The following is a 57,671-nucleotide window of genomic DNA, read 5'->3' on the forward strand; positions in this document are numbered from 1 at the left end:
GCTGGACCCGACCGCACAGGTCGCGCAGAGCGGCGACCGCCGCCGCGCGCCAGGACGTGTCCGTCGCCGCCGCCCACAGTACCTCCCCGGCTCGGGTGGTCCCGCGGGCCAGCAGGGTCGGCGCGGGCCCGTCGCCGAGCTCGAGCAGCTCGACCCGGGCACCGAGGCTGTCGGCCGTGCGGGCGAGGAAGACCAGGATCGGGTCGGTGTCATCCAACGGCGTACGGACCCGCCGCACCGGCACCGTGCCGTGCATGGCCGCACGGAGCGCCTCGAATCCGAGGGCGGACACGAGTGCAGCGCCGCGAGCCTGGTCGGGGGTTGCGTCGATGCCGAGCCCCCCGCCACCGGCGATGAATGTCCGCGCGTGGTTGAGGCGGGAGCGCGGAGCCATCGCCGCCGCGGGCACCCGCAACGTCGCGCCGGTGATCAACGAGGTCACCGGCACCCAGGCCTCGACCTCGCCCACCAGACCGGTCGCGGTGGCCAGCGTCTCGACACCGGCCCGCGGTACGTCGGCGGCGTCGTCCGCGAATGCGGAGGCTGCCGACACCGCACCTTCGACGACGTGTTCGGCGTACACCGCGGCGGCCGCGGTGAGCGCCGCGAGCCTGGCGCCTGCGACGTTGTGGAGGTCGAAGGCGGCGATCCGGCGGCGTCGCCCCGGTCCCAGGCCCACCTCGACGGTGCTGACTCGGAGCGGGGTCTGGGTGAGCAGGTCGTCGTCGAACCTGGTGAAGACGCCGACGTGCGGGCTGACCAATGCCGTACGCCGGGTCAGGGCGGCCAGCGCCGCTTCAGACTCGGGGCTGCCCGGTTCCGGCAGCGGCCGGCCCGGCACGACGCTGGTCGAGGGTTGGGCGAGGTCGACGCCGGCGACCGCCGGGGCGGCAGGGCCGCACACCGGGCACGCCGGGTGGGCTCGAAGTGGCTCGACGGCGACATCGAGGGAGTCGGTGTCTTGGACGATGACCCTGTCGATGGTCTCGGCCGGCAGGGCGCCGGTGGCGATCCGGAAGATCTCGTAGCTGAGCAGGTTCCCCACCATCGCGGCGATCGGCCCGCGCGGCCACGGGGCGGACCCCGACGCCTGGCCCGCGGCCCGCGTCCACAGATCGGCGGCTGCGCCGGCATCGCCGTTCGCCCCCAGCCGGAGCGCGGCGCACACCCAGCAGCCGGTGCTGCCCGTTCCCATCAGAGGGCCGACGGCGACCTGCCCCCCGGCCTGCCACACCGGCAGCAAGCGGCGCTCCCGGGGAACGCCCGCCTCGACCAGTGCGAGCAGATCACGCAGCCCTCGGCCGCCCCGGGTCACCACGACGAGGTCGAACTCCGCCAGGTCCGACCACGACGGGCGTTCGGCGAATGCCGGCCTCGGGACCACGTCGACCGGGCAACCCGACTCACGCAGACCCGCCACCTCGGCGGTCAGCTCGGCGGTCAGCTCAGCGGTCGGGCAGCCGGTGCCGTCGATGACGGACGGCGCCACCCCGACGGCCGCCACGCCGTTGCGAAGCAGGCTGAGGACCGCCCATCGGGCGATCTCGTCGTCTCCCACCACCGCGACGCGGGTGTTCCGCCAGCGTGCGAACCGTTCCTCGGCGTCATCGACGTGATGGTCGACGTACGCGATCTGGGCCTCGAACCGACGACGCACCGGGTCCTCGAGCACCGCCTCGCGTGACGGGTCAGGGGCGGGCACAGCGCGAGCGAACCCCCGCTGGTAGAGAGTGCGTACGAGGTTCTCGACCATGGCGCGCTGGGTGTCGCCGAGCCGGGTACACAGTTCGCCGACGGTCACGCTGCCGTCGAGGTGCGGCACCACCAAGGTGGCGAATCGGTACGCGCTGCGACCATGGAGCCGGAACCCGGTCTTCGCGTCGTGGAACAGCACGCCCTCGGGCACCCGGCTGTAGAGCACATCGCGGCGCACCCGGGGTCGGGTGGTGAGCAGCTCGATGCTCTCGGCGCTCGACTCGGCGCTCGTCTCGGCGCTCGACTCGGCGCTCGACTCGGCGCTCGACTCGGCGCTCGCGTCGGCGGTCCTCGACTCGGTGGTCAGGCTCATCAGCGTTCTCCGGTGTGGTTCGAGGCCTTCGCGAAGAGTCGCAACAGGCCGTGGATATGGAAGTGGCCGGGCCGGTCCTCCTCGAGGAACCCGGCGTCGGCGAGACGGTGGAGTGCGGCCGAGGGTCCACCCGGCGCGCCGCTGAGCACGCCGGCGGCGTCGGCGCCCGAGAAGCCTCCGGCCGTGACCGGGTCGGCACCGAGCCGGAGGAACGCCTCGGCCAGGGCGGGCTCGAGCCGGTGCAGGGCGGCCCCGAGCACACCGGTGATCGCCAGCCGGTTCTCGTGTCCCACCGAGAGCCGCTGGACGGGATCCTCCTCGAGCCAGGCGACGAAGTCGGCGACCGAGAGCAGCGGCCTGGTCAGTAGCCGGGTGGCGGCGATGCGCAGCGCCAGCGGGAAGTGGTCGCACAGCTCGGCCAGACGGGCGGCGGCATCAGCCTCGCGAGCGACCCGGTCCACGCCGAGGACGTCGCGGATGAAGGCGGCCGACTCTGCCGGCGTGAACCGGTCCGGTCGGCGTACCCGGGCGCCGTGGGTGGCGACCAGACCCGCGAGGCTGAGCCGGCTGGTCACCAGCGTCGTGTCGGCCGGCCCGGCGAGTTCGCGGGCGATGTCCGCGTCGACGACGTCGTCGAGGATGAGCAGGCGAGGGGCATCGGGCTCGTCCGGCGCGGCCTCGGCCTGCAGGTCGCTCATCGGCCGCGGGGTGCCGTCGGGGTGGGTGGTTCGGATCGCCAGGCAACCGCCGGCGAAGCGATCGCGGAGTTCGCCGGCGAGGTGCAACGCGAGCGCGGTCTTGCCGATGCCGGGTGGCCCGGACAGGACCACGGTGACGCCCTGGGTCTCGGTCAGCAGTGCGCTCAGATCGGCGACCAGGTCGGCCCGGCCGACGAACGACGGGGCCGACCGCGGAGCGGGCAGCGCACGCCGCGGGCTCGGCGTGGTCACAGCCACGTCGGCCACGGGGGTGCCGAGTTCGGAGCCGCGGAGGATCGCGAGCTCCAGCCGCCGGAGGGCGGGGCCGGGGTCGATGCCGAGCTGGTCGCGCAGATGACCCTTGATCCCGCGGTACTCCGCAAGGGCCTCGGCCTGTCGTCCGGTGCGGTACAGCGCCTCGATCAGCTGCTCCCAGAACCGCTCCCGGTCGGGGTGGGAGCGGGTCAGGTCCCACAGTTCGGCCATCACCTCGCGGCAGCGACCGAGCGTGAGGTCGATGTCGATCGCCCGTTCGTGCGCGGCGAGACGCTCTTCGACCAGACGCGGCACCTCATCACGGTGCAGGAGATCGGAGTCGACGTTGCCCAGCAGCGGACCTCGCCACTCGTGCAGCGCCTCACGCAACATGCCGAGTTCGGTGGGCAGGTCGCCCTCCACGCGGGCGGCAGCGACCAGGCCCCGGAACCGCAGCAGATCACAGGTCCTGGCATCGGCGTCGATCCGGTATCCCCCGGCCTCTGCCCTGACCGTGTCGTACGGCAGGCCCTCCTCGGCCAACGCCCGGCGCAGTCGTCGTACGCACGTGTGCAGGGCGGCGTTCGCGGCCAGGTGCGGCTCGTGGTTCCACACCGCGGCCTTGAGCCGTCCGGTGGAGACGACGGTGTTCGGCCGCAGCAACAGCGCCGCCAGGAGCGTCGTCGGCTTCCCGGCCGGCAACAGGCGCGTGTCTTCGCCGCGACCCAGCGCGACTGGTCCGAGCACCCGGAAGACCTGCGCCGGACCCGAGGGCTCAGCCAGCAGGGTGGACCGAAGACTGCTGCTGAGCTGTTCCATTCCGCACTCCGGTGTCCTGTCGCCGACGCCGCCGACCAGAGCCCGGTCAACGCCACAAGGCGAAACAATGACGAGAAGGAGCGAGCAATCGACATCGGTGATACATCGCGCCGACCAGGGCCGCCGCGCCGGTCGACAGGGTTTCGCTTGCGATTGCCGGGTCGGACGGGGCCGAGGTATCACCCCGCGCCATCCCGTTCTCCTCACTGACACACCCGGCTGCCCGCGTTCCTTGATCAGATCCCGATGTCCGCGATGCGCACGACTCGCGTCCTCCTGATCGCGACCGCGGAAGCAGGCGTCTCAGGAGCGAAAGGAAGTCGACATGGGTCTTGAGGTGAGCGGAGTTCCGGAGACGATGCTGTGGACTCTTCACAACCGGGCGAGCGAGGCGCTGCGCGACGACGGGGTCATCCGGGATCCCGAATGCCTTCGCGTCTACCGCGGCATCGAGTATGACTACGAGGCGCGCTTTGGCAACGCGAGCCCATCACACGGCGTTCGCTCGCGCGTCGTCGATGCCGAGATCCGGCGGTTCGCAGCCACCCACCCACGCCCGACGATCGTCAACCTCGGCGAAGGGCTGGAGACGCAGCGTTACCGCTTGGCCGACCTGGAGGTGCGGTGGATGAGTGTCGATGTGGCCGAAGCGCTCGCGGTTCGGGAGCGCCTCATCCCCCCGGACGACACTCACGTTCACCTCGCCGCGTCCGCTCTCGATGCTGCCTGGGCGGATGCAGTGCCAGAGGGGCCGGTCCACGTCACCGCTCAGGGACTGCTGATGTACTTCGAGGAGCAGGAGGTCGATGGGCTGATCCGGATGCTTGCGGCGCGATTCCCAGGAGCATGGCTCTCGTTCGACACCATCCCCGAATGGTTGTCCCGACGATCGATGCACGGGTGGAAGCTGACGCCGTCGTACACGGTGCCTCGGATGCCCTTCGGCATCAGCCGCCGCGAGCTGCCCGCGAAGATGGCGCGTCTCGTGCCCGGCTCGGTGACGCGCGAGATCCCCTACTCGTTCCCGCGCGGCGCGGGTCGCTGGTTGGCCCCCCTCCTCTCGGCGACGCCCGTCCTGGGCTCGCATACTCCCTCGATCTGGACCGTCGAGCTCCCGACAAGGCCTTGAGTCCGCCTCTCATCCAGCGCGGAGGCACGGTGAGGCTCTCTCGCCGGTGGACGACGCGGACCAAGCTGGGTGGACCGAAAGTGTGACGAGCCAAGTCGACTCGAGACATGGAAAGAGCCCGCCCGACCTGTTCGCACAGATCGGACGGGCTCTCGTTGCTCCCCCGGTTGGACTCGAACCAACAACCCTCCGGTTAACAGCCGAATGCTCTGCCAGTTGAGCTACAGGGGATCGCTGGCAAGCGGGTGAAACCTTAGCAAGATCAGCGCGGCTGTCGAAATCCGGGGGTGGCTCGGCGCGGGCGCAGCGACTCAGACGGGACCGGCGAGACGGTCGAGCAGGGTGCGCCGGTGCTGCTCCAGGCCGGCGAGTTCGGCGAACATGGCGCGGTAGCCGTCCAGGTCGGAGGGGTCGGCCCGCTGGAGGCGGGACTTCACCTCGGCGATCCGGCGCTGGGCAGTGAGTTCCCGCAGCCGGAGGACGTGTTGGGTGACGTAGGAGGCGTCCATCTCCTTCGTGGTGCGCAGGGGCTCGACAGCCAACTCGCTCACCACCGCGGCGAGCTGGGGCGAACCGGCTGCGTCGCGCAGCCGCGCCGCCCAGCTGGGGTCACCGGCACCGGCGGCAGGACCGCCGGCCGCGGCGACCAGCTCCCAGGTGAGGCGGTACGCCGGGTGGGTGAAGTCCTCGGCACTGATCTCACCGGTCGTCCGGCCCACGACCATCGGGTGTTGCACGATGATCTTGAGGGTCTCGCGCTCGATCGCGAACTTCGGTTCCCGCAGGCTCGGGGCCGGTCGCACGGCCGGTGCGGGCGGCGGCGTCTCGTCTGTGCGCACGGTCTCCCGCTGGCCGCGGGTCGAGCGCTCGGGGCCGCGGCGTACCGCCCGCTGCACCTCGCGTCGGGCCTCCTCGACGTCCACCCCGACCATCCCGGCCAGCTCGCGAGCGAAGGCGTCGACCTTGGACCGGTCGCGCACACTGCTCACCAGCTTGGCCCCGGCCCGGAGTGCGTCGACCCGTCCGTCGGCGCGGTCGAGATCGAAGCGGCCGACCTCGTTGGTCAGCACGAACCTGTACAGCGGCACGCGGGAGGCGACCAGGTCGCGCACCGCCTCGTCGCCCTTCTTCAGGCGCAGGTCGCACGGGTCCAGGCCGTCCGGCTCGACCGCGACGTAGGTCTGGGAGACGAAGTTCTGGTCGCCGCCGAAGGCCTTGATGGCGGCCTTCTGCCCGGCCTCGTCGCCGTCGAAGGTGTAGATCACCTCGCCACGGAACTCCTGGTGGTCGGCCATCAGCCGACGCAGCACCTTGGCGTGGTCGTCGCCGAAGGCGGTGCCGCAGGTGGCCACCGCGGTGGTGATGCCGGCCAGGTGGCAGGCCATCACATCGGTGTATCCCTCCACGATCACCGCCCGGTTGGACCGCGCGATCTCCCGGCGGGCCAGATCGAGACCGTAGAGCACGTGGCTCTTCTTGTAGACGGGGGTCTCGGAGGTGTTGAGGTACTTCGCCTCGATCCGGTCGTCGTCGAAGAGCCGCCGAGCACCGAACCCGATCGTGTCGCCGCTGGTATCGCGGATGGGCCACATCAGCCGCCCCCGGAACCGGTCGTACGCCGAGCGCCCGACCGAGACCAGCCCGGCGGCGACCAGGTCGTCCTGGGCGAACCCACGGCCGCGCAGGTGCCGGAAGAGATCCTCCCCGCCGCGCGGGGAGAACCCGATCCCGAAGTGCTCGGCCACCGCCTGGTCGAACCCGCGCTCGTCGAGGAACTGCCGGGCCACCACCGCATCCGGGGCACGGAGCTGGTCGGCGTAGAACTCCTGGGCCACCCGGTGGGCCTCCACCAGGGTGCCGCGGGAGGGGCCGCGCCGCTCCCGCGGGGCATCCCCCTCCTCGTCCCGCTGGAGCTGGACGCCGCACTTGTCGGCCAGCCGCTCCACGGTCTCGGCGAAGGACAGTCCGTCGAGCTTCATCACGAAGTCGATGACGTCGCCGCCCTCCCCGCAGCCGAAGCAGTGGTAGAACCCCCGATTGGGGGTGACGTGGAAGGAGGGCGACTTCTCGTCGTGGAAGGGGCACAGTCCCTTGAGCGATCCGGTGCCGGCGCGGGTCAGCGTGACGTACTGGGAGACGATCTCCTCGATGCGCGCCTTCTCGCGCACCTCCGCGATGCTCGTCTCCTTGATCCGTCCGGCCACAGCGCGATCCTACGGCCCTCGCCCCATCCGATCCCGTCCGCTCCACAGCCGACGGCCACCTCAACGGCCGTCGATCACCACCCGGTCCACCCCAGCGCTGGGACGACGGTCGGCCCACATCCGCTGCACCGTCCGGATCTCCTCCACCAGCCAGGGGTCGAGGTCGGCCACCACGAGTCCCTCGACGGCCTCATCCAGACCAGCGAGGAGACGACCCTCGGGGTCGTAGACCGCCGAACCGCCGATGAAGTCGCTCGGCGCCCCGACCAACCCGGCGAAGACCACGTAGACACCGTTGTCGAGGGCACGTGCCCGGTGATGCAGGTCGCGGCGGTGCTCACCGCCCGGGAACCAGGCGCCGCTGTTGAGGTAGACCTGCGCACCGGCTGCGGCTGCCTCGGCGGCGTGCTCGGGGAAGCTGGCGTCGTAGCAGATGGAGATCCCGACCCGGACGCCCTCGACCTCGAGCACCAGCGCGCGCTCCCCGGCAGTGAACCGGGCCCGTTCGGTGGCGTCGAGGTGCTGCTTGTCGTACGCCGCCACCGGGAGCCGTCCGGGCGCCAGTACGAGACTGCTCAGGGTGGCCCGATCACCACGTTCGAGCGGGCTGGGGAGCACCACGACCAGGTGGTGCTCACCGACCGCCCGCTGGACCTCGTCCAGCCAGTCCAGCTGCTCCGCGGGCGGTAGCGGCCCGGCGAGCACCTCGAGGTCGTAGCCGGTCACGAACGCCTCGGGGAAGGCCAGCAGGCCTACGCCCCGCTCCCCCGCCGCGCCCACCCATCGAGCCGCCGCGGTGAGGTTGGCCGAGAGATCCCCCGGGACGGCCACGGCCTGGACCGCGCCGACCCGCAACGGCATCAGTAGGAGCCGGACATCACGTTGGCGAGGGGCTCGCCGGCGGCGTACCGCTGCAACTGCTCGCGGATCAGCCTGCGCATCCGTGGCTGGAAGGCGGAGGAGGCGCCGCCGACGTGCGGGGTGATCAGCAGGTTCGGGGTGTCCCACAGGCGATGGTCGGCGGGGAGCGGCTCCACCTCGGCGACATCGATGGCGGCAGTGATCCGCTTCGCCGTACAGGCCTCGATCAGCGCGTCATGGTCGACGAGGGCACCGCGCGCGACGTTGACCAACAGTGCGCGATCCTTCATCCGGCCGAGGAAGTCGGCGTCGACCAGGCCACGGGTCTCCTCGGTGAGCGGCGCGATCAGGATCACGACGTCGACGGTGGGGAGGAGGTCGGGCAGCTCGGTGAAGGCGTGCACGCCCTCCCGCGCCGTCCGCGCGACCCGGACGATCTCGGTCTCGAAGGGCAGCAGTCGGGCCTCGATGGCCTTGCCGATCGAGCCGTAGCCGAGGATCATCACCCGCCGGTCGGCCAGTGCCGGCCGGTAGCCCTGATGCCACCTGTGCTCGTCCTGGAAGCGCACGTAGCCCGGGATCCCGCGCAGGCTGGCCAGGGTCAGGGTGACCGCCAGCTCCGCCGTCGAGGCGTCGTGGATGCCGCGTCCGTTGCACAGCGTCACGCCGTCCGCCACCTTGCCCCGGTAGACGTCGACGCCCGCGGTCTGGAGCTGGATGACCTCGAGGCTCGACATCTGTGGCAGCACGTCGACACCGGCGGATCCGATCATGTACGGCGGGATGTAGAAGCGCACCTCGCCGACCGAGTCCGGCACGTGCTTGGTCGGGTCGACCACTTCGTAGCGCAAACCTTCGGGGGGCTCCCCCAGCTCGGCGGGGTCGAACGGGATCCAGACCAGGGGCTGCTCAGCGCTCACCCAGGCACCCTAACGAGTCCCTCGGATGCTCCTGACCCTGGTCGGCAGGCGAGACATCGGAAGGAGTTTCGCCGACCGACGCGGATCACGCGTCGCTGCCGCCCACCAGGCGCTGGTGCCAGGCCACCGCGGCCACATCGGTCAGGGAGGCGACCTGGTCGATCACCACGCGCAGCCTGGCGGCGTCGTCGCGGGCCTCGTGCCAGTCGGCGACGAACACCCGGTCGAGCTCGGCCGGCCCCCGCGCGAGGAGCACGTCGACGAGGTCGGCGAGCAACTCCCGCTGACGTGCCATCAGGCTCAGTCGGTCATCGCTCTGCATGACGTAATGGGCGGCGAGACCCTTGAGCACGGCGATCTCCAGGGCGGTCGACCGGGGGACCACCAGGTCGCCGGCGTACCGCACCAGCGGCCTCGCATCGGGAAGGTACGACGCGCTCTGGACCGCCCCGCAGAACCGGCCGATCAGGTCGCTGGTGAGGTTCTTCAGCGCTGCCTGCCCCCGGCGGGAACCGTCGTAGGGGTGCTGTGGCCAGCTGCCCACGGCGGCGAGGTCGGCCAGCACCGAGCGCACCAGGGCCTCGTCGGCCCCCGGGAGGTACCAGTCACGGACGGTCTCGGCCACCGCCCCCGGATCGAGCCGGGTCAGGTCGATCTTGCCGGCCACGACGCCGTCCTCGACGTCGTGCACCGAGTAGGCGACGTCGTCGGCGAGATCCATGATCTGGGCCTCGACACAGCGACGCTGCCCGGTCTCGGGGCTGCGCATCCAGTCGAACACCGGCAAGTCGTCGTCGTAGACGCCGAACTTCGGCCCGGCGACCGCACCGCGTCGCCAGGGGTACTTGGTGCAGGCGTCGAGGGTCGCCCGGGTGAGGTTGAGCCCCACCGAGCGTCCTTCGGCATCCACACTCTTGGCCTCGAGCCGGGTGAGCAGGCGCAGGGTCTGCGCGTTGCCCTCGAATCCGCCGCAGCTCTCGCTCAGCTCGGCGAGCGCCCGCTCGCCGTTGTGCCCGAACGGCGGGTGCCCGAGGTCATGGGCCAGTGCCGCGGTCTCGGCGATGTCGGGCTGGCTGCGGGCGCTCCACTCCCCCGGGCCGGCGGCGGTGAGGGCCCGGGAGATGTCGCGCGCGACCTGGGCGACCTCGAGACTGTGGGTGAGCCGGTTGCGTACGAAGTCATCCGATTGCGGTCCGACGACCTGGGTCTTGGCCGCGAGCCGTCGCGAGGAGGCAGCGTGCACCACCCGGGCCCGGTCGCGCTCGAACGGCGTCCGGGTCGGAGCATCCACCCGCTTGGGCGGCTCCGGCACCCGGCGCGCCCGGTCGGCCTCGTCGTACCACTCGTCCATCGGTGCTCACCCTAGAGCGCGGCGGCACCCCCGCGCGGTCGCATACCCGATCGGGAGCCAGAAGGCCCGGGTCGAGCCGGTCGTCGAGCGCCGACAACGCCGCCAGGCGCGCGTCCGGGATACCGAGCCTCGTCCGGCGCGGGTCTGGCCAGGCGGAGGCACGAAGGCGACCTCCCCGGGCGAAGCCGGTCGTCGAGCGCCGACAACGCCGCCAGGCGCGCGTCCGGGCGGCGCTCAGTAGACGGTGACGTGGACGTGGTCGTAATGATTCGCGGTGGTGGAGCCGCGGTCGGACATGCCGCGCCAGCCCTCGCCGGAGCGTTCGACCGACCAGATCTGCTGGGAGTAGATGAGGTACTCGATGCCGAGGTCGGCGTAGTTGGCCCGCAGGAACTCGGCGATGTCCCAGCCGGTCTGCCCGCTGATCATGATGTCGACCGCGCGGCCCTCACCGTGCTCGCCGTCGCTGCGGAAGGTGCCGTAGGTGCTGACCTCGGGCCAGTTGGCGCACACCGCCTGGTGGACCAGTTCGATGCTGGGGTCGACACCGGCCGGTACGGAGGTGCCGTTGGTGCACTCGCCGCCCAGCGCGGTCGGTTCCTCGTCGTCGAAGTAGCCGGAGGTCACCCAGCGGGAGGCGCCGTCCACGACGATCTCCTCCCGGCCACCGAACTCGCGGCCGGTGACGGTGACCTGGTCACCCTCCTCGAGGAGGCCGACGTTGGTCGCGTCCTCGCCCGGGAGATCCCAGAGGTTGAGTTCCTCGGTGGCCCATAGTCGGGTGTCCGCGCCCGCTATCGCCGTGCGTACGGCGGCGGGGGCCATCAACAGGTCGGCGGGGTCGCGCTCGACCTCGGTGCCGTCGACCACCTTCGCCCGGGCGAGCCGGGAGAAGGATCGGGACAGCGCGGGCTCGCGTTCCTCGGTCTGTTCCTGGAGAGCTCGGTCGACGTGCTCGAGCAACTGCGACCGGTCGGCGGTGGCGCTGGTCCGGCCGGTCGAGGCGGGGTCTGCGCTCAGCACTCCCGTCCCGACCACGACGCCGGTGGCGAGGAGGGCGAGGGGGGCGGCGATGAAGCCTGCTCGGGGGGTACGGCGGGCATTGGTGTCCCGCTTGTGGCTGTTGGCCACAGCGCTGATCCTTTGCGTTGCTGACGGGGGCGGTGCGGCCGGTCGCCCCCCGCGGCCGGGTCGCACGCTGCCCGACCCTGCCACAGGTGAGGAGCCTCGATCGGGTTCTGCACCGACCATTTCACGGACTGGTCACCCGGCGATCCCGCCCTCTCGGGTCCAGGAACGGCCGCCGGACCCCGGGTACGGAGCCCGGGGCACGGTGTCCTCAGTTGACCGAGACGTGCACGTGGTCGTAGTGGTTGGCCGTGGTCGAACCGCGGTCCTCCATGTAGCGCCAACCCTCCGAGGAGCGGACGGGGGTCCAGATCTGCTGGCGCCAGATGACGTCGTAGAGGTCGAACTCGGCAGCGTGGGCCTTGAGGAACTCGGCGATCTGGGTGCCGAGGGTCTCGTCGCTGGTCATGATGTCGATGGCCTTGCCGGAGGCGTGCTCGCCGTGCGCGTCGTAGCCGCCGTAGGAGGTGATCTCCGGGAAGGCGTTGCAGACCGCGCGGTAGACGGTGACCGCCCCGCTGGTCAGACCGCTCTCCACCGACGTGTCGGCGCAGGGCGCGGAGGAGACCTCGGCATCGGGACCGGTCTCGACCGGCTTCTCGTCGTCGAAGTAGCCGGTGGTCACCCACCGCGACCGGCCGTCGACGACGATCTCCTCGCGGCCTTCGAGCTTGCGGCCGGTGACGGTGACCTTGTCCCCCTCCTCGACGAGGCCGATGTTCTTGCCCTCGTCGGCGGGAAGCGTCCACAGGTTGAGGTCGGTGGTCGCCCAGAGCTTCGTATCGGCTCCGGCGACGGCCTTCTTCACGGCTGCGGGGGCCATCATCACATCGACCGGGTCTCGCTCGACCTCCGGTGCCTTGACCACCTTGGCCTCGGCGAGGCGGGAGAAGGATCGCGACAGCGCCGGCTCCCGCTCCTGCTCGGTCGGCTCCTCGGCGGCCTGGTCGGTCGCTTCGAGAGGCTGCGCGGGTCCGGCGCCGGCGGTGGTGTCCGCGGCGGGCTCGGGGTCCGCGCTCAGCACTCCCGCGCCGACGGCGATGCCGGTGACGACGAGGGCGAGCGGTGCCGCGAGAAAAACGGCTCGGGGGGTACGGCGGGCATTGGTGTCCCGCTTGTGGCTAATGGCCACAGCGCTGATCCTTTGCGTAGCTGACAGGTCATGTGCCGCCGTCCTTGTCCCCACAATCGGGTGGCACGGGGCCCGACCCTGGCACAGCGATGTCGACCCGATCGAATCCTGACCCGGTGGATCGCCGTGGCGCTCACCACACCCGAGGCGGCCCGGCCGGTACTCCTGCGGCCCCTGTGAAGCGTGAGTCGGCTCGTCGAGGTGCCCGGCTGCGCCGCCCCGGCGACGAGCCGCGAGACCCGCTGCGGCTAGCCGCCGGAGGTCTCGCCGACCTCTTCGGTGAGCCCGCAACCGCTGCCGTCGGTGTCGTCGAGCCAGCCCTCGGGGAGCGCGATCCGGCTGCGCGGCGAGCCCTGCCGACCGCGCGGCGTACCGAGCTCGCGGACCGGGAACGGCTCGTCCGGGTCGAGTTCGGCGATGAGGGTGTCCAGGTCCGCCAGCGTCGAGACCAGGCCGAGGTCGCGGCGCATCGCGCCGCCGGCGCCGAACCCCTTGAGGTACCACGAGACGTGCTTGCGGAACTCCTTGAGGCCGCGCTCCTCGCCCATGTGCTGCGCGAGCAGTTCGGCGTGCCGGCGCATCATCGCGCCGACCTCGCCGAGCGTCGGCAGGGTGGCGACCTGCTCACCGCGGAAGGCGGCGGCGAGGTCGCGGAACAGCCAGGGCCGGCCCAGGCAGCCGCGACCGACCACGACGCCGGCCGCACCGGTCTGCTCCACCATCCGCAACGCGTCCGAGGCCTCCCAGATGTCGCCGTTGCCGAGCACCGGGATGTCGACGGCCTCGACCAGCCGGGCGATGGCGTCCCAGTCGGCCTCGCCCGAGTAGGCCTGGGCGACGGTGCGCCCGTGCAGGGCGATCGCGGCGCACCCGGTCTCCTGGGCGATCCGCCCGGCGTCCAGGTAGGTCAGGTGGTCCTCGTCGATGCCCTTGCGGGTCTTCATCGTCACGGGTACGCCGTACGGCGACGCCGCGGCGACCGCCCGCTCGAGGATCTCGGCGAGCAGGCCGCGCTTCCAGGGCAGCGCGCCACCGCCGCCCTTCCGGGTGACCTTGGGGACCGGGCAGCCGAAGTTGAGGTCGATGTGCGCGACGCCGTACTCGGCGCACAGGATCTCGGCGGCCTTACCGACGTACACCGGGTCGGTGCCGTAGAGCTGCACCGACCGCACGGTCTCGAGGTCGTCGAAGACCAGCATGTCCTTGGTGTGCTGGTCGCCCTCGACCAGGCCCCGGCTGGTGATCATCTCGCAGACGTAGAGGCCGGCGCCCTGCTCGGCGCACAGCCGGCGGTAGGCCGCATTGGTCACGCCCGCCATCGGCGCCAGCACCACCGGCACCGGCACCTCGAGGGAGCCGAGGGTCAGCGGACGGGCTTGGACGGCGAGCGCGGACATACCTCACATTGTCGGTGACGAGGCCGCCGGGTCGCGAATCCGGCGGCGGGCTACGGCGTGGCCGAGGCCGAGGGGACCGGAGTGGGGCTCGGGCTCTGGCGCGCGCCGGCCTTGCCCGGCTGGGCGATCTGACCGCTCCAGGTGATCGGTAGGAACTCCTCGGTCGGCCGGAACGTGACCGCGGTGAGCCTGGTCTTCTCGGGCAGCAGGTAGACCAGGCAGACGTCGACGGTCGCCTTCGGCGCGAACGGGTCGGGCAGGGTGCCGGGCCGGCAGGGACGGAACTCGTGGGAGAAGGTGCTCGACTCGATCAGGGTGTTCGCGTCGGTGGCGGCGTAGAGCGGAACCGGACGCCCGCCCAGGTCGGTGTCGCCGGTATTGGTGACCGTCGCCCGCACGAAGTAGGGCGTCTTGGAGCCGGCGGCGTCATCGATCTCCCACCCCTCGAAGGAGGCGGCGAAGGTGGTGCGCTCGATGCCGGTGACGGTGATGTCGAGGACGCCGACCTGCTTCTGCCGCGGCTGGTAGGCGACGGTCGCCTGATCCCCGAGGGCCAGCTGGGTGCCGGGCTCGGTCAGCTCGACCCCTTCGGGTACGTCGAGGTAGGGGCTACTCGAGGGCGAGGGGTCGGAGCTCGACGTACCGCTGTCCGCGGTGGGGTCGGAGGTGCCGGTGGCGCTGGATCCCGAGGTGTCGGAGCCGGCGCCCGAGTCGGGCTCCTCGGTCGAGCACGCCGTCAGGGCGGTGGCGAGCAGCAGGCTCGCCACGACCAGTCCTCCACCATGACGAAACGCCCGCAGCATGGCACCCATGGTGCCACCGCTGCGGGCGTTCCCCACGATCGTGGCCGCCCTCCCACGGAGCCGTGGGAGGCCGGTCAGCTGCCGAGCAGGCGCTCGGCGAAGTAGCCGCTGATGCCGGAGAGCGAGATCCGCTCCTGGCTCATCGTGTCGCGCTCGCGCACGGTGACGGCGTCGTCCTCGAGGGTGTCGAAGTCGACGGTCACGCAGTACGGCGTGCCGATCTCGTCCTGGCGGCGGTAGCGGCGGCCGATCGCGCCGGAGTCGTCGAAGTCGACGTTCCAGTGCTGGCGCAGCTCGGCGGCCAGCGCCTTGGCCTTCGGCGAGAGGTCGGCGTTGCGGGAGAGCGGGAGCACCGCGACCTTGACCGGGGCGAGCCGCTTGTCCAGCTTGAGCACGGTGCGCTTGTCGACCCCGCCCTTCGTGTTGGGCGCCTCGTCCTCGGTGTAGGCGTCGACCAGGAAGGTCATCAGGCTGCGCGAGAGGCCCGCTGCCGGCTCGATCACGTAGGGCGTGTAGCGCTCCCCGGCCGCCTGGTCGAAGTAGCTCAGGTCGGCACCGGAGTGCTTGGCGTGCGTGCCGAGGTCGAAGTCGGTGCGATTGGCGATGCCCTCCAACTCACCCCACTCCGAGCCGGCGAAGTTGAAGCGGTACTCGATGTCCACGGTGCGGGTGGAGTAGTGCGAGAGCTTCTCCGCCGGGTGCTCGAAGTGGCGCAGGTTGGCCGGGTCGATGCCGAGGTCGACGTACCACGCGGTGCGGGTGTCGATCCAGTACTGGTGCCAGTCGGCGTCCTCGCCCGGCTTGACAAAGAACTCCATCTCCATCTGCTCGAACTCGCGCGTGCGGAAGATGAAGTTGCCCGGCGTGATCTCGTTGCGGAACGACTTGCCGATCTGGGCGATGCCGAACGGGGGCTTCATCCGCTGGCTGGTCACCACGTTGGCGAAGTTGATGAAGATGCCCTGGGCGGTCTCCGGGCGCAGGTAGTGCAGCCCGCTCTCGTCCTCGATCACCCCGAGGTAGGTCTTGAGCAGGCCGGAGAACTGGCGCGGCGGGGTCCAGGCCTTGCGGGTGCCGCAGTTGGGGCACGGGACGGACTCGTTGAGGTCGACGCTGTCGGGGTCGATCTCCTCGCCCTTGGCGGCCCGCTTCTCGGCGTACTCCTCCTGGAGGTGGTCGGCCCGGAACCGCTTGTGGCACGACTGGCACTCGGTGAGCGGGTCGCTGAAGGTCTCCACGTGCCCGGAGGCCTCCCAGACCGGCCGGGGCAGGATGACGCTGGAGTCGAGACCGACCACGTCCTCGCGGCCGGTGACGGTGGCGCGCCACCACTGCCGCTTGATGTTCTCCTTCAGCTCGACACCCAGCGGCCCGTAGTCCCAGGCCGAGCGGGTGCCGCCGTAGATCTCACCGCACGGGTAGACGAAACCTCGCCGCTTGGCGAGGGAGACGACATGGTCGACGGTGGATGCGGGCGGCTTGGCCACGGGTGCTCTCTTTCGGAACCAACGAGGAAGACAGGGACGGCGGTACGACGCGCACCACCGGTGCTCAGCCTAACGACCGCGTGGCCGCGGGGATCGGTTCGGGCCGAACTCATCCCCAGTCTCCGCCGGATTGACAACGATTCTCAGATATCTGAGAATCGTTCTCATGAAGTTTCCCGTCCTCCCCGCCGTCGGGGCCTGCCTGCTGGCCAGCGCCCTCACCGGCTGCGCCGCCTTCTCCGACGACTCCGAACCGGCCGCCGACGGGAAGCTCACCGTCGTCACCGCGATGTATCCCCTGCAGTACCTCGCCGAGCGGGTCGCCGGCGAGGAGGCGGACGTCGTCTCGGTGGCCAACCCCGGGCAGGACCCACACGACCTGGAACTCACCCCGGTCCAGACCGCCACCGTCATGGACGCCGACCTGGTCCTCTACGAGGACGGCATGCAGGCCGCCCTCGACGCGGCCGTCGACCAGGCCGACGGTGTGCCCACCGTGGACGCGGCACAGTCGGCCGACCTGGTGCCCGTCGAGGACCACGAGTCCGACCTCGTGTCCGGTGACTCGGAGGAGGCCCACGAGCACGAGCACGAGGACGGCGAGGAGGACGGCGAGGAGCACGCCGACGAGCACGAGGGCCACGACCACGGCGACCTCGACCCGCACTTCTGGCACGACCCGCAGCGGATGGCCACGGTCGCCGAGGCGCTCGCGGACGAGCTCTCCGAGCTGGACCCCGACAACGCCGACGTCTACGCCGGCAACCTGGCCGACTTCCGCGCCGACCTGGATTCGGTGGACCAGGAGTTCACCCAGGGGCTCGCGCAGTGCCGGCGTGACGTCGACGTCGTCTCGCACGACGCCTTCGGCTACCTGACCAAGTACGGCCTGAAGTTCGCCCCCATCGCCGGCCTCTCCCCCGACGCCGAGCCGACTCCCGCCGATCTGGGCCGTCTGCACGAGCTGATCCAGGACGAGGGCCTGACCACGGTCTTCACCGAGCGGCTCGCCCCGCCGGAGCTCTCCGAGCAGCTCGCCAAGGACGAGGGCGTGGACACCGCGGTGCTGGATCCCATCGAGGCACTCACCGACGAGACCGCCGATGAGGACTACCTTTCCCTCATGCGCGAAAATCTGGACGCACTCCGCAAGGCCAACGGCTGCCGATGAGCCGCTCCGCCTCCGATCCGACCACGGGCGCCTCGACCGCCGCGCCGGTCCAGCTCCGTGACGGCAGCGTCACCATCGCCGGCCGCCCGGTGATCCGCCAGGCCTCACTCACCGTGGCGCCGGGCGAATTCGTGGCGCTGATGGGCGCCAACGGCTCCGGCAAGTCCACCCTGGTCCGGGCGCTGACCGGTCTGCGCCCGCTCGCCGGCGGCACCCTGGAGCTGTTCGGCACCCCGTTCGACTCCTTCCGCGACTGGCAGCGGGTCGGGTTCGTGCCGCAGCGGGCGGGGGCCGGCTCCGGCGTACCCGCCTCGGTGCAGGAGGTCGTCGCGTCCGGACGACTCACGCGACGCCGGCTGCTGCGCCCGCTCTCCCGCGCCGACAAGGCGGCCATCGCTCGGGCGATCGAGCTCGTCGGCCTCACCGATAAGGCGAAGGACGGCGTCTCGACCCTCAGCGGCGGTCAGCAGCAGCGCACCCTCATCGCCCGGGCCCTGGCCGGCGACCCGGAACTGTTCTTCCTCGACGAGCCCACCGCCGGCGTCGACCTGCCCAACCAGAAGGCTCTGGCCGACACCCTCGGACGACTCAAGGAGCGCGGCTCGACCGTGGTGCTGGTCGCCCACGAACTGGGCCCGATGGCGCCTCTCGTGGACCGCTCGGTGGTGATGCGTGACGGCAGGATCGCCTACGACGGCGCACCCCTCTCCGACAGCGCCGTCCACGATCCGCTCTTCGGTGACGTCCACACCCAGCACCATGTCCACCACGATGCCCCCGGGGCGCAGCAGCAGGATTTCGCACCCAAGGTGACTTCCCTCATCGAGCGGACGCAAGGAGATCAGGGATGACCGTCGCCGACCTGTTCGCGATGCCCTTCATGCAGCGCGCCCTCATCGCAGCGGTGGTCACCGGACTGGCCGCACCCGTGGTCGGCACCTATCTGGTGCAGCGCCGGATGGCCCTGATGGGCGACGGACTGGGCCACGTCGCCGTCACCGGGGTGGCGTTGGGTCTGCTGACCCACACCTCGCCCACCTGGACGGCGGTGATCGTGGCGATCGCCGGCGCCCTCCTGGTCGAGGTGATCCGCGAACGCGCCAACGCCGGCGGTGACGTCGCGCTCGCGCTGCTCTTCTACGGCGGTCTGGCCGGCGGCGTCTTCCTCACCGGGCTGGCCGGTGAGAGTGCGGCCAGCCTGCAGAGCTACCTGTTCGGCTCGATCACGACGATCGGGATCGCCGATGTCCTCGCCACCATCATCTTGGCCGTGGTCGTGCTGGTGGTCGGCCTCGGGCTGGCGCCGCAACTGTTCACCGTGGCGCAGGACCAGGAGTTCGCGGCCGTCGCCGGGCTGCGGGTCCGCTTCTACAACCTGCTCGTCGCCGTCCTCGCCGCCGTCACCGTGACGGTGGCGATGCGCACCGTCGGACTGCTGCTGGTGAGTGCGCTGATGGTCGTGCCGGTGGCCACCAGCCAACAGGTCACCAATTCCTTCCGTGCGACGTTGTACGGCGCTATGGGCCTCGGTCTGCTGGCCTCCGCGGGCGGGCTGGGCATCTCCGCGGTCGCCTCCTTCCGGGTCACGGTGGCCCCGGGTCCGACGATCGTGCTGGTCGCCCTGGCCTTCTTCCTCATCACCTGGCCGCTCGGTGCCTGGATGCGCCGCCGACGCCGCCTCCAGGAACCCTTCGCGGACCTGGCCGCCGCCGAGCACACCCGCGTGGACGAGCATGCCCACGAGCACGGCGAGGACTGCGGTCACCTGGCGGTCGAGCACGGCGACCACGTCGACTACGTGCACAACGGCCACCGGCACGCCGTCCACCGGGTCGAGGGGGGCCACCACTATGACGAGCACTGAGCCGGGCCACGCGCCGGCCGCGGTCCCGGCCCCGCCCCCTTCGGAGGCCCCGGCCGAGGTCCCCGATCCGGCCCGCGCCGGGATGCGACCGACCAAACAGCGCCGGGCGGTCGCCGTGGCTCTCGCCCGCGAGGACGCCTTCGCCTCCGCCCAGCAGATCCACGAGCGGCTCTCCCGCGAGGGCGAACAGGTGGGCCTGGCGACCGTCTACCGCACCTTGTCCGCCCTCGCCGACGCCGGCGAGGTCGACATGATGCGGACCGAGGGCGGCGAGGCGATCTACCGCAGCTGCTCCCCCACCCACCACCATCACCTGGTGTGCCGATCCTGCGGACGCACCGTCGAGGTCGAGGGCCCCGCCGTCGAACGCTGGACCACCGCCATCGCCGAACAACACGGATACGCCGAGGTCAGCCACACCCTGGAGATCTTCGGCACCTGCCCCGAGTGCCGCTGAGGCGGGGCGGACCGGCCGGCCGACCCCGCCAGCCGGCTCAGGTCTGGTTGGGGACGGCGCCGCCGTACCGGCGATCGCGTCGGGCATAGGTGTCGATCGCCTGCCAGAGGTGACGGCGGTCGACATCGGGCCAGAGCACGTCGGTGAAGACGAACTCGGAGTAGGCCGCCTGCCAGAGCATGAAGTTGGAGAGCCGCTGCTCACCGGAGGTGCGCCAGACCAGGTCGGCGTCGGGGAGTTCGGGGACGTAGAGGTAGCGGGCGAAGATCTTCTCGTCCACCTTGTCGGCCTTGAGCCGGCCCGCGGCGACGTCCTGGGCCAGCCGCCGGGTGGCGTCGGCGATCTCGGCCCGGCCGCCGTAGTTGACGCACATGGTGAGGGTGCAGACGTCGTTGTCCCGGGTGAGTTCCTCGGCGACCTGGAGCTCCTTGATCACCGACCTCCACAGCCGCGGCGCTCGTCCGGCCCAGCGCACCCGCACGCCGAGTTCATGCATCTCGTCGCGCCGGCGTCGGATCACGTCGCGGTTGAACCCCATCAGGAAGCGGACCTCCTCGGGGCTGCGCGCCCAGTTCTCGGTGGAGAAGGCGTAGGCGGAGATCGCCTTGACTCCGATCTCGATGGCGCCCTCCACCACGTCGAACAGGCTTGACTCGCCCTCCTCGTGACCCCGGGTGCGGGGCAGTCCGCGCTCCTTGGCCCAGCGGCCGTTGCCGTCCATGATGATCGCGACGTGCTCCGGCACCAGCTCGCGCGGCACCGGCGGCGGGGTCGCCCCGGAGGGGTGGGGGTTCGGCGTACGAACAGCGCGTTTCACGACCACCGACCCTATCGGGCGGGCCGGGCGTCGGCGCCGCTCGACCGGGCGACACCGGAGCGGCGGTCGTTCAGCGGACTTCGCCGACCGGTGCCTGGACGCGTGGGACGAAGACGGCGACCGCGCCGGAGAGCAGGGCCGTCGCCGCGGCGTACAGCCAGATCCGGTCGAACCCGGCGAGGCTGGATGAGAGCGAGGACTGATCGCCGAGCAGCACGACCATGATGGCCAGGCCGAGGGCGCCGCCGATCTGTCGCGCGGTCTGGTTGACCGCGCTGCCCACGGCGTACCGGGCCGGTGGCAGCCCCGCGACCGCGGCCGCGCTGAGGATCGGGAGGGTCAGACCGACGCCCAGACCCCCGATCACCGAGGCGGGCAGCCACACCCAGAAGTAGTCGGGGGTGAGATCCGCGCCGACGTAGTACCAGAGCATGCCGGTGGCGTAGACGAGCGCGCCCGCGATCAGCAGGGCGCGGAAGCCGATCCGCGCGGCGAGCTTGCCCGCGGGCCCGGAGACGAGCGCGACCATCACCGGACCGGGGGTCACCGCCAGGCCTGCCGCGAAGATCGACCAGCCCCAGACGCCGGTGAGGAACAAGATGTTGCCCAACTGCATCGCGAAGAAGCCGGTGCCGTAGATGAAGGTGGCGAGGTTGGCCAGCGCGAAGGTCCGGTCCTTGAACATGGCGAGGTCGACCACCGGCTCGGGGTGGCGCACCGAACGGCGCAGGAACCAGTACGCCGCCACGACGGCGGCCGCGAACGCGGCCAGCACCCTCGGGTCGTCCCAGCCCCACTCGGCTCCCTGGGCCACCGCCAGCACCAGGGCTCCCATCGCGAAGGTGACCAGCACCGCCCCGAGGTAGTCCGGCCGGGGTCGGAGCTCGGTGGGGACCGCCTCGACCAGCACCCGAGCGCCCAGGACGGCGACGACGAGTCCCACCGGGATGTTGATGAAGAACGCCCACGGCCAGCCGCCCAACTCGACGACCACCGCACCGATCGAGGGGCCGATCGCCACCGCGAGCGCACCGACCCCGCCCCACAGCGCCACCATGTGAGTACGCCGCTCCGGCGGGAAGGCGTCGATGAGGAGGGCCAGCGAGGACGGCATCAGGAAGGCGGCGCCGGCGCCCTGGACGACCCTCGCCGCGACGAGGACCGGCAGCGAGGGCGCCAGTCCGCACAGCAGCGCTCCCAGCAGGAAGATCCCGAGTCCGGCCATGAAGGTGCGCTTGCGTCCCCAGGTGTCCGCGGTGCGCCCACCGATGATCAGCAGCGCGCCGAACACGATGTTGTAGCTGGTGAGCACCCAGGACAGGTCGGCGGCGGAAGCCTGCGGGAAGGAGGCGGCGAGGTCGGGGAAGGCGACGTTGCCCAGGGAGAGGTTCAACGTGGCGGTGAACGCCCCGAGCGCGGTCACCAGGAAGATCAGCCCGGGGTGGGCAGGTCCGCGGCCCGTCGATGATGCCCGCAGCATGCGTCTCGGGCTCGTGCTCGTCATGCCTCCGACCCGTCGATCTTCTCCGCGGGTGCGCCAGCGCCTGCGACCACGAGCGCCCCCGGACCACGCTCCGCCGTGACCTCGCGGGCCTCGAGCCGCTCACCGCACTCGGAGCACACCGGAACGGCCTCGGTGAGGTGGCCGCACCCGCGGTGGCGCACGACCAACGGGGGGCCGTCGGTCGAAGCCCACCGGTCGCCCCACTGCCGCATCGCGGTCAGCACGTGCCACAGGTCCCGGCCCTTGTCGGTCAGGCGGTACTCGAAGCGCGGCGGCCGGTCCTGGTACTGCACCCGCACCAGGACACCGGCGTCGCTGAGGTGCCGCAGCCGTTGGGTGAGGATGTTGCGTGAGATGCCGAGCCGGTCCTGGAACACCTCGAAGCGCCGGATGCCGAGGAACGCGTCCCGGACGATCAGCATGCTCCACCAGTCGCCCACCACCTCGAGGCACTGGGCGACCGAGCAGTTCATCTCTTCGAAGCTGGTACGACGCATGTCCTGAACCTAGTCAGTTGCATCATAGAACGCAACGGTCATAGGGTCCCAGGACGAGCAGCCGGGGCCCCGGTTCGCCACCTTCCGCAGAGTTCGAGGAGACGAGATGGACTGGACCGCCGCGATGGAGCTGGAGGCGCTGGGGGAAGGACGGTTCCGCGGCCACGTCGACCAGGACTGGACCTCGCTCCAGGGCGTGCACGGGGGTGTGGTCGCTGCCCTCGCGGTCACCGCCGCCGAACGGGCCCACCGCGAGGCCGGGGTCGAGCCGGCCACCACCCTGCGGGCCGCGACCTTCGGCTACGTCAGCGGGAACGTGGAGGGCGACCTCGAGCTGCACGTCGAGGTCGTACGCCGCGGGCGGGCCCTCGTCACGACCCACGTGACGACGTCCCAGGACGGCCGGACCACCACGCTCGCGCGGCTCCACCACTCCACCCCGTGGGAGGGGATGGAGTTCAGCGACGCGCCGCCGCCGGTCCCGCGGCCCGAGGGCGCCGTACGCATCCGGCGAGAGGGCCCGGCCCACCTCAACAACGTCGAGACCCACCTCCACCCCGAGACCGATATCTTCGCCGGCAACGATCGCGCGGAGTGGGTCGCCTGGAGTCGCCCGCTGCACGGCGGCGTGTTCGACACCGCCTGGCTGACCATGTACGGCGACTACTTCCCGCCGGCCGTGTTCGCCAAGGCGACCACGCCCCAGCGTGCGGTGACCATCGAGTACTCCCTCCAGATCCACAGCACCGCCGGGAGCTGGAAGCTGGCCGACGATGAGTTCCTGGCCGCCCGGATGCACACCTTCCACTCGCACGAGGGCTTCGCCGTCGAGGACGGTTGGATCCACCTCCCCGACGGCACGCTGCTGGCGACGGTCCGGCAGACCCGTCTGGCCGGCTGAGGCGGGACGAGTCGGTCGAGGTCACCCTCGACCGGCTCGGCGAACGTCATCACCGGTGCGGCGACACCCGAGGTCAGAGACGGATGATCAGCTTGCCGAAGTTGCGACCCTTGAGCAGACCGATGAAGGCCTCGGGCGCGTTCTCGAGTCCGTCCACGATGTCCTCCCGGTAGCCCACGTCGCCCTCCGTCACCCAGCGGCCCATCTCCGCCAGGAAGCGGTCGTGGTGCTCGGGCACGAACTCGGTCTGGATGAACCCCCGGATGGTCAGGCTCTTGTTGAGCACGTGCCGCATCAGCGCGGCGCTCCTGTCGGGGCCGGCCGGCGCCTCGGTCTCGTTGTAGTGCGCGACCAGGCCGCAGACCGGCACGCGGGCGTAGAGGTTGAGCCGGGGCAGGACGGCGTCCCAGACCGCACCGCCGACGTTCTCGAAGTAGACGTCGATGCCGTCCGGGGTGGCCGCGGCCAACTGCTCGGTGAAGTCCGCGGCCCGGTGGTCGATCGCCGCGTCGAAGCCCAACTCCTCCAGGTGGGCCACCTTCTCCGGGCCGCCGGCGATCCCCACGGCGCGAGCGCCGTGGATCTTGGCCAGCTGGCCCACGGTCGCGCCGACCGGGCCGGTGGCGGCCGCGACGACGACGGTCTCGCCCGGCTGGGGGCGCCCGAGCACGGTGAGTCCGGCGTACGCCGTGAAGCCCGGCATGCCGAGCACGCCCAGGGCGGTGGAGACCGGCGCCAGGGCCGGGTCGAGCTTGCGCACCTGCCGGGCGGGCACCGCCGCGTAGGCCTGCCAGCCACCGTAGGCCAGCACGACGTCGCCCACCTCCAGCGACGGGTCGCGCGAGTCCACGACCTCACCCACGGTGCCGGCGGGCATCACCTCGCCGAGGCCGGTCGGCGCGGCGTAGGACTCGGCGGCGCTCATCCGCCCGCGCATGTAGGGGTCGAGGGAGAGGTAGCTGGTGCGCACCAGCACCTCGCCCGCGGCCGGCTGCGGTACGGGCTCGCGCACGATCTCGAAGTCATCGGCGGTCGGCTCCCCGACCGGACGGGAGCGGAGCAGGACGCGGGTGTTGGTCTCAGTGGAGGTGGTCACCGAGCCATCCTGGCGCAGGCCCGGTGAGCGAGGAAGGATCGACCGGCGGCCGAGCGCTACCGCTCGACGTAGGCGAGTGAGCGGAGCCCGCGCTCGAGGTGCCAGGACAGGTACGCCGCCACCAGGCCGCTGGCCTCCTTGAGGTGCCGCGGCTCGGCGGCCTCGACGACCGGCCAGTTGCCGGCCAGCAGCGCGCCGAGGAGGGCGAGGGTCTCGAAGGCCGGCGAGGCCGACCCGGGGACCCGGCAGGTAGTGCACAACACCCCGCCGTGCGCGTGGTGGAACCAGCGGTGCGGCCCCTCCAGCCCGCACCGGGCGCAGTACAGGAAGGACGGGGCGTATCCGGCCACCGCGAGCGACCGGAGGAGGTAGGAGTCGAGCACCTGGCCGGGTTGCCGCTCACCGGAGGCCAGCGTGCGCAGGGCGCCGACCAGAAGGAGGTACTGCTGCACCGACGGCTGCCGTTCCTCGGCCATCAGCCGGTCGGCGGTCTCGAGCATCACCTGACCGGCCGTGAACCGGTCGTAGTCGAGCCCGAGGCCGGCGTGGAAGAGGGTGAGGGTCTCGGCCTGGGTGACGGTGTCCAGGTTGCGTCCCTCGGCCAACTGGAGGTCGACGTGGGTGAAGGGCTCCAGTCGCGAGCCGAACTTCGAGGTGGTCCGGCGTACTCCCTTCGCGACGGCGCGCACCCGGCCGTGCTCGCGGGTGAGCATGGTGATGATGCGGTCGGCCTCGCCCAGCTTGTGGGTGCGCAGCACGATCGCCTCGTCGCGGTAGAGAGGCACCCCACCATTCTGCCCGCACCCCGGCAGCGGCCCCGCCACGACACGGCTCCATCGCCCGGGAGCGGACCGAACCCGCACAGCGCCCGACCCGCTCGCACCCGTGCACGCGGTACGGAGACGCTGATCATCGCTACCGGCGTCGCGAGGCGAGTGCGCCCGGCGAGACGCGGGAGCCAAGGCATCTTGGGGACTGTCGCGCGAGGGCGGCGCCGCCGGCGTGCCGCATCACAGCGCGCAGCGGGCGGGATCGACCAGCGGTTCCATGGGTGTGAAGCGACGCGGATGGGGCAGACTGCGCTCCGTGCCCCTTCCAGAGACCCTCGGCCGACTGCGTCGGGTCCGTCTGCTCGGGAGCGGCGGCTTCGCGACGGTGTGGCTGTACCACGATCCCGATCTCGACTCGCCCGTGGCCGTCAAGGCCCTGGCCGAGAACTGGGCCGGCGTCCCGGACATCCGCGACCGCTTCCTCCAGGAGGCACGGCTGCTGCGCCGCGCCGACAGTCCCCACGTGATCCACGTGTACGACATCGGCGTCACCCCGGACGACGTGCCGTACTTCGTGATGACCTACGCCGACGGCGGGACGGTCGCCGATCTGCTCAAGCAGACCCACGGCGTCGAGCCCGTCGAGCTGGTCGACCTGGTCGGCCAGGCCGCCGCCGGGCTGGCCGCCCTCCACGACCACGGCATCGTGCACCGCGACATCAAGCCGGCCAATCTGCTGCTCACCCGAGACGTGCGCGGTCGCCGTCGGGTGGTGGTGGCCGACCTCGGCGTCGCCAAGTCGCTGGCCGCCGACAGCGGGGTGACCAGCCACGTCGGCACTCCGGCCTACATGGCCCCCGAGCAACTGGATTCGACCACCGCGTTGGACGCCCGAGCCGACGTCCGCGCCCTGGGCGGGGTCGCCTACGCGCTGATCGCCGGGCGTGACCCGCGCCCGCCGCGATGGCCCCTCGAGCCGATCGAGCGGGTGTCCTCCCTCCGGGCGATCCCGCCCCAGGTGGATGCGGTGGTCATGCGGGCCATGGAGCCCGACCGGACCTACCGCTGGCCCGACACGCAGAGCTTCGCCGACGCGCTCGCCCACGCCTGCGCGGGGGTGCGATTCCCGCCGCCGGTGCCGGTCCCCTCCCAGACCAGGATGCACGGCTCGGGCGCCTCCTCACCCGCCCCACTGTCGCCGCCGCCCCTGTCGGGTGGACACGGTTCCGGGGCGGCCGCAGCATCCGGCCCGATGTCACCGGGTCCGCGGACTCCGGGTCCCTACCCCGGGGCGCCGTACGCCCCGCCCGAGCAGCCCCGCTCGCTGCTCCCCTGGATCCTGCTCTCCGCGGCGATGGTCGTGGTCGCGCTGACGCTCGTGGCCGTGGCCTGGTTCACCACCCGCTGAGGGCCGACGCGCCTCGACGGGCCCGGTCGACGGGGTCACCCACCCCTGTGCCAGGCCACGCCACGACGGGCTCGGCCGGCGATGACGCCGGCCGAGCCCGTCGTGGTCTGTCAGGTCGCCTCAGGCGCTGCGGTTGACCGCGCTGATCACGGCCTTGAGGGAGGCGGTGACGATGTTGGCGTCGATCCCGACGCCCCAGAAGATCTGGTCGCCGACCGAGCATTCGACGTACGCCGCGGCCACGGCGTCGCCGCCCGAGGACATCGCGTGCTCGGCGTAGTCGAGCACCCGGATGTCCCAGCCGCGCTCCTGGGCGTAGTCGAGCTCGTTGATCGCACCGACGAACGCCGCGATCGGACCGTTGCCCCGGCCCTCCAGGGTGCGACGCTCACCGTCGACGTAGACGTTGACCGTGAGGGCGTCGTTCATCCCCTCCGCGGAGGAGGTGTGCACCGAGTTGAGCTGGAGCGGGGTCTCGCGGTTGAGGTACTCGTCGGAGAAGATCTCCCAGATCTTCTCCGAGCTGACCTCGCCGCCCTCACCGTCGGTGTAGCCCTGCACCACCCGACTGAACTCGATCTGGGCGCGCCGGGGCAGTTCGAGCTTGTGCTCGGCCTTCAGCACGTACGCCACCCCGCCCTTGCCGGACTGGCTGTTGACCCGGATGACTGCCTCGTAGGTGCGACCGACGTCCTTCGGGTCGATCGGCAGGTACGGCGCCTCCCAGTCGATCTCGGAGGTGGGGACGCCGCGTTCGGCGGCGATCCGGTCGAGATCCTCCAGCCCCTTCTTGATGGCGTCCTGGTGGGAGCCGGAGAAGGCGGTGTAGACGAGGTCACCGGCGTAGGGGTGGCGCGGGTGGACCGGCAGCTGGGTGGCGTACTCGACGGTCCGACGGACCTCGTCGATGCCGCCGTCGACGGCGAAGTCGATCTGCGGGTCGATGCCCTGGCTGAACAGGTTCATGCCCAGGGTGACCAGGTCGACGTTGCCGGTGCGCTCGCCGTGGCCGAACAGGCAGCCCTCGACCCGATCGGCACCCGCCATCATCCCCAGTTCGCTGGCGGCGACGGCCGTGCCACGGTCGTTGTGCGGGTGCAGCGAGACCGCGGAGTGCTCGCGGCGGGTCAGCCCGCGGATGAAGTACTCGATCTGGTCGGCGTAGGTGTTGGGGGTCGACATCTCGACCGTGGCGGGCAGGTTGAGGATGATCTCGCGGCCCGACTCGGGCTGCCACACGTCGGAGACCCGCTCACACACCTCCAGCGCGAAGTCGGTGTCGGTCTGGGTGAAGATCTCCGGGCTGTACTGGTAGCCGAAGTCGCCGGTGCCGACGATGTCGCCGAGGTACTGCTCGGCGTACTTCATCACCATCTCGGTGCCGCGTACGGCGATGCCGACGCACTCCTCGGCGGTCACCCCGAAGACCACCCGGCGGAACAGCTCGGCGGTCGCGTTGTACAGGTGGATCGTCCCGCGCGGCGCCCCGGCCAGGGACTCCGCGGTGCGCTCGATGAGGTCCTCGCGGGCCTGGGTCAGCACCGAGATCTGGACGTCGTCGGGGATCCGGTCCTCTTCGATCAGCTGGCGGACGAAGTCGAAGTCGGTCTGGCTGGCGCTCGGGAAGCCGACCTCGATCTCCTTGTAGCCCATCTTCACCAGCAGCTCGAACATGATCAGCTTGCGGGCGGGCGTCATCGGGTCGATCAGCGCCTGGTTGCCATCGCGCAGGTCGGTGGAGAGCCAGCGGGGGGCCTTGGTGATCTTCTTGGTCGGCCAGGTGCGGTCCGGCAGGTCGACCGGCACGAACGGCGTGTAGCGCTCGAAGGGCATGCCGGAGGGCTGCTGGGTGTTGCCGGTGTTGCTCAGGAAAGTCATGGTCCTCGCCTAGATCGCAGTGATGCCGGGCGCACACAGGCACTCCGCAGCGAGGGGGTCCGGCTTCAGACCTCGCTGCGGCGGCTAAGGAGGAGGGGACTACGCAACATAACGCGGTCAGGGTAGCAAACCCCCCGAGGATGCGGGAGCCGAGGTTCGCGGTCCGGTCCTCGCATCGGTCCCGGATGCCTGGAACAATGTGTCGGGCCCAGTGAGTAGGACCGGCCAGGAGCAGGAGTGACGATGGCGCAGCCCCACCCCCACAATCCGGAGGTACGTCTGCACGACGTGAAGGTCGAGGAGTGCTGGGAGCTCATCTCCGCCGGAGAGCGGGTCGCCCGCGTCGCGTGGAGCACCGCCGGCGGGCCCGTGCTCGTCCCGGTCAACTACGTCGTCCACGAGCGGGTGGTCTGGATGCGCACCTCGCCGTACTCCGCCCTCGCCCGCGAGGCCGACGACGCCCCGGTCGCCTTCGAGACCGACGACATCGACCCCACCACCCACCTGGGCTGGAGCGTGTTGGGACGGGGCACGGCCGAGGTGATCTACGACCACGACGACGTGCCGGAGCCCATCCGCACCGCCCACCCTTGGCCGGCCGGCCACCGTCCGCTGTGGATCCGGATCGCGCCCCGCGAGCTCACCGGGCGCCGGCTCACCGCGGGCTGAGGAGCGTCCGTGAGCGGCCGGCTCCTCCTGGTCCACCACTCCCCCACCCGCACCCTCACCCGGGTGCGGGAGGCGCTCGAATCCGGGGCCGGCGACCCGGAACTCCGCGGCGTCGAACTCGTCACCAAGCCCGCCCTGGAGGCCACCGCTGATGACGTCCTGGCCGCGGATGCCTACCTCCTTCTCACCAGCGCCAACTTCGGCTACATGAGTGGCGCGCTCAAGCACTTCTTCGACTCCACCTTCCTGGCGATCGGCGGCGCCCTCGACCCCTCGGGCGGCGCCGGGGAGTCCGCTGGCGAGACGGCGAAGCGGCCCTTCGGCCTGTGCGTGCACGGTCGCTACGACCTCACCGGTGCGGTGCGCTCGGTGCTCTCGATCGTCGGAGCGCTCGGCTGGCAGCAGGCCGCACCGGTGCTCGAACTGCTCGGCGACGTCGGTGAGGAGCAGACCGACGCCGCCTACGAGCTCGGCGCCACCCTGGCGGCGCACCTGAGCGACTGAGTCCGATCCGGACCGAGGCGAGGTCACGCCGGTGGGCTTCAACCCGGATCCCCGAATGCCACCGGCTGCCGGATCGGCGGGTCCGCGTTCAGGCCCCGGCGCCCAGGAGCCGGGTGACCTCGGCAGCGATGGCGAGGTCCTCCCGGGCCTCCACCACCAGCACCCGGGCCCGGGAGCCGGCCGTGGCGATGTCGCGGTCGCCCGGGGCATCAGCTGCGCCCGGATCGAGCGCGACGCCGAGGTAGTCCAGCCCCTCGACCACGTCGGCGCGGAGCCGTGGGCTGTGCTCGCCGATGCCTCCGGTGAAGACCAGGACGTCGAGTCCACCGGCTGCGGCGATCATCCCGCCGAGCTCGCGGCGCAGCCGGTGGAGATAGACCGCCCACGCGGCGCGGGCGTCCGGATCGCCCGCCGCGCACGCCGCCTCCACCTGCTTCATGTCCCCGCTGGTGCCGGACAGGCCGGCCAGGCCGGAGCGATGCTCGAGGGTCTCGGAGAGCTCATCGAGCGACACCCCCTGCTGCTGGAGCCAGACCAGGAGTCCCGGGTCGACCGAGCCGCTGCGCACCTGCATCATCAGCCCCTCCAACGGGGTGAACCCCATCGTCGTGTCGACCGATCGGCCACCGCGCACGGCACACAACGAGGCACCGGCGCCCAGGTGGGCGACCACGATGCGCAATTCCTCTGCGGGACGGCCGAGAACCTCCGCGGCCCGGCGGACGGCGTACTGATGGGAGAGGCCGTGGAAGCCGTAGCGCCGCAGCCGCCAGCGTCGGTTCCACTCCGCCGGAAGCGGGTAGGTAGCCGCCGCGGCCGGGATCGACCGGTGGAAGGAGGTGTCGAAGCACGCGACCACCGGCACCCCGGGCAGCGCCGTACGGACCTCGCGCGCCACCGCCAGGGCGACCGGGTTGTGCAGCGGGGCGAGCGACACCGTCCGGTCGAGTTCGGCGAGCACGCCGTCGTCGAGACGCACCGGCACCAGATGATCCGGACCGCCGTGCACGAATCGGACGCCGACCGCGTCGATCGGCCTCCAGTCGTGGAGGACCTCGGTGAGCTCGTCCTCCCGATCCGCCAGCGGGACGTTGTCGTGCCTGCCCAGGACACCGTCCACGACGAGCCCGACCTTGAGCGAGCTCGAGCCGGAGTTCACCACCAGCACGCGCATACGGGCCTCACTTGCTGTCGTCCTCCGCGGCGTCCATGGCGACCGCGTCGACCGTCCTGCTCCAGGTCCACTCGCGTACGTCGGGCAGATCCTGGCCGTGCCGGCGGACGTAGGCGTGGTGGGCGACCAGCCTCTCCTTCAGCCCGTCGTAGACGTGGCCGGTCCGGTCGCCCAGCCGAGGGACCCGGTCGAGGACGTCGAGCGCGAGGTGGAAGCGGTCCAGGTCGTTGAGCACGCACATGTCGAAGGGAGTGGTCGTGGTGCCGTTCTCCTTGTAGCCGCGGACATGGATGTTGGCGTGGTTGGTCCGGCGGTAGGTGAGGCGGTGGATCAGCCACGGGTAGCCGTGGTAGGCGAAGATGACCGGCTTGTTCCGGGTGAACAGCGCGTCGAAGTCCGCGTCGGAGAGCCCGTGCGGGTGCTCGGACTCCGGTTGGAGCCGCATCAGGTCGACCACGTTGACCAGTCGGATCCGCAGGTCCGGCACGTGCTCGCGCAGGTAGGCCACCGCGGCCAGCGCCTCCTGGGTCGGCACGTCCCCGGCACAGGCGATCACGACGTCAGGCTCGCCGTCCTCGTCGTTACTCGCCCAGGGCCAGATCCCGATCCCCTTGGCGCAGTGCGCGACCGCCTCCTCCATGGTGAGGTACTGCATCTCGGGCTGCTTGCCGGCGACGATCACATTGACGTAGTCACGCGAGCGCAGACAGTGGTCGGTCACCGAGAGCAGGGTGTTGGCGTCCGGCGGCAGGTAGACCCGGACGACGTCCGCCTTCTTGTTGACCACGTGGTCGATGAAGCCGGGGTCCTGGTGCGAGAAGCCGTTGTGGTCCTGGCGCCAGACGTGGCTGGTCAGCAGGATGTTGAGCGAGGCGATCGGCCGTCTCCAGTCGATCTCCCGGGTGGTGTTGAGCCACTTGGCGTGCTGGTTGAACATCGAGTCGATGACGTGGATGAACGCCTCGTAGCAGGAGAACAGCCCGTGCCGCCCGGTCAGGAGATAGCCCTCCAGCCAGCCCTCGCAGGTGTGCTCGGAGAGGATCTCCATGATCCGGCCGTCCGGTGCGAGGTGGTCATCGACCGGCAGGATCTCCGCGTTCCAGGTGCGATCGGTGACCTCCATGACGTCCTGGAGACGGTTGGAGCTGTTCTCGTCGGGGGCGAAGAGTCGGAAGGTCCGGGAGTTGTCCCGCATCACGTCGCTGAGCCAGCGGCCCAGCACCCTGGTCGACTCGGCCACGCTCCCTCCCGGCGCGTCCACCTCGACGGCGTACTCGCGGAAGTCGGGCAGGTCCAGATCACGCAGCAGCTCTCCGCCGTTCGCGTGCGGGGTGGCGCTCATCCTGCGCTCCCCCGCCGGGTGCAGGTCGCGGATGTCGGGCATCGGCGCCCCGGCCTGGTCGAAGAGTTCCTCCGGGCGGTAGGACTGCATCCAGTCCTGGAGGACCTGGCGGTGACCGTCGTCCCCGCGGGCGTCCGAGAACGGCACCTGGTGCGACCGCCAGTAGCCCTCCACCGGTTGACCGTCGATCTCCTTCGGCCCGGTCCAGCCCTTCGGGGACCGAAGGACGATCATCGGCCACGGGCGGCGCGCGACCGGAGTGGCGGCTCCCCGCGCCTCGGCCTGGATCTCGGCGATCTCATCGAGGCAGGAGTCGAGCGCGGCGGCGAAGGCCTGGTGCATCTCCGCCGGGTCCGACCCGGAGACGACACGCGGCGCGTGGCCGTACCCGCGAAGCAGGCTGAGCAGCTCGTTCTCGGGGATCCGGGCCAGCACCGTCGGGTTGGCGATCTTGTACCCGTTGAGGTGCAGGACGGGGAGTACGGCGCCGTCGCGGCGCGGGTCCACGAACTTGGTGCCGTGCCAACTGGTCGCCAGCGGTCCGGTCTCGGCCTCGCCGTCCCCGACCACCGCGCAGACGACCAGGTCGGGGTTGTCGAAGGCCGCGCCGTACGCGTGGGAGAGCGCGTAGCCCAGTTCACCGCCCTCGTGGATCGACCCGGGGGTCTCGGGTGCTACGTGGCTGGGCACCCCGCCGGGGAAGGAGAACTGCGTGAACAGGCGCTTCATCCCCGCGGCGTCCTGGGTGATCCGGGGGTAGACCTCGGAGTAGGTGCCGTCCAGGTAGGCGGCCGCGACCAGCCCCGGTCCGCCGTGCCCCGGCCCGGTGACGTAGAGCGCGGACAGGTCACGCTGCATGATCACCCGGTTGAGGTGCGCGTAGATGAAGGTGAGTCCGGGCGTGGTGCCCCAGTGCCCGAGCAGGCGTGGCTTGACGTGCTCGGGATGCAGTGGGCTCCGCAGCAGCGGATTGTCCATCAGGTAGATCTGGCCGACCGAGAGGTAGTTGGCGGCCCGCCACCACCGGTCGATCCTGGAGAGGGCCTCCGCGTCGAGCGGAGTGCCGTGGGCGTGATCGGACTGCGTCGTGGTCGCGGTCATACCTCGTTGCTACCGGACCCGGCGGGGGATGACAACGGTTCCGCAGTGCTCCCGCGCCGCACCGGGCGACCCCGCCTGATCCGGAGCCGGCACCGGTGGCCGGATCCGGCCACATCCTCGCCAGATCCTTGACCGGCGATCTGTGACGGCCGCCATAATGGGCGGCCGTACTCACATTGAAACGTTCAAAGCAGGCGCGGCCGACAGGACCTGCGGCCGAGGCACCAGCTGTGCCTTCAAGCGGTGTCGAGGCATGCGTCGTACTCGGAAATGAGAACCCACGTGATGAAACGTAGATTGGCGGCGCTGCTCGCGGCGCCACTCCTGATCCCGCTCTGCCAGATGCCTACCGCGGCGGGCGCCGCCACGGCACCGGACGGCGCGGGCGAGAGCTTCGCCGACCGGATGGGGACGCTCTACGGCGACGTCGAGACCGAGTACCGTCCCGAGCTGCGATGGTGGCTGGCCGAAGGTCTGAACACCGACGAGACCCTGCGCAAGAACGTCGGGCAGATCGCCGACATGGGCTTCGGGGCCGCCGAGTTCCTCGCGATGCCCGAGCCGGGCGCGGACGACGCGACCTACGGCTGGGGATCGGAGGAGTGGACCCACGACTCGCGTCTGGTGATCGAGGAGGCCACCAAGCACGGGCTCGGGTTCAGTCTGACCAGTGGCACCCACTGGGCCACCGCGAACCTGCCGGACACCTATGATTGGGACGGCGCGAAGTTCGACTACGACAACAAGGCCGCCTCCAAGGAACTCGACTACTCCACCGTCCTGGTCGACGCGCGCGAGCGGTTCAACGGCGACCTGCCGCTGCCGGTACGTCCCGAGCAGTCGAAGGACGCGCAGGAGTACGTCTTCGAGGGCGTCGTCGCAGCGAAGCTGACCGAGACACGCCCCGGGAGCGGGCAGGACAACGAGTTCAAGGAGGGCACCGGCACCGGCACGCTGGACTTCGACTCCCTGGTCGACCTGACGGACAAGGTCAAGAAGAAGGGCGACGCCTACCGGCTGAACTGGAAGGCACCCAAGGACGGCCAGTACGGACTGTTCACCTATTGGATGCACGGGACCGGCGAGAGCTTCGAGCCGTCGGTGAGCAACAACTACACGATCAACTATGTCGACCACTACGGCGTCGACGCACTGAAGGACTACTGGGAGCAGAACGTCCTCACGCCCGAGCTGAAGGAGGACATCCGCGAGAACGGCCGTGGCGAGATCTACATGGACTCCCTCGAGCTCGCGAGCTACGGCGCAGCCGGGGTCCTGTGGGGCTATGACTTCAAGACCGAGTTCCGCGAGCGGCGCGGGTACGACATCACGCCGTACCTGCCGATCATCGCCTGGGACAAGACCCGCCACGACTCCAACACACCGCCGCAGTTCGACTACAAGGTCGCCGACGAGGCAGACCAGGCGCAGGTGCAGAAGATCCGCAACGACGTCAGCCAGACGCTCTCCGAGCTGTACGAGGAGAACGTGCTGAAGCCGATGCAGGAATGGCTGCACGGCCTGAACATGAACCTGCGGGCCGAGCCGTCCTACGGGATGGTCTATGAGATCTCGACCCCGGCGAAGTACCTGGACGGCGTGGAGACCGAGACCTTCGCGCACAACGGCGACCTCGACGTGTACCGCGGCATGCTGGGCGGCGCGAACATGTACGACCGACTGTTCTCCAGCGAGACCGGGGCGGTCGGCGGCCGCAACTACTACTACAACATGGACTACTGGACCCGGATCGCCTACCTGCAGTTCGCCGGCGGGGTCAACCGGACCGTGTTCCACGGCTACTCGGCGATCGAGGGTTCGGACGCCGACACCTACTGGCCGGGCCACGAAGGCATGTATTCCTTCTTCTCCGATCGCTTCGGCGGCCGCCAGCCGGCCTCTCAGATGTATCCGGAGTGGACCGAGATGCTGGGCCGCAATCAGAAGGTGCTCCGGCAGGGCCAGCCCCGCCGCGACATCGCGATCCTGCGCACCGACAACCAGTTCATCTCCTACGGGCAGCCGCGGGAGAACACCCCCGCCGAGAACAGCTACTTCATGAACGACAAGCCCTACTTCTGGCGGGATCTGTCGCTCCAGCACGCGGGCTACACCTACGACTACTTCTCCCCGCAGTTGCTCGAGGACCAGGACAACGTGACGTGGACCGGTGACGAGCTCCAGCCCGATGGTCCCGGCTACCAGGCCGCGATCCTGTACCAGGACTCCCTGGAGCTCTCCAGCGCCAAGAAGCTCCTGGAGATCGCCCAGGACGGTCTGCCCGTGCTGTTCGTCAACAACACCTCCGAGATCCGCTCCCACCAGGGCCCCGCGATCGAGTACGACAAGGCCGCCTCGACCACCCGGTTCGCCCAGGACGACGCGGACGAACTCGCCCAGGTCGTCGCACAGATCAAGGCCCTGCCCAACGTGGAGGAGGTCGACCAGCAGGCCGACGCACTCGCCGCCCTGCAGGACCTCGGAGTCGAACCGCGGGTGTCGTATGCGGAGCCGAACGACAAGATCATGACGATCTCCCGGCTCGACAAGGAGGAGAACGTCCTCTACACCTTCGCGTACAACTTCAAGTTCGAGAAGAACAAGGGCGAGGGCCCCTTCACCTTCGACCTGTCCATGGACGCCCAGGGCAAGCCCTACACCATCGACGACTGGACCGGACGGGTCGAGCCGGTCGGCGCCTACCAGGTGAACGGCTCCGGCACCGACGTCCGACTCAGCCTCAAGCCGGGCGAGGCGCAGATCATCGCGCTCGACCTCGACGAATCCGGCAAGGGTCTCCACGCGGTGAGCACCACCGCCGACGCGGCCCTGCAGGAGAACGGCAAGACCTCGATCCTCGCGACCGAGTCGGGTCGCTACGCCACCCGACTCAGCAATGGACAGAACGTCCAGACCAAGGTCAAGGTGCCCGGCCAGATCCCGCTCGAGCGGTGGGACATCAAGGTCCAGGACTGGAATGAGGGCAAGCGAGTGGTGAACACCGAGGAGAAGTTCGGTCACACCACCACGGAGGTCTACTACACCACCAAGAAGACCAACCTCACCTTCCGCAACAGCCGGCTGATCCCGTGGAAGGAACTACCCGCGACGCCGAAGCAACTGGCCCAGCTCGCCGGTGACGAACCGTCCATGTCCCATGTCTCGGGCCTCGGCACCTACACCACCAAGGTCAAGCTGCCGAAGCGCTGGAACCGGAACAACGGCGCCTACCTGCGCATCGGATCCACCGGCGGAGGCGAGACCCGGGTCTACGTCAACGGCAAGCAAGCGCCCGGCGTCGACCTCCGCACCCTCCAGGTCGACATCACCGACCTGCTGAAGAAGGGTGGCAAGGCCAACAAGATCAAGGTGGTCGTGGCCAGCACACTGACCAACCGGCTCCTCCAGCGCGGCTACAGCGGCACCCGGGGACCGGCCCAGGACTACGGCATGAGCGGCGACGTTCGCCTCGTGCCCTACACCCTGGCCAAGGTGGCGCGCGACTGACGCACGCTGCACGTCCACGCGACACCGCATGGGCCCGCCGATGCCGGTCATCCCACCGGCATCGGCGGGCCCGTCGTGGTCCCGCGTCCAGCTCGGATCGGCCCGCGAGCCCTCGCCCGGGCCGCGTCGGCCGGCGTACCCGAACCGTCACCGGAGGGCCGGGCGAGCCGAGTGGGGCATGGCCCGAGTCAGCGGATGGTGTAGGCATCCACGAATCCGCCCGCGCCGACACTCTCCACCTTGAGGATGAGCGGGGTGGCGGTGACCTTGACCCGGAACTTCGCACTGGCCTTCGACCCGAGCGTGAAGTGACGAGGTGCGACGGCCCCGGCGTCGGCCGGGGTGACCGCGATCTGGAAGGTGTCTCGACGTCGGCCGAGGTTGGTGAGCGTCATGTCGAGGGTCTCGGTGGGCGCGGCCCTGCTCGGCCCGTTGATGCGGGCCCCGAACTCACCGAGCTCACCCGGCTCACTGGCATCGGAGAGCCCCAGGCGCACCCCGCCGGAGACCAGCACCAACTCCGGCCCCTCGTCCCCGTCGGAGGCATCCTCCTCGACGGTCAGGCCGTCCGCGAACAGTCCGGCGATCCAATCGTCCTGCGCCGTTTGCTCAGGGTCGCACCCCACCAGGGTGCTGGCCGGTTCGCCCTCCCAGCGCACCACCGTATTGTCGCCCTCCGTGGCGACGGTGTAGGGCCCGAACATCGTGTTGCAGCCGGAGTTGACCGAGAGCCCGTCCTCGAAGGAGACCCGCACGGTGGTGCCCTGGACGAGGTCGCGGCCGGCGACCTCGTCGGCGACGAAGACCCGCCCGTCGAGTACGTCGGCGGACGGAGTGGCCGATGCGGCGGCGTCCGAGCCCTCTCCCTCGGCAGCCTCGTCATCGCCGCTGCCGCCACACCCGACGAGGAGCGACCCGCACACCGCGGCCGTGATCCCGACAGCCAGGATGCGGGTGTGACCTCGGTGAAGCCTCGTCAGCATGGGGGTCCTCCCTGTCGAACAACGCGTGCTGCTCAGCATGTTGCCGGGGCCCAGGCTTGACAAGGCCCGCGCCGCCCGCGCTCGGAGCGGGCCGATGCCCACCCCCGGTCCACGTGACGTCCGCCGTCGGCGTGCGCGATCACGACCGGGAGGCGGAGACTCGGCCGACCGGTGGCGCGGTCACCGATCTCACCGGTCGGTGACTGTGGTCGGGGCGGGAGCGTCGAGAACGTGCTGTGCACGGCGGCCCCGACTAGCATCGGCACCCGATCGGACAGCGAGGGACGAGGAGGAGCAGGTGACCGTGCCCGGCACTCGCGCGCTCGCCTCCGTCGCGACGGCTCTCCTCGCCGCCACCCTGCTGACCGCCTGTGGTTCGAGCGAGGTTCCGGAGGGGGCCGATCCCGACCTGGTCGACGCCGCCGAGGTCCCCGAGGCCGGCGTGTGCCGCAACCTGGAGGGCCAGGCCCTCACCGCCGCCACCGACGCCACCCCGCACGTAGAGTGCGACGAGCCGCACAACTCCGAGACCTACGCCGCCGGCACCCTTCCGGAGCAGTTCCACGACCTGAGCGTGGCCTCTCCCGACCTGGACCAGTGGGCCTATCAGACCTGCACCCGCGAACTACGTCGCCATCTCGGCGCCGACGAGAGCACCGTGATGCGATCGGTGTTCAGCTGGGTCTGGTACCGCCCCTCCGAGCGCGCCTGGAAGGACGGCGCCCGCTGGTACCGCTGCGACGCGGTGGCCGGTGGACCGCAGACCTCGGCACTGATGGACCTCCCCACGGTGACCGGACAACTGCTGGCCAAGAAGGGTGAGGACCGCTGGATGGCCTGCGCGCAGGGGGACTCCTTCGACGCCGCCAAGGCGATCCCGTGCTCGCAGGACCACGACTGGCGGGCCGTCACCACGATCAAGCTGGGCGAGCCCGACGCGCCGTACCCGGGCGACAACCAGGCCCAGGTGACCACCCGCGACTTCTGCTCCGACTCGGTGGACGCCTGGCTGAGCTACCCCGGTGACTTCGATTTCGGGTACACCTGGTTCGGTGAGTCCGAGTGGGAAGCCGGCAACCGGCGCTCGATCTGCTGGGCGCAGACGGAGAAGTGAGGTGCACCCGCGCCTCAGCCGGCTGCTGCCCGCCGCCCTCGCCCTGGGCGCGCTCGGCACGCTGAACGCCTGCACCGAGGGCTCCGATCCGGAACCGGAGGCCGCGACCACCAGCGCCGCGCTGCCCCCGCCGGTGGCGAGTCCCGCCCCGACCCCGGCCGACGACGGCTGCTACCGACTCAGCTACGAGGACGCCCTGGCCCCCACGACCGCCGGGTCGAAGGTGCCCTGCGGGCGCACGCACACCTCGCAGACCTTCGCGACCGGGACGCTCGACGCGGTGGTCGACGGGCATCTGCTCGCCGTCGACTCCACCCGGGTCCGCGACCAGGTCGCCACCACCTGTCCTGACCGACTGCCCGAGTTCCTGGGCGGCGACGAGGAGACGATGCGGCTGACCATGCTGCGCTCGGTCTGGTTCACACCGACCCTGGAGCAGGCAGCCGAAGGTGCGCAGTGGTACCGCTGCGACGTGGTCGCGGTCACCGGCGGCGAGCAGCTGGCCGATCTGGACGAACCGTTGGACGGCGTACTCGCCGAGGACTCCTCCGCAGACCCGTACGCCATGTGCGGCACCGCGGCCCCCGACAGCGAGGGCTTCCAGCGGGTGCTCTGCGGGGAGGAGCACAGCTGGCGGGCGCTGAACTCGGTCGATCTGGTCGCCGAACTGGACCTCACCGGGGACGACCCCGACTATCCCGGGCAGGACGCCGTCCGCGAGGCCGGACAGGATCTGTGTGCGGACGCCGGCGAAGCGGTCGCCGAGGACGCCCTCGACTTCGAGTGGGGCTACGAGTGGCCCGACCGCCGCCAGTGGCGGGCCGGCCAGACCTACGGCCTCTGCTGGGCCCCCGACTGACCGGACCGGCCGCCGGCGGTCACCTCCTGGAGGAGGCTCAGAAACCGAGCCGGCGCAACTGTCGGGGGTCGCGCTGCCAGTCCTTGGCGATCTTCACCCGCAGGTCGAGATAGACGGGCACACCCAGCAACTCCTCGATCTGCAGCCGAGCCGTCTTGCCGACCTGCTTGAGCCGGGACCCGCGGTGTCCGATCACGATGCCCTTCTGCGAGTCGCGCTCGACGAAGAGCGTGGCGTGGACGTCGGTCAGCGGCTTGTCCGCCGGCCGGTCCTCGCGCGGCACCATCTCCTCCACCACGACGGCGATGGAGTGCGGAAGCTCGTCGCGTACGCCGTCCAGAGCGGCCTCGCGGATCAGCTCGGCCACCAGGATGTCGTCCGGGCTGTCGGTCAGGTCGCCCTCGGGGTAGAGCGGCGGGCCCTCGGGGAGCATGCCCACCAGCAGGTCGGCGAGCAGGCTCACCTGGTCGCCCGCCACGCTGGAGACCGGGATCAGCTCGACCCAGTCGAGGCCGAGCTCCTCACCCAGCGCCGCGACGTCCATGAGGTGTTCGCCGATGCGCTCCGGACCGGCCAGGTCGGTCTTGGTGATGACCGCGACCTTGCGGATGCCCTTGCGCAGCTTGGCCAGCTCGGTCGCGATGTGCCGGTCGCCGGGACCCACCTTCTCGTCCGCGGGGAAGCACATCGCCACCACGTCGACCTCGGCCCAGGTGGTGTGCACCAGATCGTTGAGGCGCTCGCCGAGCAGGGTGCGGGGCCGGTGCAGCCCCGGTGTGTCGACCAGGACCAACTGGGCGTCGCTGCGGTGCACGATCCCGCGCACCACGCTGCGGGTGGTCTGCGGCTTGTCGGAGGTGATCGCGACCTTGCTGCCGACCAGGGCGTTGGTGAGGGTCGATTTGCCGGCGTTGGGGCGGCCCACGAACGAGGCGAAGCCGCTCCGGAAAGGGGCCTGCTCGGGCTGGTCAACGGGGGTGGTCACTGCTGGGCCTCCTGTACGGCCTGGTCGTAGTCGGCCCAGATCTGTTCGTCGCTCTTGCCGGCGGCCTTGCCCGCCCGCCACACCGGACCGGGGTCGACCGCCCGGGGCTGCCGGACCGCGCCGCCGCGCCAGTAGCCCATCACGTCGTACGCCGACGCCGGCAGCCTGCGCTCACGCATGAGGTGTTTGCGGATGGCGCGCATCTGCGAGGACTCCCCGGCCATCCAGAAGTAGCCGTCGCCCCCGGGCCAGTCGATCGTCTCGACGGCCGCGGCCAGGGCCGAACCGCCCTCCTCCGGTGCCGGCAGCCAGGTCACCTCGACGCCGGGGAGGTACCGCTCCCTGGCCACGTCACGGGTGTCGTCGGGGACCTCCGCCCAGACCCGCACCGGCAGCGTGGAGGTCTCGGCGATCCGGGCCATCGCCGGCAGGGCGGTGAGGTCGCCGACCAACAGCACCCAGCCGGCCCCCTCCGGCTCGGTGTAGGAGCCCTTCGGCGCGGTGATCGTGATGGTCTCCCCCACGATCGACTCACGCCCGGCCCACTCGGTGACCAGCCCGGTCTCATGCACCACGATGTCGAGGGTCAGCAGGCCCCCGGCGTGGGCCCGCACCGTGTAGTAGCGGCTCTGGAACTGCCCCGGCACGATCAGGCCCACCCACTCGTCGGGCACCCCGGTGCCGCGGAAGTCGGGGGCCGACACGACGATCCGGACCAGGTGTGGCGAGAGCTGTTCCCGGGAGACGACCTCGGCGGCGTACTGCTCTGCTCTGGTGCTCACCCGCCAAGGCTACCGGGCAGCGCCCGGGCCGCTGATTCGTGAGCTCCACCCTGCCCGGCGGGCTTCGTCTGCGCCGACTCACCCGGTTCGGCAGTGAGTCGGCGCAGACCCCGGCAGCTCGCTCAGACCCCGAAGTCAGGGCGCAGCGGGTAGCCGCTGACGCCGTCGGTGGTCTTGGTCGCCAACACGTGGTGCAACTGGATGTCGTTGCGCTCGAAGGCGATCCGGGAGCCGGCCATGTACAGGCCCCAGACCTTGGCGGTGCCGAGTCCGGCTTCGGCGACGCACTCGTCCCAGTGCTCGACCAGGTTGCGGTTCCAGCCGGCGAGGGTCTTGGCGTAGTGCACCCGGATGTTCTCGTGGTGCTGCACCTCGAGGCCGGCATCCTCGGCAGCGGCCACGATGGTGCCCGAGCCGGTGATCTCACCGTCGGGGAACACATAGCGGTCGATGAACGCACCGGCACTGGCGCGGGCCACGTTGTCGGAGCGGGTGATGCAGTGGTTGAGCAGCCGGCCGCCCGGCTTGAGCCGGTCGTGGATGAACCCGAAGTAGGACGGGTAGTTCTTCACCCCGATGTGCTCGGTGAGGCCGATCGAGCTGACCGCGTCGAAGTCGCGCTCCGACAGGTCGCGGTAGTCGGAGAACCGGACCTCGGCGAGGTCGTCGAGCCCCTCCTCCTTGATCCGCTGCGCGGCCCAGGACGCCTGCTCGCGGGAGAGCGTGACACCGATCGCCCTGACCCCGTAGTGCCTGGCCGCGTGGCGGACCATGCCGCCCCAGCCGCAACCGAGGTCGAGCAGCCGCTGCCCGGGCTTGAGGTCGAGCTTGCGGCAGATCAGGTCGTACTTGTTCGCCTGAGCCTCCTCGAGGGTGGAGTCCTCGGTCGGGAAGACCGCGCAGGTGTAGGTCATCGACGGCCCGAGGACGTACTCGTAGAAGGTGTTGGAGACGTCGTAGTGATGGTGGATCGCGTCGGCGTCGCGGACCTGGCTGTGCCGGCCCCACCGGGCGAGACCGCGGAGCCCCTCCAGCTTGTGCCGCCACGACGGCAGGTGCTCCTGGGGCGGGGGCGGCGGCGGCTTGAGATGGCTCACCCCGAGGGTGCGCACGATCTGGATCAGCTCACTCGGGGTCGGCCGCTTGAAGCTGGTGTGGTTGAGCAGGATCTGCAGCAACGGGTACGGGTCGCCGGGATGGGCGCCGTGGAGCTGTAGCTCGTCGGTCACATACGCCCGGGCCAGGCCCAGGTCACCGGGCGCGGTCATCAGGTAGGAGAGGGCGCGCTCGCTGACGAGGTCGAGGGTGAACTCGGCGTCCTCAGGACCGGCCGAGCTACCGTCGTACGCCGTCATCCGTAGCGGCAGCCCGTCCCTGAAGAGGGACGCGATCGTGGGGGCGATGCCCTCAGAGACACGAGTGGTCGGCGCCGTCATCGTCTTTTCACCGCCTTGTCATAGAGGCTGGTCAGCCTGTTGTCGGGATCGTAGATCTTCTTGACCTCGGCCAGGTGTCGGCCGTGATACAACTCGTCGAAGGTGTCGCGGTCGTAGAACGCCTCCGAGTAGAGCGACTTGTGCCCGCCCAGCGCGTGCACCTTCCGCTCGATGGCACGGTTGCGCGGCGCGTCGTCGCGCCCGGGCCCCACGGGGACGGTGCCCCAGAACCCCGCGTTGACGTAGATGCGCCCGGGCTCGAGCGGGTAGGACGGCCACTTGTCGCCGACGCCCTCGCCGGGACCGTCGCGGTGGATGCCGGTCGAGATGAGGGGGCACAGCCACACCGGGCGCATCCCGATCTCGGCGTCGAACCAACTCAGGAACTCCGGGAGCCGCTCGACGGGGACCTCGATGTCCTGGACCACGCGCTCACGCAGCGGCACCCCCTTGCGCCGGTCGAGGCGGTCGATGATGTCGAAGCGGCGATCGAGGCCGAGCAGTCCCATGTAGACGTCGGACCTGCGCTTGCTGCGCGGCCACAGTCGGCGCAGCACGGGGTGCTGGGCTCCGAAGGCCCCGGAGCACCAGAACCAGTCGGTGTCCCAGCGCCACAGGTAGTCGTACATGGTCAGTACGTCGCGCTCGCGCTGCTGGATGGAGCGGTAGTAGACCCGCTGACCGGTGTAGTCGCTGGGCCTCGAGCCGGCCTCCTCGGTCCATCGCGCCAGGGTGAGGTAGTACTCCCCCGGGGCGAAGGCCACACCGTCGAGGGCGTCCACGCGGATCCCGTCGTACTCGCGCTTGCCCGGGGAGCCCGCAATATCGGTGATCGCCTCGACCAGCCGGGTCGCATCGTCGAAGCGGATGTGCCGCAACTCCACGAAGCTGGGCACCCGCTCGAGGGCGATCTTGAGCCTGGTGGCGTAGCCGAGCGAGCCGTAGGAATTGGGGAAGGCGTCGAAGAGCGTCTCACCCGGGCGAGTGGTGATGACCTCGCCGGCACCGGTGAAGACGTCCATCTCCAGGACCGACTCGTGCGGCAGGCCGTTACGGAAACTGGTCGCCTCGATGCCCATGCCGGTCACGGCCCCGCCGAGCGTGATCGTGCGCAGCTGCGGGACGACGTACGGGATCAGCCCGTGCAGCAGAGTGGCCTCGACGAGGTCCTCGTAGGTGCACATGCCCTGGACGTCAGCGGTGCCCGCAACGGGGTCGACCTCGATGACACCGGTGAGCCCGCTGACGTCGAGACCGGGCGCGTCGGTGGAGGCCCGCGGCCGGAAGAGGTTGGTCGTCTTCTTCGCGAGCCGCACCGGAGAACCATCAGGGATCGCGCGGTAGGAGTCCCTGAGCCGCTGGACCGCGGCCTCGTGGGTGCTCCAGGCATTCTCTCCTGTCACGAACCGCCAATGTACTCCTGCCGCTCGCGTCCCAGTCGTCGAGGGTGCCCGACACTCCCGAAGCGGGCCTCGATGCAGGTCTGAGCGGCGGGACCACGGTGACGCTCAGTCGCGCTGGGCGAAGGCGAGCCGGCCGCGGGCATCGCCGACGTGGACGAGTACGCCGGGGCCCGCGAAGTCGCGCACGATCGCCAGGTCCGTCTCGTCCGGGGTCTCGGCGGTCACGGCGTCGTCGCTGAGCAGCACGACCGCCTCGAGACCGCGCGACCCGGAGGCGACCGCCATCGCGACGCAGCCCGCGATCGCGGAGAGCTGGAGCGAGGGCAGGTCCACCGTGGCGGCGGCGTAGGTGCGGCCGTCCAGGTCACGGACGGCGGCCCCCTCCCTTGCACCGATCCGGGCACGGGTGGCACGGGCCAGGGTGACCAGCTTCTTGTCCTCGGCCGAGAGCGGGGCCACGCCGGGTACGGCTCCGGTCGGGGTAGGGGTGGTCGGGTCAGTCATCGTCGTCCTCCTCGTCGTTCGCGACCGGCAGCACCTCGATGGTGACCGACTCGATCTTGTTGCGTCGCCCAGCGCTCTCCTCAGCGGTGAAGCGCAGTCCGTGCGCCTCGACCACCGAGCCGGGGATGGGCACCAGGCCCAGGTGCTTGGCCATCAGGCCGCCGACCGAGTCGACGTCGTCCTCACTGACCGGCACACCGATCAGTTCCTCGAGATCGTCGACCTGGTGCCTGGCCGGCACGCGCACGACGCCCTCGGAGACGTGCTGCGGCTCGCGGTTCTCGACGTCGTACTCGTCGGTGATCTCGCCGACGATCTCTTCGAGGATGTCCTCGATCGTGACCAGACCGGCGGTGCCGCCGTACTCGTCGACGACGACCGCGATGTGCTGGCGTCGGGCCTGCATCTCGGCGAGCAGTTCGTCGATCGCCTTCGACTCCGGCACCCAGGCCGGCGGGCGCATCACCTCGTCGACGCGCTGGGTGAACTCCACGTCCGGAGCCTCGAAGTCACGCCGGACGATGTCCTTGAGATAGGCCATCCCGACGATCGTGTCGAGGTTGTCGTCGACGACCGGCATCCGGCTGAAGCCGCTGCGCAGGAACAGCGAGAGGGTCTGACGCAGGTTCTTGTAGCGCTCGATGAACACCACGTCGCCGCGCGGCACCATCACCGCCCGCGCCGGAGTGTCGCCGAGCTCGAAGACCGAGTGGATCATCTTCCGCTCGCCGGACTCGATCAGCGCGGACGCCTCCGCGAGGTCGACCATCTCCCGCAGTTCGGTCTCGGTGGAGAACGGCCCCTGCCGGAAACCCTTGCCCGGTGTGAGGGCGTTGCCCAACAGGATGAGCAGACTCGGGATCGGCCCCAGGATCCGGGTGACCCAGGTGGCCGGGCCTGCCGCGAGCAGAGCGATCCGGGTGGCGTGCTGACGCCCGATCGTCCGTGGCGCCACCCCGATCACGATGAAGGAGACCACCAGCATCATGCCGGTCGCAGTGAGTACGGCGGGCCAGAACCGCTCGTCGTAGAGCTGGTGACACATCAGGGTCACCAGCACCGTCGCCCCGATCTCGCAGAGCAGACGGAGCAGGAGCACGGTGTTGAGGTAGCGCGGCCGGTCCCCGAGCACCGTCACCAACTGACGCGCACCGGGCCGTCTCTCCTCGACCAGTTCCTCCGCCCGGGCCCGGGAGAAGGAGCTGAGCGCAGCGTCGGCCGAGGAGTTGACGCCCGCGAGCACGACCAGCACGGTCGCTGTCACGACCAGAGGAAGTGTGTTCATCCGATCAGGTCGGCGGGTTGGCCGAGGAGCCCCAGGCGGTCAGGAGCTCGGCCTGGAGCGCGAACATCTCCTGCTTCTCCTCCGGCTCGGCATGGTCGTAGCCGAGCAGGTGCAAGATGCCGTGAGTGGTGAGGAGTTCGATCTCGGCGAGCGTGCCGTGCCCGGCCTTCTCCCCCTGTCGGGCCGCCACCGTGGGCGCCAACATCAGGTCTCCGAGCACCCCCTCCTCCGGCTCCTCATCGAGCAGCCCGGGCCGGAGCTCGTCCATCGGGAAGGCCAGCACGTCGGTGGGCCCCTCCTTGCCCATCCAGTGCCGGTTGAGCTCTGCGATGGTCGCCTCGTCGACGGCCTTGACGCACAACTCGGCCTGAGGGTGGACCCGCATCCGGTCCATCACGAACCGGGCGAGCCGCACCAGATGATCGGCGTCCAGTTCCTCACCGGACTCGTTGAGCACCTCGATCGTCACGACTCGGCCTGCCCGGATCCGCGCGGACGGCGGCGCCGCTCCGCGGGCCGCTGCGCCGCGCCCCCGGCCCTCGCGTCGTACTCGTCATAGGCCGCCACGATCCGCCCGACCAGCTTGTGCCGGACGACGTCGTGGCTGGTGAGCCGGTTGAAGGAGAGGTCCTCGACCCCGTCGAGGATGTCCTCCACGACGCGCAGCCCGGACCACTGTCCGGCGGGGAGGTCGACCTGGGTGACGTCACCGGTGACCACGATCTTTGAGCCGAACCCGAGCCGGGTCAGGAACATCTTCATCTGCTCGGGGGTGGTGTTCTGCGCCTCGTCGAGGACGATGAACGCGTCGTTGAGGGTGCGACCGCGCATGTAGGCCAGCGGCGCGATCTCGATGGTGCCGGCCGCCATCAGCTTCGGGATCAGCTCGGGGTCCAACATGTCGTGCAGCGCGTCGTAGAGCGGCCGCATGTAGGGGTCGATCTTCTCGGTGAGCGTGCCGGGCAGGTAGCCCAGCCGCTCGCCGGACTCGACCGCCGGCCGGGTCAGGATGATCCGGTTGACCTGCTTGGACTGCAGCGCCTGGACCGCCTTGGCCATCGCCAGATAGGTCTTGCCGGTGCCCGCCGGCCCGATCCCGAAGGCGATCGTGTGCTGGTCGATGGCGTCGACGTACCGCTTCTGATTGAGCGTCTTGGGTCGGATCGAGCGACCGCGGTTGGACAGGATGTTGAGCGAGAGCACGTCGGCGGGGCGCTCGGTGGTCTCGGCACGCAGCATCCCGATCACCCGCTCCACCGCCTCGGCGGAGAGCCCCTGACCCGTGCGGACCAGCGTCACCATCTCCTCGAGGAGCCGCTCGATCAGGGCGATCTCGCTGGGCTCGCCGTGCAGCGTGATGCGGTTGCCGCGGACGTGGACGTCGGTGTCGAAGTGCTCCTCGATGATGCCGAGGTGCTCGTCGCCGGGACCCAGCACGCTCACCATGTCGACGCTGTTGGGCACGACCACGGTGTGCTTGGTGGTGGCGCGTCGCTCGCCTGCGTGTGCCTGTGAGATTTCAGTCATGGAGGCCCGGCCGGGCAGCCCTTTCGCGTCGATGGATCGGCAGCTCTCATGCTACGCGGATCAGAACGCGTCGGGCGATCCGGTTGTTCCGAGCCACACGGCTCAGCCGGGCAGGTTGGTGAGGGAGGTGAGCTTGCGGCCACCGAGGACGTGCAGGTGGGTGTGGAAGATGGTCTGCCCCGCCTCGCTGCCGGTGTTGGCCACCACGTTGTAGTCCGAGTAGCCCTCCTCACCGGCCACCTCGGCGGCGACCGTGGCGAGCTCACCCACCAGCCCGGGATCCGCTGCGGCGGTGGCGGCGAGGTTGGGGGCGTGCGCACGCGGCACCACGAGCACGTGCATCGGTGCCTGCGGGTTGATGTCGCGGAAGGCGATCACGCGCTCGCCCTCGTAGACCAGGTTGCTGGGGATCTCTCCCGCGACGATCTTGCAGAACAGGCAGTCGGCGGCGGTGGCGCCGTTCTCGGCATTCTCAGGCACGGCTGCATGCTGCCACAGTCGATCGCCGCCGTGGAGGGTGCAGGACTGTCACCGGGTAGTGCCACGATGGTGATCGCGATCACACTCAGTCGGAAGACGGAGGCACACATGCAGGCACAGATGCAGGCGCACGACGTCGGAGACCGTTCGGCCCCGCTGATCGACCGGACCATCGGGGCCGACCTCGACCGGACCGTGGCGGCGCACCCCGACCGGGAGGCCCTGGTCGAGGTCGCCTCCGGACGGCGATGGACCTGGGCCGAGTTCGGTGCTGCCGTGGACGAGGCCGCCCGGGGGTTCCTCGCCCTCGGTCTCGAGAAGGGCGACCGGGTCGGCATCTGGTCGCCCAATTGCGCCGAGTGGACCCTCACCCAGTTCGCCACCGCCAAGATCGGCGCGATCCTGGTGACGCTCAATCCCGCCTATCGCACCCACGAGTTCGCCTACGCGGTCAACCAGAGCGGCATCCGGGTGCTGGTGGCGATGTCCGGCCACAGGTCCAGCGACTACCGCGCGATGGTCGTCGGCACGGCTCCCGAATGTCCGACCCTCGAGCGCACCGTCTACCTCGACACCGACGACTGGAGCGACCTGGTGGAGGCGGGGCGCACCCTGCCCCCAGAGGCGCTGGCCGAGCGGGCGGCGACGCTCGCGCCCGGCGATCCGATCAACATCCAATACACCAGCGGCACCACCGGCTTCCCGAAGGGCGCGACCCTGAGCCATCGCAACATCCTCAACAACGGCTTCTTCGTCACCGAGACGATCCGCTTCACCGAGCAGGACCGGCTCTGCATCCCGGTCCCCTTCTACCACTGCTTCGGCATGGTGATGGCCAATCTCGGCTGCTCCACGCACGGCGCCACGATGGTGATCCCCGCCCCGTCGTTCGACCCGACGCTGACCCTCCGAGCGGTCGAGGCGGAGCGGTGCACGGCGCTGTACGGCGTCCCGACGATGTTCATCGCCGAGCAGACCCTGCCCGGCTTCGCCGACTTCGACCTGACCTCGCTGCGCACCGGCATCATGGCCGGCTCGACCTGTCCGGTCGAGGTGATGAAGCGCTGCCTGAGCGAGATGCACATGTCGGAGGTCTCGATCGCCTACGGCATGACCGAGACCAGTCCGGTCTCCTGCCAGACCCTCGCCGACGACGACCTGGAGCGGCGTACAGCCACCATCGGGCGGGTGCATCCCCAGCTGGAGATCAAGATCGTCGACCCGGTCACCGGGAGCACGGTGGAGCGCGGTGCCCCCGGGGAGTTCTGCACCCGCGGCTACAGCGTGATGCTCGGCTACTGGCAGGACGAGGAGAAGACCGCGGAGGCCGTCGATGCCGAGGGGTGGATGCACACCGGCGACCTCGCGGTGATGCGCGAGGACGGCTACTGCAACGTCGTGGGCCGGATCAAGGACATGGTGATCCGGGGCGGGGAGAACATCTATCCGCGGGAGATCGAGGAGTTCCTCTACACCCACCCCGACGTCGTCGACGCGCAGGTGGTGGGCGTCCCCGACGAGAGGTACGGCGAGGAGTTGTGCGCCTGGGTGCGGCTGCGCGAGGGCGCCGCCCCGCTGGACGCCGAGGGGGTGCGCAGCTTCGCCGCCGGTCGGCTCGCGCACTTCAAGATCCCCCGCTACGTCCTGGTGGTCGAGGAGTTCCCGATGACCGTCACCGGCAAGATCCGCAAGGTCGAGATGCGGGAGCGCAGCGTCGCGATGCTGGGGCTGGAGTGAGCCCCGGGCGAGGGCGTGCCGGCGGAGCCTCAGGCGGGCGGCTGGGCGCCGGCCGCGGCGGCGCGCAGGGCAGCCATGGCCATCCGGTGCAGCAGCGCCGCCATCTCGCTCCTCTCCAGTCGGGCGCTGTGCGGCGTGGAGTTGATCAGCCCGAAGACCGCATGGGCACCCGACCTCGCCTGCTCCTCGTCCGCGCCGGTGGCCGCGCGGATGGCCTCCACCCACCGCTCGACGTACTCCCGTTGCCGCTGTCGCACCGTGTGCCGGTCCTTCTCCCCCAGACTGGCCAGGTCGCGAAACTGCACCGTGATCAGGGCCGGGTGGCTGAGCGCGAACTCCACATGCCAGCCGACCAGCGCCTCGAGCACCGCGTCGGCCCCCTCACCGGCGGCCGCCTCCGAGCGGCCGCGCCCCTCGGCCAGCAGTCGGTCGCTGATCCCCACCAGCATCGCGCCGAGGAGGGCCTCCTTGTTGGCGAAGTGCTTGTAGAGCGCCGCGCCGGAGGTCCCCATCGCGGCGCCGAGGTCGTAGATCGAGACGCCGTGGAAGCCCCGCTCGGCGAAGAGTTCGGCAGCGACGTCGATGATCTGCTGTCGCCGACTCCTGGGCGGCTCCTCGGCGATCGGCATGATGTGAGCCTAGACGGCCTGGTTATCGCTTGTTAACCTCCAATGGTGGTTATCGGTCGATAACCACGCGACTCCGAGGAGTGAGATGTTCGAGCTGTCCCGAGAGCACGAGGAGTTCCGCCGCGCAGTGCGTGACTTCGCCGAGCACGAGATCGCACCGCACGTGGCGACGTGGGACAAGGAGCACCACTTCCCGGTCGACACGGTGCAGAAGATGGGCGAACTCGGACTGATGGGGCTCACCGCTCCGGAGGAGTACGGCGGCGCGGGCGGCGAGGGCGACTTCACGTCCCTGTGCGTGGCGATCGAGGAGATCGGCCGGGTCGACCAGTCGTTGGGGATCACCCTGGAGGCCGCGGTCGGGCTCGGCATCAATCCGATCCTCACCTTCGGCACCGCCGAGCAGAAGCGGACCTGGCTGCCCGACCTGGTCGCCGGCCGCCGGCTGGCCGGCTTCGGGCTGACCGAGCCCGGCGCCGGATCCGACGCCGGCGCCACCCGCACCCGGGCCGAGCTGAGCGAGGGCACCTGGGTGGTCAACGGCAGCAAGCAGTTCATCACCAACTCCGGCTCGGCGATCACCTCGGTGGTCACCGCGACCGCACGCACGGGTGTCAAGTCCGATGGCCGTCCGGAGATCTCGGCGATCATGATCCCGGCGGGCACAGCGGGGTTCACCGCCGAGCCCGCCTACGACAAGCTCGGCTGGCACATCTCCGACACGCACCCGCTGACCTTCACCGACTGCCGGGTGCCCGAGGACCATCTGCTCGGCGAACGCGGTCGGGGTTACGCCCAGTTCCTGGCCACCCTCGACGATGGCCGGGTCGCCATCTCGGCGCTGGCCACCGGCCTGATCCAGGCGTGTCTGGACGAGTCGGTGCGTTACGCCGGTGAGCGCCAGACCATGGGAGGGCCGATCGGCCGCAAGCAGGGGGTCGCCTTCCAGATCGCGGACCTGGAGGTGATGGCCCAGTCCGCGCGGCTGCTCACCTACCGCGCCGCGGCGATGAAGGACGCCATGCTGGCCGGTCGCAGCGACGCGCCGTCGATGGCCGAGTTCAAGCGTGCGGCCTCGGTCGCCAAGCTGCACAGCTCCGAGTCGGCGGTCACCGCCACTCGGATCGCCACCCAGATCTTCGGCGGCTACGGCTTCATGGAGGAGTACCCCGTCGCGCGCTTTTACCGAGACGCCAAGATCCTCGAGATCGGCGAGGGCACCTCCGAGGTGCAGCGGATGCTGATCGCCCGCAGCCTCGGCCTGCCGGTGGAGTGACCGCGCCGGACGAGCGGCACGACCGTGCCACACCCCCGAGCCGACCTCGACAGAGCACAGCCAACCAGCCGGACATCGACGAGAGAGAAGCAATGGAGCCGAAGCGGATCATCCAGCGGGGCCTGTGGTTCGAGGAGTTCGAGGTGGGTGCCATCTATGAGCACCGGCCCGGTCGCACCGTGACAGAGGCCGACAACGTCTTGTTCACCACGCTCACGATGAACACCCAGCCGCTCCACCTCGACGCTCACGAGAGCGCTCAGCAGGGTCCGTTCCACGAACGGCTGGTGAACTCGATGTTCACCCTCTCCACCCTGGTCGGGCTGTCGGTGGCGCAGTTGACCCAGGGCACCATCGTCGCCAACCTCGGCTTCTCCGAGGTCTCCTTCCCTGCACCGGTCAGACATGGCGACACGCTCTATGCCGAGACCATCGTCGTGGACAAGCGGCCCTCGTCCAGCCGGCCCGGTGAGGGGATCGTGAGTCTGGAGCACCTGGCCCGCAACCAGGACGGCGTCGTGGTCGCGAAAGCGGTCAGGAAGACGCTCGTGCGGATGCGTCCCGCCGACTCCTCGGGGGTCAGCGCATGACCGCGTGGGCGCCCGGCCCGGCCTGGCTCTTCTGCCCGGCCAGCCGCCCCGACCGGTACGCCAAGGCTCTGGGCGTGGCCGACGTCGTGATCCTCGATCTCGAGGACGCCGTCGCTCCCGCCGACCGGCCGGCGGCCCGTGCCGCCCTGCGCGACCTCGCCCGGCGCGGAGAGTTCGACCCGGAGCGCACGGTGGTGCGCGTCAACGGCGCCGGCACCGACGACCACGCCCCTGATCTCGAGGCGACCGCAGCCGCCGGGGTGCGCCGGGTGATGCTGGCCAAGAGCGAGGACGCCGCGGTGGTCGCCGCCCTCCCGCATGAGGTGGTGCTCCTGGTGGAGACACCACGCGGGATCGAGTACGCCGCCGACCTGGCCGCTCCCGACAACGTCGTCGCCCTGATGTGGGGAGCCGACGACCTGGTCGCGGGACTGGGCGGCACCGCCAGCCGAAGGCCCGACGGCAGCTACCGCGACGTCGCCCGGTATGCCCGTTCCCGCGCGCTGGTGGCGGCCAAGACGCACGGCCGACTGGCGCTCGACGCGGTGCACATGGACATCCCCGACATCGACGGACTCGGCGCCGAGTGCGAGGACGCGGTCGCCGTCGGCTTCGACGCCACGGTCGCGATCCACCCCTCCCAGGTGGGCGTCATCCGCGCGGCGTACACGCCTGACGCCGAGCGCGTCACGTGGGCGCAGCGGCTCCTCGACCATGTCGGCGAGGATCGAGGCGTGACCACCTTCGAGGGCCGGATGGTCGACGGGCCGATCTACCTCCAGGCCGAGCGGGTCCTCCGGCTCGCCGCCGCCACCTCAGGACAGGAGCACTGATGGCCGACGCCATGCGCGACCTGGTCGCCGAACTGCGTGATCGCCTGGCCACCGCGCGGCTGGGCGGCAGCGAGCGTGCCCGCCGCAAGCACACCGACCGCGGCAAGCTGCTGGTGCGGGACCGGGTGGACCGGCTGCTCGACCCGGGCAGTCCGTTCCTCGAGCTCAGCCCGCTGGCGGCCTACGACATGTACGGTCCGGGTGCCGAGGCCGACGCGTTCGCGGTGCCCAGCGCGGGCGTGGTCACCGGGATCGGCCTGGTACAGGACCGACCGTGCATGGTCGTGGCCAACGACGCCACGGTCAAGGGCGGCACCTACTACCCGATCACGGTCAAGAAGCACCTGCGTGCCCAGGCCGTCGCCCACGAGAACAGACTGCCCTGTCTCTACCTGGTCGACTCCGGCGGTGCCTTCCTGCCGCTCCAGGACGAGGTCTTCCCCGACCGTGAGCACTTCGGCCGGATCTTCTTCAACCAGGCCCAGATGTCGGCGCGGGGCATCCCGCAGATCGCCGGCGTCCTCGGGTCGTGCACCGCCGGCGGCGCCTACGTCCCCGCGATGTCCGATGAGACCGTGATCGTCAAGGAGCAGGGCACCATCTTCCTGGGCGGACCGCCGTTGGTGAAGGCCGCCACCGGCGAGGTCGTCACGGCCGAGGAACTCGGCGGCGGCGACGTCCACGCCCGGACCTCCGGCGTGGTCGATCACCTGGCCGAGGACGACGCCCACGCGCTGGATCTGATGCGCGGCATCGTCGGCACCCTCGAGCGTCCGGCGTCCCGGGCCTGGGAGGTCGCACCGGTCGAGGAGCCGGTCGAGGACCCCGAGGAGCTCTACGACCTGGTGCCGACCGACTCACGCACCCCGTACGACGTGCGCGAGGTGATCCGCCGCGTCGTCGACGGCGGTCGCCTCCAGGAGTTCAAACAGCTCTACGGCGACACCCTGGTCTGCGGCTTCGCCAGGATCTGGGGCCACCCGGTCGGGATCGTGGCCAACAACGGCATCCTGTTCAGCGAGTCCGCCCTCAAGGGCGCCCACTTCATCGAACTGTGCAACCAGCGCGGCATCCCACTGGTCTTCCTGCAGAACATCACCGGTTTCATGGTCGGCCGCGAGTACGAGAACCGCGGCATCGCCAAGGACGGCGCCAAGCTGGTCACGGCGGTCGCCGCCAGCGTGGTGCCCAAGTTCACGGTGGTGATCGGCGGCTCCTTCGGCGCGGGCAACTACGGCATGTGCGGGCGGGCCTACGACCCCCGGTTCCTGTGGATGTGGCCCAACGCCCGGATCTCGGTGATGGGCGGCGAGCAGGCCGCCTCGGTGCTCGCCACGGTCCGCTCCGACCTGGAGACCGAGGACGCGATCGAGGCGTTCAAGGCCCCGATCCGTGCCCAGTACGACACCCAGGGCTCCCCCTACTACTCCACCGCGCGACTGTGGGACGACGGGATCATCGATCCCGTGGAGACCAGGCGGGTCCTCGGGCTCGGGCTCGCCACCGCGCAGCACGCACCGCTCCCGGAGCCCCGCTTCGGGATCTTCCGGATGTGACCGAGGAGCACCCATGAAGCTCTCCACCCTGTTGATCGCCAACCGCGGCGAGATCGCCCTCCGCGTCATCCGCACCGCGCACCGGCTCGGTCTGAGCACCGTCGCCGTCCACACCGACATCGACGCCCGGGCTCCCCACGTACGCGCGGCCGACCGGGCGATCCGGATCGGCAGCTACCTCGACATCGACGAGGTCGTCGCCGCAGCTGCTGAGGCCGATGCCGACGCGGTGCACCCCGGCTACGGCTTCCTCTCGGAGCGGGCTGCCTTCGCCGAGGCGCTCACCCGGGCCGGCATCACCCTGGTCGGGCCGAGTGCGTCGGTGATGGACAGGATGGGCCGCAAGGACGCCGCCCGCAGGATCGCAGCGGACGCCGGGGTGCCGGTGGTGCCCTCCTGGGAACCGGAGACCGACGGTGATCCGGCTGTCCCCGCCGACGCTTTCCCGGTCCTGGTCAAGGCGGCCGCCGGCGGCGGCGGCAAGGGCATGCGCGTCGTCAGGGCGGCCGAGGACCTCCCCGAGGCGATGGCCGCGGCCCGTCGCGAGGCGGCCTCCGCGTTCGGGGACGACACCATGCTCGTGGAGAAGTACGTCGAGCACGGCCGTCATCTCGAGGTCCAGGTGATGGCCGACGCGCACGGCAACGTCTTGCACCTGTGGGAGCGCGACTGCTCCCCCCAGCGCCGCCATCAGAAGGTGCTCGAGGAGGCGCCCGCGCCCACCATCGACGAGCAGACCCGTCGGCGACTCACCGGGGCGGCGGTCGATCTCGCCCGCTCGGTCGGCTATCTCGGCGCCGGCACCGTCGAGTTCCTTCTCGACACCGCCACCGGCGACTTCTACTTCCTGGAGATGAACACCCGCCTCCAGGTGGAGCATCCGGTCACCGAGGCGATCACCGGGCTCGACCTGGTCGAACTGCAACTCCTCGTCGCCGACGGTCAGCCACTGCCGATCGGCCAGGCCGAGGTGCGCCGGGAGGGGCACGCCATCGAGGCCCGGGTCTATGCCGAGGACGCCTTCGGCGGCTTCCTCCCCCAGGCCGGGCACGCGTCGTACGTCTCGTGGCCGACCACCGACACCGACCTGGTCCGGATCGGGGCCCGGGTGCGGGTCGACCACGCCCTGGAGAGCGGGCAGGTCGTGAGCACGTCCTACGACCCCATGCTGGGCAAGGTCATCGTGCACGCCCCCGACCGGGAGAGTGCCCGCATCGGGCTGGTCGCGGCGCTGGAGGACACCGCCATCCACGGTCTCACCACCAACACCGGGTTCCTCCGCGCGCTTGTCGCCTCGACGCCGTTCCGCGATGCTGCTGTCGACACGGCCTGGCTGGACGACCCCACCCGGCTCGCGGAGCAGCTTCCGGCGCCCGACCCCGCCCCCGCCCGTGAACTCGCGGCCTGGGCGCTCCACCTGTCCGAGCGGCGCACCGACGGCGTCTTCGCCTCCGACGGCTTCCGCGCCGGCGGTCCGGCCGCACCCGTGGTCGTGCAACTCGACGAGGCGGTCACCCTGACCGGCGATCAGCCCTCCCCACCGGTCGCCACGATCACACCCGACGTGGTCGAGCTGGTCCTGCACGGTCAGCGGTTCGCCTTCGACCGGCCCGACCCCGCTCGGCCCCACCAGGCAGGCGCCGGTGACGGCACCATCACGGCCCCGATGCCCGGCACCGTCCTGGGGATCGAGGTCAACGTCGGTGACGAGGTCGTGGAGGGGCAGGTCGTCGCCGTCATCGAGGCGATGAAGATGGAGCTGACCCTGCGAGCGCCTTTCGACGGCACCGTCACCGCGGTCGACGCCGGCCCCGGCGAGCAGATCGCGCTCGGAGCACTGGTGGCCGAGGTCGCCCCCCTCTCCGCCGCCGGGTCGGCCGAGAGCGCGTGAGCGTCACGGTGCGACTCGGGGGTGATCGGCGTGTGGTGCTCGCTCGGCGAGGACGACGCGCCAGGATGGGCGGCATGTCTGTTGAGACGCCGAGCAAGCGCCGGCTCGCCCTGGCGCTCCTGGCCGCGGGTGCAACCCTGACCGCGTGCGGGGGCGACCCCTCGACCGCCGAGGACACCCCCGGGGCGAGCCCCACCAGCCAGGCACCGGGACAGGCCGGGTCAGCGACCCCGCGCGAGACCCCGAGCGACTCCCCCGGCGAGACCCAGGCTCCGACGGAGACTTCGGCTAGCTCCACTGCACCCACCGGGGCGGCCTCGAGCGGCTCCGCGGCCGCCGACGACGACGCGACCCCGGGGGCAGCCACCGCCCCGATCTACTACGTCGGCGACACCCCGATGGGACCGCGTCTGTACCGCGAGTTCCAGGTGGTCGGGGGCGGCGATGTCGCAGCCTCGGCCCTGGACGCGCTCGCCAACGGCGTACCCACCGACCCCGACTACTCCACCCTGGTCCCTCCCGGCGAGGTGCTCTCCGTGCAGCAGCGGGGCGGACGGATCCGGATCGTGGTGGCGAAGGACTCGGTCTGGCCGGAGCGTGGCACGCTCACGCCCAAGCAGGCCAGGCTCGCCGCCCAATCCGTGGTCTACACCGTCCAGGGAGCGCTCGGCACCCGTCGGCCGGTGGAGGTGATCGTCCGGGGCGCGGCGACTCCTACGACGCTCTTCGGTTTCGACACCTCCGGGGGACTCTCCGCGGCACCTGAGCTGAAGGTGCTCTCCCTGGTCAACATCACCTCGCCCGCCCAGGGTCAGAGCGTGCCCGCCTCGACCATCACCGCCGAGGGGCGGGCGAGCTCGTTCGAGGCCACCGTCCCCTGGGAGGTGCA

General features: G+C 70.6%; 49 protein-coding genes and 1 tRNA gene (2 of these 50 running past the window's edge). 19 read left to right on the plus strand and 31 right to left on the minus strand.

All coding sequences use genetic code 11. The annotated features are described in order from the left end of the window. Positions 1 to 2,068: the 5' portion of a TOMM precursor leader peptide-binding protein gene (locus G515_RS23665; protein WP_051218512.1), read on the minus strand. The gene continues 257 nt to the left of window position 1, outside the view; the window shows 2,068 of its 2,325 coding nt (coding positions 1–2,068); its start codon is at positions 2,066 to 2,068; its stop codon lies off the left edge, out of view. Continuing rightward, positions 2,068 to 3,840, minus strand: coding sequence for an AfsR/SARP family transcriptional regulator (locus G515_RS22065; RefSeq protein ID WP_084653672.1), 1,773 nt, complete (start codon positions 3,838 to 3,840; stop codon positions 2,068 to 2,070). The genes G515_RS23665 and G515_RS22065 overlap by 1 nt, the downstream gene beginning before the upstream one ends. Before the next feature lie 325 nt (positions 3,841 to 4,165). Here G515_RS22065 and G515_RS0116915 point away from each other — a divergent pair, with 325 nt between their 5' ends. After that, positions 4,166 to 4,969 carry a class I SAM-dependent methyltransferase gene (locus G515_RS0116915; RefSeq protein ID WP_028661098.1) on the plus strand — a complete coding sequence of 268 codons (804 nt, stop codon included), beginning with the start codon at positions 4,166 to 4,168 and terminating at the stop codon, positions 4,967 to 4,969. Between the two features lie 158 nt (positions 4,970 to 5,127). Here the strand turns inward: G515_RS0116915 and G515_RS0116920 are convergent. The 10 genes from G515_RS0116920 to G515_RS0116965 form a co-directional block, all read right to left on the minus strand. Further along, positions 5,128 to 5,200: transfer RNA gene (locus G515_RS0116920), tRNA-Asn, on the minus strand. An 80-nt stretch (positions 5,201 to 5,280) separates the two neighbouring features. Continuing rightward, positions 5,281 to 7,173: a DNA primase gene (gene dnaG, locus G515_RS0116925; RefSeq protein ID WP_028661099.1), complete on the minus strand. Its 1,893-nt coding sequence runs from the start codon at positions 7,171 to 7,173 to the stop codon at positions 5,281 to 5,283. 60 nt (positions 7,174 to 7,233) lie between these two features. After that, positions 7,234 to 8,034, minus strand: coding sequence for a carbon-nitrogen hydrolase family protein (locus G515_RS0116930; RefSeq protein WP_036555905.1), 801 nt, complete (start codon positions 8,032 to 8,034; stop codon positions 7,234 to 7,236). Further along, complete coding sequence (locus tag G515_RS0116935; protein ID WP_028661101.1) at positions 8,034 to 8,954, minus strand: 2-hydroxyacid dehydrogenase; 921 nt, start codon at positions 8,952 to 8,954, stop codon at positions 8,034 to 8,036. The genes G515_RS0116930 and G515_RS0116935 overlap by 1 nt, the downstream gene beginning before the upstream one ends. Before the next feature lie 85 nt (positions 8,955 to 9,039). Further along, the gene (locus tag G515_RS0116940) at positions 9,040 to 10,305 is read right to left on the minus strand and encodes a deoxyguanosinetriphosphate triphosphohydrolase (RefSeq protein WP_028661102.1); all 1,266 of its coding nucleotides are present in this window, start codon (positions 10,303 to 10,305) and stop codon (positions 9,040 to 9,042) included. A gap of 234 nt (positions 10,306 to 10,539) precedes the next feature. Next, positions 10,540 to 11,436: a VldE C-terminal domain-containing protein gene (locus tag G515_RS22825; RefSeq protein WP_051218513.1), complete on the minus strand. Its 897-nt coding sequence runs from the start codon at positions 11,434 to 11,436 to the stop codon at positions 10,540 to 10,542. A 208-nt stretch (positions 11,437 to 11,644) separates the two neighbouring features. Beyond that, positions 11,645 to 12,565 (minus strand): VldE C-terminal domain-containing protein, encoded by a 921-nt coding sequence (locus tag G515_RS22830; RefSeq protein WP_084653673.1) that lies wholly within the window; start codon positions 12,563 to 12,565, stop codon positions 11,645 to 11,647. A gap of 248 nt (positions 12,566 to 12,813) precedes the next feature. Then, positions 12,814 to 13,962, minus strand: coding sequence for a tRNA dihydrouridine synthase DusB (gene dusB / locus G515_RS0116955; RefSeq protein ID WP_028661103.1), 1,149 nt, complete (start codon positions 13,960 to 13,962; stop codon positions 12,814 to 12,816). Between the two features lie 50 nt (positions 13,963 to 14,012). Next, complete coding sequence (locus G515_RS23380) at positions 14,013 to 14,765, minus strand: hypothetical protein (protein WP_157571168.1); 753 nt, start codon at positions 14,763 to 14,765, stop codon at positions 14,013 to 14,015. 74 nt (positions 14,766 to 14,839) lie between these two features. Then, entirely contained in the window at positions 14,840 to 16,252 is a 1,413-nt protein-coding gene (locus tag G515_RS0116965) for a glycine--tRNA ligase (protein WP_028661105.1), read from the minus strand. A gap of 166 nt (positions 16,253 to 16,418) precedes the next feature. Here G515_RS0116965 and G515_RS0116970 point away from each other — a divergent pair, with 166 nt between their 5' ends. The 4 genes from G515_RS0116970 to G515_RS0116985 all read left to right on the plus strand — a co-directional run bounded on the left by G515_RS0116970 (position 16,419) and on the right by G515_RS0116985 (position 19,744). Further along, the gene (locus G515_RS0116970) at positions 16,419 to 17,423 is read left to right on the plus strand and encodes a metal ABC transporter substrate-binding protein (RefSeq protein WP_028661106.1); all 1,005 of its coding nucleotides are present in this window, start codon (positions 16,419 to 16,421) and stop codon (positions 17,421 to 17,423) included. After that, positions 17,420 to 18,274, plus strand: coding sequence for a metal ABC transporter ATP-binding protein (locus tag G515_RS22080; RefSeq protein WP_036555906.1), 855 nt, complete (start codon positions 17,420 to 17,422; stop codon positions 18,272 to 18,274). Before G515_RS0116970 ends, G515_RS22080 begins: the two co-directional genes overlap by 4 nt. Further along, positions 18,271 to 19,287 (plus strand): metal ABC transporter permease, encoded by a 1,017-nt coding sequence (locus G515_RS0116980; protein ID WP_028661107.1) that lies wholly within the window; start codon positions 18,271 to 18,273, stop codon positions 19,285 to 19,287. Before G515_RS22080 ends, G515_RS0116980 begins: the two co-directional genes overlap by 4 nt. Positions 19,288 to 19,369: 82 nt before the next feature. Beyond that, positions 19,370 to 19,744, plus strand: coding sequence for a Fur family transcriptional regulator (locus G515_RS0116985; RefSeq protein WP_028661108.1), 375 nt, complete (start codon positions 19,370 to 19,372; stop codon positions 19,742 to 19,744). Between the two features lie 37 nt (positions 19,745 to 19,781). Here G515_RS0116985 and G515_RS0116990 read toward each other — a convergent pair whose 3' ends face one another. From G515_RS0116990 to G515_RS0117000, 3 genes are read right to left on the minus strand one after another with little or no spacing between them, the layout of a single operon-like run. Beyond that, positions 19,782 to 20,576, minus strand: coding sequence for an isoprenyl transferase (locus G515_RS0116990; protein WP_211221087.1), 795 nt, complete (start codon positions 20,574 to 20,576; stop codon positions 19,782 to 19,784). Between the two features lie 55 nt (positions 20,577 to 20,631). Continuing rightward, entirely contained in the window at positions 20,632 to 22,041 is a 1,410-nt protein-coding gene (locus G515_RS0116995; RefSeq protein ID WP_051218514.1) for an MFS transporter, read from the minus strand. A 20-nt stretch (positions 22,042 to 22,061) separates the two neighbouring features. Next, positions 22,062 to 22,562 (minus strand): winged helix-turn-helix transcriptional regulator, encoded by a 501-nt coding sequence (locus G515_RS0117000; RefSeq protein WP_028661111.1) that lies wholly within the window; start codon positions 22,560 to 22,562, stop codon positions 22,062 to 22,064. A 106-nt stretch (positions 22,563 to 22,668) separates the two neighbouring features. On the opposite strand from G515_RS0117000, the gene G515_RS0117005 reads away from it, so the two are divergent. Beyond that, positions 22,669 to 23,463, plus strand: a complete 795-nt coding sequence (locus tag G515_RS0117005) for an acyl-CoA thioesterase (RefSeq protein WP_028661112.1) — start codon at positions 22,669 to 22,671, stop codon at positions 23,461 to 23,463. 73 nt (positions 23,464 to 23,536) lie between these two features. Here G515_RS0117005 and G515_RS0117010 read toward each other — a convergent pair whose 3' ends face one another. Together G515_RS0117010 and recO are read right to left on the minus strand one after the other, a co-directional pair. Continuing rightward, positions 23,537 to 24,559, minus strand: a complete 1,023-nt coding sequence (locus tag G515_RS0117010; RefSeq protein ID WP_028661113.1) for an NADP-dependent oxidoreductase — start codon at positions 24,557 to 24,559, stop codon at positions 23,537 to 23,539. Between the two features lie 56 nt (positions 24,560 to 24,615). Then, a complete protein-coding gene (recO, locus tag G515_RS0117015) occupies positions 24,616 to 25,344 on the minus strand; it encodes a DNA repair protein RecO (RefSeq protein ID WP_028661114.1) in 729 nt (242 codons plus the stop codon). Between the two features lie 301 nt (positions 25,345 to 25,645). Between recO and G515_RS22085 the strand changes: the two genes are divergently transcribed. After that, positions 25,646 to 26,737, plus strand: coding sequence for a serine/threonine-protein kinase (locus tag G515_RS22085; RefSeq protein WP_051218515.1), 1,092 nt, complete (start codon positions 25,646 to 25,648; stop codon positions 26,735 to 26,737). 120 nt (positions 26,738 to 26,857) lie between these two features. Here G515_RS22085 and leuA read toward each other — a convergent pair whose 3' ends face one another. Then, on the minus strand, positions 26,858 to 28,615 hold the full coding sequence (gene leuA, locus G515_RS0117025; RefSeq protein WP_028661115.1) for a 2-isopropylmalate synthase: 1,758 nt from the start codon (positions 28,613 to 28,615) through the stop codon (positions 26,858 to 26,860). A gap of 243 nt (positions 28,616 to 28,858) precedes the next feature. Between leuA and G515_RS0117030 the strand changes: the two genes are divergently transcribed. Both G515_RS0117030 and G515_RS0117035 read left to right on the plus strand, forming a co-directional pair. Next, on the plus strand, positions 28,859 to 29,284 hold the full coding sequence (locus G515_RS0117030) for a pyridoxamine 5'-phosphate oxidase family protein (RefSeq protein ID WP_157571169.1): 426 nt from the start codon (positions 28,859 to 28,861) through the stop codon (positions 29,282 to 29,284). A 9-nt stretch (positions 29,285 to 29,293) separates the two neighbouring features. Beyond that, positions 29,294 to 29,788: a flavodoxin family protein gene (locus G515_RS0117035; RefSeq protein WP_028661117.1), complete on the plus strand. Its 495-nt coding sequence runs from the start codon at positions 29,294 to 29,296 to the stop codon at positions 29,786 to 29,788. Between the two features lie 88 nt (positions 29,789 to 29,876). On the opposite strand, the gene G515_RS0117040 is transcribed toward G515_RS0117035, so the two are convergent. Both G515_RS0117040 and G515_RS22090 read right to left on the minus strand, forming a co-directional pair. Then, entirely contained in the window at positions 29,877 to 30,962 is a 1,086-nt protein-coding gene (locus tag G515_RS0117040; RefSeq protein WP_028661118.1) for an acetate/propionate family kinase, read from the minus strand. Between the two features lie 7 nt (positions 30,963 to 30,969). Beyond that, positions 30,970 to 33,405 carry a phosphoketolase family protein gene (locus tag G515_RS22090; RefSeq protein ID WP_051218517.1) on the minus strand — a complete coding sequence of 812 codons (2,436 nt, stop codon included), beginning with the start codon at positions 33,403 to 33,405 and terminating at the stop codon, positions 30,970 to 30,972. A 285-nt stretch (positions 33,406 to 33,690) separates the two neighbouring features. On the opposite strand from G515_RS22090, the gene G515_RS22095 reads away from it, so the two are divergent. Further along, positions 33,691 to 36,912 carry a glycosyl hydrolase gene (locus G515_RS22095; protein WP_157571170.1) on the plus strand — a complete coding sequence of 1,074 codons (3,222 nt, stop codon included), beginning with the start codon at positions 33,691 to 33,693 and terminating at the stop codon, positions 36,910 to 36,912. A gap of 188 nt (positions 36,913 to 37,100) precedes the next feature. On the opposite strand, the gene G515_RS0117055 is transcribed toward G515_RS22095, so the two are convergent. After that, positions 37,101 to 37,895, minus strand: coding sequence for an META domain-containing protein (locus G515_RS0117055; protein WP_028661119.1), 795 nt, complete (start codon positions 37,893 to 37,895; stop codon positions 37,101 to 37,103). Between the two features lie 304 nt (positions 37,896 to 38,199). Here G515_RS0117055 and G515_RS0117065 point away from each other — a divergent pair, with 304 nt between their 5' ends. Both G515_RS0117065 and G515_RS22100 read left to right on the plus strand, forming a co-directional pair. Further along, positions 38,200 to 39,009 (plus strand): septum formation family protein, encoded by an 810-nt coding sequence (locus G515_RS0117065; RefSeq protein WP_245565451.1) that lies wholly within the window; start codon positions 38,200 to 38,202, stop codon positions 39,007 to 39,009. 1 nt (position 39,010) lies between these two features. Next, positions 39,011 to 39,868 (plus strand): septum formation family protein, encoded by an 858-nt coding sequence (locus G515_RS22100; RefSeq protein WP_036555909.1) that lies wholly within the window; start codon positions 39,011 to 39,013, stop codon positions 39,866 to 39,868. 37 nt (positions 39,869 to 39,905) lie between these two features. On the opposite strand, the gene era is transcribed toward G515_RS22100, so the two are convergent. The 9 genes from era to G515_RS0117115 all read right to left on the minus strand — a co-directional run bounded on the left by era (position 39,906) and on the right by G515_RS0117115 (position 48,270). Beyond that, on the minus strand, positions 39,906 to 40,853 hold the full coding sequence (era, locus tag G515_RS0117075; RefSeq protein WP_028661121.1) for a GTPase Era: 948 nt from the start codon (positions 40,851 to 40,853) through the stop codon (positions 39,906 to 39,908). After that, the gene (locus G515_RS0117080) at positions 40,850 to 41,635 is read right to left on the minus strand and encodes a siderophore-interacting protein (RefSeq protein ID WP_028661122.1); all 786 of its coding nucleotides are present in this window, start codon (positions 41,633 to 41,635) and stop codon (positions 40,850 to 40,852) included. The genes era and G515_RS0117080 overlap by 4 nt, the downstream gene beginning before the upstream one ends. 122 nt (positions 41,636 to 41,757) lie before the next feature. Then, positions 41,758 to 43,071: a class I SAM-dependent methyltransferase gene (locus tag G515_RS0117085; protein ID WP_028661123.1), complete on the minus strand. Its 1,314-nt coding sequence runs from the start codon at positions 43,069 to 43,071 to the stop codon at positions 41,758 to 41,760. Further along, positions 43,068 to 44,474: an FAD-binding oxidoreductase gene (locus tag G515_RS0117090; protein WP_028661124.1), complete on the minus strand. Its 1,407-nt coding sequence runs from the start codon at positions 44,472 to 44,474 to the stop codon at positions 43,068 to 43,070. Before G515_RS0117090 ends, G515_RS0117085 begins: the two co-directional genes overlap by 4 nt. 105 nt (positions 44,475 to 44,579) lie before the next feature. Further along, positions 44,580 to 44,978 (minus strand): cytidine/deoxycytidylate deaminase family protein, encoded by a 399-nt coding sequence (locus G515_RS0117095; RefSeq protein ID WP_036555910.1) that lies wholly within the window; start codon positions 44,976 to 44,978, stop codon positions 44,580 to 44,582. After that, complete coding sequence (locus G515_RS0117100; RefSeq protein WP_028661126.1) at positions 44,971 to 46,263, minus strand: hemolysin family protein; 1,293 nt, start codon at positions 46,261 to 46,263, stop codon at positions 44,971 to 44,973. Before G515_RS0117100 ends, G515_RS0117095 begins: the two co-directional genes overlap by 8 nt. A gap of 4 nt (positions 46,264 to 46,267) precedes the next feature. Next, positions 46,268 to 46,732, minus strand: coding sequence for an rRNA maturation RNase YbeY (gene ybeY / locus G515_RS0117105; protein ID WP_028661127.1), 465 nt, complete (start codon positions 46,730 to 46,732; stop codon positions 46,268 to 46,270). After that, on the minus strand, positions 46,729 to 47,790 hold the full coding sequence (locus G515_RS22105) for a PhoH family protein (protein WP_036555912.1): 1,062 nt from the start codon (positions 47,788 to 47,790) through the stop codon (positions 46,729 to 46,731). The genes ybeY and G515_RS22105 overlap by 4 nt, the downstream gene beginning before the upstream one ends. Positions 47,791 to 47,892: 102 nt before the next feature. Continuing rightward, complete coding sequence (locus G515_RS0117115; protein ID WP_051218518.1) at positions 47,893 to 48,270, minus strand: histidine triad nucleotide-binding protein; 378 nt, start codon at positions 48,268 to 48,270, stop codon at positions 47,893 to 47,895. 108 nt (positions 48,271 to 48,378) lie between these two features. Here G515_RS0117115 and G515_RS0117120 point away from each other — a divergent pair, with 108 nt between their 5' ends. Then, on the plus strand, positions 48,379 to 50,007 hold the full coding sequence (locus G515_RS0117120; protein WP_245565452.1) for an AMP-binding protein: 1,629 nt from the start codon (positions 48,379 to 48,381) through the stop codon (positions 50,005 to 50,007). Positions 50,008 to 50,036: 29 nt separating this feature from the next. Here G515_RS0117120 and G515_RS0117125 read toward each other — a convergent pair whose 3' ends face one another. Continuing rightward, positions 50,037 to 50,636, minus strand: coding sequence for a TetR/AcrR family transcriptional regulator (locus tag G515_RS0117125; RefSeq protein WP_036555914.1), 600 nt, complete (start codon positions 50,634 to 50,636; stop codon positions 50,037 to 50,039). Positions 50,637 to 50,721: 85 nt separating this feature from the next. Between G515_RS0117125 and G515_RS0117130 the strand changes: the two genes are divergently transcribed. From G515_RS0117130 to G515_RS22115, 6 genes are all read left to right on the plus strand, one after another. After that, positions 50,722 to 51,912 (plus strand): acyl-CoA dehydrogenase family protein, encoded by a 1,191-nt coding sequence (locus G515_RS0117130; protein WP_028661131.1) that lies wholly within the window; start codon positions 50,722 to 50,724, stop codon positions 51,910 to 51,912. Positions 51,913 to 52,004: 92 nt separating this feature from the next. Next, complete coding sequence (locus G515_RS0117135; RefSeq protein ID WP_036555916.1) at positions 52,005 to 52,502, plus strand: MaoC family dehydratase; 498 nt, start codon at positions 52,005 to 52,007, stop codon at positions 52,500 to 52,502. Then, the gene (locus tag G515_RS0117140; RefSeq protein WP_028661133.1) at positions 52,499 to 53,335 is read left to right on the plus strand and encodes an HpcH/HpaI aldolase/citrate lyase family protein; all 837 of its coding nucleotides are present in this window, start codon (positions 52,499 to 52,501) and stop codon (positions 53,333 to 53,335) included. The genes G515_RS0117135 and G515_RS0117140 overlap by 4 nt, the downstream gene beginning before the upstream one ends. Then, the gene (locus tag G515_RS0117145) at positions 53,335 to 54,891 is read left to right on the plus strand and encodes a carboxyl transferase domain-containing protein (protein WP_028661134.1); all 1,557 of its coding nucleotides are present in this window, start codon (positions 53,335 to 53,337) and stop codon (positions 54,889 to 54,891) included. Before G515_RS0117140 ends, G515_RS0117145 begins: the two co-directional genes overlap by 1 nt. A 13-nt stretch (positions 54,892 to 54,904) precedes the next feature. Then, on the plus strand, positions 54,905 to 56,782 hold the full coding sequence (locus tag G515_RS22110) for an acetyl/propionyl/methylcrotonyl-CoA carboxylase subunit alpha (protein ID WP_036555919.1): 1,878 nt from the start codon (positions 54,905 to 54,907) through the stop codon (positions 56,780 to 56,782). 74 nt (positions 56,783 to 56,856) lie between these two features. Further along, on the plus strand, positions 56,857 to 57,671 hold the 5' portion of the coding sequence (locus tag G515_RS22115) for a Gmad2 immunoglobulin-like domain-containing protein (RefSeq protein WP_036555922.1). The gene runs 202 nt beyond the window's last position; the window shows 815 of its 1,017 coding nt (coding positions 1–815); it begins with the start codon at positions 56,857 to 56,859; the stop codon falls past the right edge of the window.

This window comes from Nocardioides insulae DSM 17944 (genome assembly GCF_000422825.1).
Classification (GTDB): domain Bacteria; phylum Actinomycetota; class Actinomycetes; order Propionibacteriales; family Nocardioidaceae; genus Nocardioides; species Nocardioides insulae.

Excerpts from the sequence above, each read along its gene's own strand:
- G515_RS22065 (WP_084653672.1), bottom strand. The coding sequence starts at position 3,840 with ATGGAACAGCTCAGCAGCAGTCTTCGGTCCACCCTGCTGGCTGAGCCC.
- G515_RS0116915 (WP_028661098.1), top strand. The coding sequence starts at position 4,166 with ATGGGTCTTGAGGTGAGCGGAGTTCCGGAGACGATGCTGTGGACTCTT.
- G515_RS0116930 (WP_036555905.1), bottom strand. The coding sequence starts at position 8,034 with ATGCCGTTGCGGGTCGGCGCGGTCCAGGCCGTGGCCGTCCCGGGGGAT.
- G515_RS0116940 (WP_028661102.1), bottom strand. The coding sequence starts at position 10,305 with ATGGACGAGTGGTACGACGAGGCCGACCGGGCGCGCCGGGTGCCGGAG.
- dusB (WP_028661103.1), bottom strand. The coding sequence starts at position 13,962 with ATGTCCGCGCTCGCCGTCCAAGCCCGTCCGCTGACCCTCGGCTCCCTC.
- G515_RS23380 (WP_157571168.1), bottom strand. The coding sequence starts at position 14,765 with ATGCTGCGGGCGTTTCGTCATGGTGGAGGACTGGTCGTGGCGAGCCTG.
- G515_RS0116970 (WP_028661106.1), top strand. The coding sequence starts at position 16,419 with ATGAAGTTTCCCGTCCTCCCCGCCGTCGGGGCCTGCCTGCTGGCCAGC.
- G515_RS22080 (WP_036555906.1), top strand. The coding sequence starts at position 17,420 with ATGAGCCGCTCCGCCTCCGATCCGACCACGGGCGCCTCGACCGCCGCG.
- G515_RS0116980 (WP_028661107.1), top strand. The coding sequence starts at position 18,271 with ATGACCGTCGCCGACCTGTTCGCGATGCCCTTCATGCAGCGCGCCCTC.
- G515_RS0116985 (WP_028661108.1), top strand. The coding sequence starts at position 19,370 with ATGCGACCGACCAAACAGCGCCGGGCGGTCGCCGTGGCTCTCGCCCGC.
- G515_RS0116995 (WP_051218514.1), bottom strand. The coding sequence starts at position 22,041 with ATGCTGCGGGCATCATCGACGGGCCGCGGACCTGCCCACCCCGGGCTG.
- G515_RS0117000 (WP_028661111.1), bottom strand. The coding sequence starts at position 22,562 with ATGCGTCGTACCAGCTTCGAAGAGATGAACTGCTCGGTCGCCCAGTGC.
- G515_RS0117005 (WP_028661112.1), top strand. The coding sequence starts at position 22,669 with ATGGACTGGACCGCCGCGATGGAGCTGGAGGCGCTGGGGGAAGGACGG.
- leuA (WP_028661115.1), bottom strand. The coding sequence starts at position 28,615 with ATGACTTTCCTGAGCAACACCGGCAACACCCAGCAGCCCTCCGGCATG.
- G515_RS0117030 (WP_157571169.1), top strand. The coding sequence starts at position 28,859 with ATGGCGCAGCCCCACCCCCACAATCCGGAGGTACGTCTGCACGACGTG.
- G515_RS0117040 (WP_028661118.1), bottom strand. The coding sequence starts at position 30,962 with ATGCGCGTGCTGGTGGTGAACTCCGGCTCGAGCTCGCTCAAGGTCGGG.
- G515_RS22090 (WP_051218517.1), bottom strand. The coding sequence starts at position 33,405 with ATGACCGCGACCACGACGCAGTCCGATCACGCCCACGGCACTCCGCTC.
- G515_RS22095 (WP_157571170.1), top strand. The coding sequence starts at position 33,691 with ATGAAACGTAGATTGGCGGCGCTGCTCGCGGCGCCACTCCTGATCCCG.
- G515_RS0117055 (WP_028661119.1), bottom strand. The coding sequence starts at position 37,895 with ATGCTGACGAGGCTTCACCGAGGTCACACCCGCATCCTGGCTGTCGGG.
- G515_RS0117085 (WP_028661123.1), bottom strand. The coding sequence starts at position 43,071 with ATGACGGCGCCGACCACTCGTGTCTCTGAGGGCATCGCCCCCACGATC.
- G515_RS0117095 (WP_036555910.1), bottom strand. The coding sequence starts at position 44,978 with ATGACTGACCCGACCACCCCTACCCCGACCGGAGCCGTACCCGGCGTG.
- G515_RS0117100 (WP_028661126.1), bottom strand. The coding sequence starts at position 46,263 with ATGAACACACTTCCTCTGGTCGTGACAGCGACCGTGCTGGTCGTGCTC.
- G515_RS22105 (WP_036555912.1), bottom strand. The coding sequence starts at position 47,790 with ATGACTGAAATCTCACAGGCACACGCAGGCGAGCGACGCGCCACCACC.
- G515_RS0117120 (WP_245565452.1), top strand. The coding sequence starts at position 48,379 with ATGCAGGCACAGATGCAGGCGCACGACGTCGGAGACCGTTCGGCCCCG.
- G515_RS0117125 (WP_036555914.1), bottom strand. The coding sequence starts at position 50,636 with ATGCCGATCGCCGAGGAGCCGCCCAGGAGTCGGCGACAGCAGATCATC.
- G515_RS0117130 (WP_028661131.1), top strand. The coding sequence starts at position 50,722 with ATGTTCGAGCTGTCCCGAGAGCACGAGGAGTTCCGCCGCGCAGTGCGT.
- G515_RS0117135 (WP_036555916.1), top strand. The coding sequence starts at position 52,005 with ATGGAGCCGAAGCGGATCATCCAGCGGGGCCTGTGGTTCGAGGAGTTC.
- G515_RS0117140 (WP_028661133.1), top strand. The coding sequence starts at position 52,499 with ATGACCGCGTGGGCGCCCGGCCCGGCCTGGCTCTTCTGCCCGGCCAGC.
- G515_RS0117145 (WP_028661134.1), top strand. The coding sequence starts at position 53,335 with ATGGCCGACGCCATGCGCGACCTGGTCGCCGAACTGCGTGATCGCCTG.
- G515_RS22110 (WP_036555919.1), top strand. The coding sequence starts at position 54,905 with ATGAAGCTCTCCACCCTGTTGATCGCCAACCGCGGCGAGATCGCCCTC.